This window comes from Arenibacter hampyeongensis (genome assembly GCF_002909255.1).
GTDB classification, from domain to species: Bacteria; Bacteroidota; Bacteroidia; order Flavobacteriales; family Flavobacteriaceae; genus Arenibacter; species Arenibacter hampyeongensis.
Genome location: NZ_PIOB01000011.1, coordinates 57,672 through 114,990, shown reverse-complemented (window position 1 = coordinate 114,990; position 57,319 = coordinate 57,672). Strand labels below are relative to the sequence as shown.

The 57,319-nt window shown below is 38.5% G+C and carries 60 protein-coding genes and 5 tRNA genes (2 of these 65 only partly in view); 31 read left to right on the top strand and 34 right to left on the bottom strand.

Annotated elements, in window-relative coordinates; genetic code table 11:
* From nusG to CWD91_RS19985, 19 genes are all read right to left on the bottom strand, one after another.
* Positions 1 to 464, bottom strand: the 5' portion of a protein-coding gene (nusG, locus tag CWD91_RS20070) for a transcription termination/antitermination protein NusG (RefSeq protein WP_103442761.1). Its footprint begins 88 nt before the window's first position; 464 of the gene's 552 nt are visible here — the first part of the coding sequence; it begins with the start codon at positions 462 to 464; its stop codon lies off the left edge, out of view.
* A 10-nt stretch (positions 465 to 474) separates the two neighbouring features.
* On the bottom strand, positions 475 to 663 hold the full coding sequence (gene secE, locus CWD91_RS20065) for a preprotein translocase subunit SecE (protein WP_103442760.1): 189 nt from the start codon (positions 661 to 663) through the stop codon (positions 475 to 477).
* 93 nt (positions 664 to 756) lie between these two features.
* Positions 757 to 829, bottom strand: a tRNA-Trp gene (locus CWD91_RS20060).
* 117 nt (positions 830 to 946) lie between these two features.
* Positions 947 to 2,134 carry an elongation factor Tu gene (gene tuf / locus CWD91_RS20055; RefSeq protein ID WP_103442759.1) on the bottom strand — a complete coding sequence of 396 codons (1,188 nt, stop codon included), beginning with the start codon at positions 2,132 to 2,134 and terminating at the stop codon, positions 947 to 949.
* Positions 2,135 to 2,188: 54 nt separating this feature from the next.
* Positions 2,189 to 2,260 (bottom strand) — tRNA-Thr (locus CWD91_RS20050).
* 178 nt (positions 2,261 to 2,438) lie between these two features.
* A tRNA-Gly gene (locus tag CWD91_RS20045) sits at positions 2,439 to 2,511 on the bottom strand.
* A 91-nt stretch (positions 2,512 to 2,602) separates the two neighbouring features.
* Positions 2,603 to 2,684 (bottom strand) — tRNA-Tyr (locus CWD91_RS20040).
* Between the two features lie 51 nt (positions 2,685 to 2,735).
* Positions 2,736 to 2,809 (bottom strand) — tRNA-Thr (locus CWD91_RS20035).
* A 98-nt stretch (positions 2,810 to 2,907) separates the two neighbouring features.
* Positions 2,908 to 3,210: a ribosome hibernation-promoting factor, HPF/YfiA family gene (gene hpf, locus CWD91_RS20030; RefSeq protein WP_103442758.1), complete on the bottom strand. Its 303-nt coding sequence runs from the start codon at positions 3,208 to 3,210 to the stop codon at positions 2,908 to 2,910.
* Positions 3,211 to 3,256: 46 nt separating this feature from the next.
* On the bottom strand, positions 3,257 to 4,147 hold the full coding sequence (locus CWD91_RS20025; RefSeq protein ID WP_103442757.1) for a tyrosine-type recombinase/integrase: 891 nt from the start codon (positions 4,145 to 4,147) through the stop codon (positions 3,257 to 3,259).
* A gap of 99 nt (positions 4,148 to 4,246) precedes the next feature.
* The gene (rpsU, locus tag CWD91_RS20020; protein ID WP_031444836.1) at positions 4,247 to 4,441 is read right to left on the bottom strand and encodes a 30S ribosomal protein S21; all 195 of its coding nucleotides are present in this window, start codon (positions 4,439 to 4,441) and stop codon (positions 4,247 to 4,249) included.
* A gap of 68 nt (positions 4,442 to 4,509) precedes the next feature.
* Positions 4,510 to 5,649, bottom strand: a complete 1,140-nt coding sequence (locus CWD91_RS20015; RefSeq protein WP_103442776.1) for an acyl-CoA dehydrogenase family protein — start codon at positions 5,647 to 5,649, stop codon at positions 4,510 to 4,512.
* Positions 5,650 to 5,688: 39 nt separating this feature from the next.
* On the bottom strand, positions 5,689 to 6,609 hold the full coding sequence (locus CWD91_RS20010; protein ID WP_103442756.1) for a ComEA family DNA-binding protein: 921 nt from the start codon (positions 6,607 to 6,609) through the stop codon (positions 5,689 to 5,691).
* Between the two features lie 12 nt (positions 6,610 to 6,621).
* The gene (locus CWD91_RS22845) at positions 6,622 to 6,768 is read right to left on the bottom strand and encodes a hypothetical protein (protein WP_192877703.1); all 147 of its coding nucleotides are present in this window, start codon (positions 6,766 to 6,768) and stop codon (positions 6,622 to 6,624) included.
* Positions 6,769 to 7,297: 529 nt separating this feature from the next.
* On the bottom strand, positions 7,298 to 9,364 hold the full coding sequence (locus CWD91_RS20005; protein WP_103442755.1) for an amino acid carrier protein: 2,067 nt from the start codon (positions 9,362 to 9,364) through the stop codon (positions 7,298 to 7,300).
* Between the two features lie 97 nt (positions 9,365 to 9,461).
* Complete coding sequence (locus CWD91_RS20000) at positions 9,462 to 10,469, bottom strand: potassium channel family protein (protein ID WP_103442754.1); 1,008 nt, start codon at positions 10,467 to 10,469, stop codon at positions 9,462 to 9,464.
* Positions 10,470 to 10,471: 2 nt separating this feature from the next.
* Complete coding sequence (locus tag CWD91_RS19995; protein ID WP_103442753.1) at positions 10,472 to 10,699, bottom strand: PspC domain-containing protein; 228 nt, start codon at positions 10,697 to 10,699, stop codon at positions 10,472 to 10,474.
* A 9-nt stretch (positions 10,700 to 10,708) separates the two neighbouring features.
* Positions 10,709 to 11,992 (bottom strand): DUF2851 family protein, encoded by a 1,284-nt coding sequence (locus CWD91_RS19990; RefSeq protein ID WP_103442752.1) that lies wholly within the window; start codon positions 11,990 to 11,992, stop codon positions 10,709 to 10,711.
* Between the two features lie 111 nt (positions 11,993 to 12,103).
* A complete protein-coding gene (locus tag CWD91_RS19985) occupies positions 12,104 to 12,415 on the bottom strand; it encodes a rhodanese-like domain-containing protein (RefSeq protein WP_103442751.1) in 312 nt (103 codons plus the stop codon).
* A 212-nt stretch (positions 12,416 to 12,627) separates the two neighbouring features.
* Here CWD91_RS19985 and CWD91_RS19980 point away from each other — a divergent pair, with 212 nt between their 5' ends.
* From CWD91_RS19980 to CWD91_RS19925, 12 genes are all read left to right on the top strand, one after another.
* Positions 12,628 to 13,074 carry a MarR family winged helix-turn-helix transcriptional regulator gene (locus CWD91_RS19980; protein WP_103442750.1) on the top strand — a complete coding sequence of 149 codons (447 nt, stop codon included), beginning with the start codon at positions 12,628 to 12,630 and terminating at the stop codon, positions 13,072 to 13,074.
* Positions 13,075 to 13,115: 41 nt separating this feature from the next.
* A complete protein-coding gene (locus CWD91_RS19975) occupies positions 13,116 to 13,748 on the top strand; it encodes an NAD(P)H-dependent oxidoreductase (RefSeq protein WP_103442749.1) in 633 nt (210 codons plus the stop codon).
* Between the two features lie 38 nt (positions 13,749 to 13,786).
* Positions 13,787 to 14,365, top strand: coding sequence for a YceI family protein (locus CWD91_RS19970; protein WP_103442748.1), 579 nt, complete (start codon positions 13,787 to 13,789; stop codon positions 14,363 to 14,365).
* Positions 14,366 to 14,645: 280 nt separating this feature from the next.
* On the top strand, positions 14,646 to 16,043 hold the full coding sequence (locus tag CWD91_RS19965) for an anthranilate synthase component I family protein (protein ID WP_103442747.1): 1,398 nt from the start codon (positions 14,646 to 14,648) through the stop codon (positions 16,041 to 16,043).
* 89 nt (positions 16,044 to 16,132) lie between these two features.
* A complete protein-coding gene (locus CWD91_RS19960; protein WP_103442775.1) occupies positions 16,133 to 16,750 on the top strand; it encodes an anthranilate synthase component II in 618 nt (205 codons plus the stop codon).
* A gap of 113 nt (positions 16,751 to 16,863) precedes the next feature.
* Complete coding sequence (gene trpD, locus CWD91_RS19955) at positions 16,864 to 17,856, top strand: anthranilate phosphoribosyltransferase (RefSeq protein ID WP_103442746.1); 993 nt, start codon at positions 16,864 to 16,866, stop codon at positions 17,854 to 17,856.
* 46 nt (positions 17,857 to 17,902) lie between these two features.
* Positions 17,903 to 18,685: an indole-3-glycerol phosphate synthase TrpC gene (trpC, locus tag CWD91_RS19950; protein WP_103442745.1), complete on the top strand. Its 783-nt coding sequence runs from the start codon at positions 17,903 to 17,905 to the stop codon at positions 18,683 to 18,685.
* A 10-nt stretch (positions 18,686 to 18,695) separates the two neighbouring features.
* Complete coding sequence (locus CWD91_RS19945) at positions 18,696 to 19,346, top strand: phosphoribosylanthranilate isomerase (protein WP_103442744.1); 651 nt, start codon at positions 18,696 to 18,698, stop codon at positions 19,344 to 19,346.
* Positions 19,347 to 19,395: 49 nt separating this feature from the next.
* Positions 19,396 to 20,577, top strand: coding sequence for a tryptophan synthase subunit beta (trpB, locus tag CWD91_RS19940; RefSeq protein ID WP_103442743.1), 1,182 nt, complete (start codon positions 19,396 to 19,398; stop codon positions 20,575 to 20,577).
* A 49-nt stretch (positions 20,578 to 20,626) separates the two neighbouring features.
* Positions 20,627 to 21,391, top strand: a complete 765-nt coding sequence (gene trpA / locus CWD91_RS19935; protein ID WP_103442742.1) for a tryptophan synthase subunit alpha — start codon at positions 20,627 to 20,629, stop codon at positions 21,389 to 21,391.
* 4 nt (positions 21,392 to 21,395) lie between these two features.
* Positions 21,396 to 21,611: a hypothetical protein gene (locus CWD91_RS19930; RefSeq protein WP_103442741.1), complete on the top strand. Its 216-nt coding sequence runs from the start codon at positions 21,396 to 21,398 to the stop codon at positions 21,609 to 21,611.
* A 538-nt stretch (positions 21,612 to 22,149) separates the two neighbouring features.
* Complete coding sequence (locus CWD91_RS19925) at positions 22,150 to 22,551, top strand: hypothetical protein (protein ID WP_103442740.1); 402 nt, start codon at positions 22,150 to 22,152, stop codon at positions 22,549 to 22,551.
* Between the two features lie 32 nt (positions 22,552 to 22,583).
* Here CWD91_RS19925 and CWD91_RS19920 read toward each other — a convergent pair whose 3' ends face one another.
* Entirely contained in the window at positions 22,584 to 23,291 is a 708-nt protein-coding gene (locus CWD91_RS19920) for a uracil-DNA glycosylase family protein (RefSeq protein ID WP_103442739.1), read from the bottom strand.
* Between the two features lie 136 nt (positions 23,292 to 23,427).
* Positions 23,428 to 26,880 (bottom strand): pyruvate carboxylase, encoded by a 3,453-nt coding sequence (locus CWD91_RS19915; RefSeq protein WP_103442738.1) that lies wholly within the window; start codon positions 26,878 to 26,880, stop codon positions 23,428 to 23,430.
* A gap of 208 nt (positions 26,881 to 27,088) precedes the next feature.
* On the opposite strand from CWD91_RS19915, the gene CWD91_RS19910 reads away from it, so the two are divergent.
* Complete coding sequence (locus tag CWD91_RS19910; protein ID WP_103442737.1) at positions 27,089 to 27,217, top strand: 30S ribosomal protein THX; 129 nt, start codon at positions 27,089 to 27,091, stop codon at positions 27,215 to 27,217.
* Between the two features lie 20 nt (positions 27,218 to 27,237).
* Here CWD91_RS19910 and CWD91_RS19905 read toward each other — a convergent pair whose 3' ends face one another.
* From CWD91_RS19905 to CWD91_RS19890, 4 genes are all read right to left on the bottom strand, one after another.
* The gene (locus tag CWD91_RS19905) at positions 27,238 to 27,600 is read right to left on the bottom strand and encodes a hypothetical protein (protein ID WP_103442736.1); all 363 of its coding nucleotides are present in this window, start codon (positions 27,598 to 27,600) and stop codon (positions 27,238 to 27,240) included.
* A gap of 57 nt (positions 27,601 to 27,657) precedes the next feature.
* Positions 27,658 to 28,419: a peroxide stress protein YaaA gene (yaaA, locus tag CWD91_RS19900; RefSeq protein WP_103442735.1), complete on the bottom strand. Its 762-nt coding sequence runs from the start codon at positions 28,417 to 28,419 to the stop codon at positions 27,658 to 27,660.
* A 97-nt stretch (positions 28,420 to 28,516) separates the two neighbouring features.
* On the bottom strand, positions 28,517 to 29,548 hold the full coding sequence (locus CWD91_RS19895) for an RluA family pseudouridine synthase (protein ID WP_103442734.1): 1,032 nt from the start codon (positions 29,546 to 29,548) through the stop codon (positions 28,517 to 28,519).
* A gap of 2 nt (positions 29,549 to 29,550) precedes the next feature.
* Positions 29,551 to 30,138: a PASTA domain-containing protein gene (locus tag CWD91_RS19890; RefSeq protein WP_103442733.1), complete on the bottom strand. Its 588-nt coding sequence runs from the start codon at positions 30,136 to 30,138 to the stop codon at positions 29,551 to 29,553.
* 201 nt (positions 30,139 to 30,339) lie between these two features.
* Here CWD91_RS19890 and CWD91_RS19885 point away from each other — a divergent pair, with 201 nt between their 5' ends.
* The 5 genes from CWD91_RS19885 (at position 30,340) to CWD91_RS19865 (ending at position 36,250) form a co-directional block, all read left to right on the top strand.
* Positions 30,340 to 31,323, top strand: a complete 984-nt coding sequence (locus tag CWD91_RS19885; RefSeq protein WP_103442732.1) for a D-alanine--D-alanine ligase — start codon at positions 30,340 to 30,342, stop codon at positions 31,321 to 31,323.
* Positions 31,324 to 31,429: 106 nt separating this feature from the next.
* Complete coding sequence (gene coaD, locus CWD91_RS19880; RefSeq protein WP_103442731.1) at positions 31,430 to 31,888, top strand: pantetheine-phosphate adenylyltransferase; 459 nt, start codon at positions 31,430 to 31,432, stop codon at positions 31,886 to 31,888.
* A 229-nt stretch (positions 31,889 to 32,117) separates the two neighbouring features.
* Complete coding sequence (locus tag CWD91_RS19875; protein ID WP_103442730.1) at positions 32,118 to 33,968, top strand: PAS domain-containing sensor histidine kinase; 1,851 nt, start codon at positions 32,118 to 32,120, stop codon at positions 33,966 to 33,968.
* Entirely contained in the window at positions 33,955 to 34,365 is a 411-nt protein-coding gene (locus CWD91_RS19870; RefSeq protein WP_103442729.1) for a response regulator, read from the top strand. Before CWD91_RS19875 ends, CWD91_RS19870 begins: the two co-directional genes overlap by 14 nt.
* A 139-nt stretch (positions 34,366 to 34,504) precedes the next feature.
* Complete coding sequence (locus tag CWD91_RS19865) at positions 34,505 to 36,250, top strand: M14 family metallopeptidase (protein ID WP_103442728.1); 1,746 nt, start codon at positions 34,505 to 34,507, stop codon at positions 36,248 to 36,250.
* Positions 36,251 to 36,254: 4 nt separating this feature from the next.
* On the opposite strand, the gene CWD91_RS19860 is transcribed toward CWD91_RS19865, so the two are convergent.
* The gene (locus tag CWD91_RS19860; RefSeq protein ID WP_103442774.1) at positions 36,255 to 36,842 is read right to left on the bottom strand and encodes an NUDIX hydrolase; all 588 of its coding nucleotides are present in this window, start codon (positions 36,840 to 36,842) and stop codon (positions 36,255 to 36,257) included.
* Between the two features lie 7 nt (positions 36,843 to 36,849).
* On the opposite strand from CWD91_RS19860, the gene pyrE reads away from it, so the two are divergent.
* The gene (gene pyrE, locus CWD91_RS19855; RefSeq protein ID WP_103442727.1) at positions 36,850 to 37,491 is read left to right on the top strand and encodes an orotate phosphoribosyltransferase; all 642 of its coding nucleotides are present in this window, start codon (positions 36,850 to 36,852) and stop codon (positions 37,489 to 37,491) included.
* A 3-nt stretch (positions 37,492 to 37,494) separates the two neighbouring features.
* Positions 37,495 to 37,887 carry an orotate phosphoribosyltransferase gene (locus CWD91_RS19850; protein WP_103442726.1) on the top strand — a complete coding sequence of 131 codons (393 nt, stop codon included), beginning with the start codon at positions 37,495 to 37,497 and terminating at the stop codon, positions 37,885 to 37,887.
* A gap of 21 nt (positions 37,888 to 37,908) precedes the next feature.
* Here CWD91_RS19850 and CWD91_RS19845 read toward each other — a convergent pair whose 3' ends face one another.
* A complete protein-coding gene (locus CWD91_RS19845; RefSeq protein ID WP_103442725.1) occupies positions 37,909 to 38,640 on the bottom strand; it encodes a biotin--[acetyl-CoA-carboxylase] ligase in 732 nt (243 codons plus the stop codon).
* Between the two features lie 93 nt (positions 38,641 to 38,733).
* On the opposite strand from CWD91_RS19845, the gene rsfS reads away from it, so the two are divergent.
* From rsfS to CWD91_RS19815, 6 genes are read left to right on the top strand one after another with little or no spacing between them, the layout of a single operon-like run.
* A complete protein-coding gene (gene rsfS / locus CWD91_RS19840) occupies positions 38,734 to 39,111 on the top strand; it encodes a ribosome silencing factor (RefSeq protein WP_072863361.1) in 378 nt (125 codons plus the stop codon).
* 9 nt (positions 39,112 to 39,120) lie between these two features.
* The gene (gene ftsH, locus CWD91_RS19835) at positions 39,121 to 41,160 is read left to right on the top strand and encodes an ATP-dependent zinc metalloprotease FtsH (RefSeq protein ID WP_103442724.1); all 2,040 of its coding nucleotides are present in this window, start codon (positions 39,121 to 39,123) and stop codon (positions 41,158 to 41,160) included.
* Between the two features lie 59 nt (positions 41,161 to 41,219).
* Complete coding sequence (locus CWD91_RS19830; protein ID WP_103442723.1) at positions 41,220 to 41,831, top strand: LUD domain-containing protein; 612 nt, start codon at positions 41,220 to 41,222, stop codon at positions 41,829 to 41,831.
* Between the two features lies 1 nt (position 41,832).
* Positions 41,833 to 42,636: a phosphatidate cytidylyltransferase gene (locus CWD91_RS19825; protein WP_103442722.1), complete on the top strand. Its 804-nt coding sequence runs from the start codon at positions 41,833 to 41,835 to the stop codon at positions 42,634 to 42,636.
* Complete coding sequence (locus tag CWD91_RS19820) at positions 42,626 to 43,300, top strand: phosphatidylserine decarboxylase family protein (RefSeq protein ID WP_103442721.1); 675 nt, start codon at positions 42,626 to 42,628, stop codon at positions 43,298 to 43,300. Before CWD91_RS19825 ends, CWD91_RS19820 begins: the two co-directional genes overlap by 11 nt.
* Complete coding sequence (locus tag CWD91_RS19815; RefSeq protein ID WP_103442720.1) at positions 43,290 to 43,559, top strand: acyl-CoA-binding protein; 270 nt, start codon at positions 43,290 to 43,292, stop codon at positions 43,557 to 43,559. The genes CWD91_RS19820 and CWD91_RS19815 overlap by 11 nt, the downstream gene beginning before the upstream one ends.
* Positions 43,560 to 43,637: 78 nt before the next feature.
* On the opposite strand, the gene CWD91_RS19810 is transcribed toward CWD91_RS19815, so the two are convergent.
* Positions 43,638 to 44,906, bottom strand: coding sequence for a sterol desaturase family protein (locus CWD91_RS19810; protein ID WP_103442719.1), 1,269 nt, complete (start codon positions 44,904 to 44,906; stop codon positions 43,638 to 43,640).
* A gap of 238 nt (positions 44,907 to 45,144) precedes the next feature.
* Between CWD91_RS19810 and CWD91_RS19805 the strand changes: the two genes are divergently transcribed.
* Positions 45,145 to 47,787, top strand: coding sequence for an ATP-binding protein (locus CWD91_RS19805; RefSeq protein ID WP_103442718.1), 2,643 nt, complete (start codon positions 45,145 to 45,147; stop codon positions 47,785 to 47,787).
* Here the strand turns inward: CWD91_RS19805 and CWD91_RS19800 are convergent.
* Positions 47,762 to 48,448: a LytR/AlgR family response regulator transcription factor gene (locus CWD91_RS19800; protein WP_157943850.1), complete on the bottom strand. Its 687-nt coding sequence runs from the start codon at positions 48,446 to 48,448 to the stop codon at positions 47,762 to 47,764. The two genes, CWD91_RS19805 and CWD91_RS19800, sit on opposite strands and share 26 nt — an antisense overlap.
* Positions 48,449 to 48,559: 111 nt before the next feature.
* Between CWD91_RS19800 and CWD91_RS19795 the strand changes: the two genes are divergently transcribed.
* From CWD91_RS19795 to CWD91_RS19785, 3 genes are all read left to right on the top strand, one after another.
* Positions 48,560 to 50,071, top strand: a complete 1,512-nt coding sequence (locus CWD91_RS19795; protein WP_239985881.1) for a vanadium-dependent haloperoxidase — start codon at positions 48,560 to 48,562, stop codon at positions 50,069 to 50,071.
* Positions 50,072 to 50,156: 85 nt separating this feature from the next.
* Positions 50,157 to 50,573 (top strand): doxx family protein, encoded by a 417-nt coding sequence (locus CWD91_RS19790; protein ID WP_103442716.1) that lies wholly within the window; start codon positions 50,157 to 50,159, stop codon positions 50,571 to 50,573.
* A 175-nt stretch (positions 50,574 to 50,748) separates the two neighbouring features.
* Positions 50,749 to 51,897, top strand: a complete 1,149-nt coding sequence (locus CWD91_RS19785; protein WP_103442715.1) for a transporter — start codon at positions 50,749 to 50,751, stop codon at positions 51,895 to 51,897.
* An 8-nt stretch (positions 51,898 to 51,905) separates the two neighbouring features.
* Here CWD91_RS19785 and CWD91_RS19780 read toward each other — a convergent pair whose 3' ends face one another.
* Positions 51,906 to 53,477, bottom strand: coding sequence for an SDR family NAD(P)-dependent oxidoreductase (locus CWD91_RS19780; protein WP_103442714.1), 1,572 nt, complete (start codon positions 53,475 to 53,477; stop codon positions 51,906 to 51,908).
* A 225-nt stretch (positions 53,478 to 53,702) separates the two neighbouring features.
* The gene (locus CWD91_RS19775; RefSeq protein ID WP_103442713.1) at positions 53,703 to 54,296 is read right to left on the bottom strand and encodes a hypothetical protein; all 594 of its coding nucleotides are present in this window, start codon (positions 54,294 to 54,296) and stop codon (positions 53,703 to 53,705) included.
* Positions 54,297 to 54,483: 187 nt separating this feature from the next.
* On the opposite strand from CWD91_RS19775, the gene CWD91_RS19770 reads away from it, so the two are divergent.
* Entirely contained in the window at positions 54,484 to 54,828 is a 345-nt protein-coding gene (locus CWD91_RS19770; protein ID WP_103442712.1) for a HopJ type III effector protein, read from the top strand.
* Between the two features lie 66 nt (positions 54,829 to 54,894).
* Here the strand turns inward: CWD91_RS19770 and CWD91_RS19765 are convergent, their stop codons facing one another.
* From CWD91_RS19765 to CWD91_RS19755, 3 genes are all read right to left on the bottom strand, one after another.
* Positions 54,895 to 55,656, bottom strand: a complete 762-nt coding sequence (locus CWD91_RS19765) for a glucosamine-6-phosphate deaminase (protein WP_103442711.1) — start codon at positions 55,654 to 55,656, stop codon at positions 54,895 to 54,897.
* A gap of 9 nt (positions 55,657 to 55,665) precedes the next feature.
* On the bottom strand, positions 55,666 to 56,907 hold the full coding sequence (locus tag CWD91_RS19760; protein ID WP_103442710.1) for an Nramp family divalent metal transporter: 1,242 nt from the start codon (positions 56,905 to 56,907) through the stop codon (positions 55,666 to 55,668).
* Positions 56,908 to 56,979: 72 nt separating this feature from the next.
* Positions 56,980 to 57,319, bottom strand: the end of a protein-coding gene (locus CWD91_RS19755; RefSeq protein WP_192877702.1) for an N-acetylglucosamine-6-phosphate deacetylase. The gene runs 854 nt beyond the window's last position; 340 of the gene's 1,194 nt are visible here — the last part of the coding sequence; its start codon lies beyond the right edge, outside the window — the gene reads right to left on this strand; it ends in the stop codon at positions 56,980 to 56,982.

The window sequence follows — 57,319 nt, the reverse complement described above, 5'->3', positions numbered from 1 at the left end:
TCATTAATTTTCTCAACAGTCCCGTTAAAACCGTTAAATGGCCCATCAATAACCTTCACAGTTTCACCAAACACAAAAGGTATGGCAACACTATCGGTCTTAACAGCCAATTCATCCACTTTCCCAAGCATTCTATTTACTTCAGACTTTCTCAAAGGAACGGGATCCCCGCCTTTGGTCTCGCCTAAAAATCCAATTACGTTCGTAATTGAACGGATAATATGAATCATCTCCCCTCCAAGGTTAGCTTTTATCATTATATATCCAGGAAAATAAACGCGTTCCTTATTTATTTTCTTTCCGTTCCTAATTTGAACCACTTTTTCCGTTGGAACAAGAACTTCCTCCAAATAGTCTTCAAAACCAAGCCTAGCAATTTCAGCCTCTATATAGCCCTTTATTTTGTTTTCCTGACCACTTACAGCTCTTACAACATACCATTTCTTATCCAATACTTCTGACATACAGTGCTTCTTAATTGATTATGTTATTGAAATACAGTTGTATCAACTTACCAAACAAACTATCAACACCCCAAGTCGCAAGCGCAAAAATTATAGAAAACACTGCTACGATAACCATCAAGTTGGATGACTCCGCTCTTGTAGGTAAGGTAACGTTATTCCTAAGTTCGTCTATAGATTCCTTTATATATGTAAACATGCTGCGAAATATTTATTTTCTTAACTATAAAACAAGGCCTTAAAAATTCACTGACGACATCAACCCAATCAGAAAAGAACTCATTTTATTATGCACGGGCGGAGAGGCTCGAACTCCCGACACCTGGTTTTGGAGACCAGTGCTCTACCAACTGAGCTACACCCGTATTTGTTGCTATACTTCCAGATAACTATCTGGGCTAGCAACACCCGTTTATATTTACATTGAAAGGTATCCCGCTTTAGCAAGACACCCTCAATGTAAACAATACTATACTAAAATATTAATCTAATATCTTGGTAACCTGACCAGCACCAACTGTTCTACCACCTTCACGGATTGCAAAACGCAAACCATCACTAAGTGCAATTGGAGACAATAAATCAACAATAATGGTAAGGTTATCACCAGGCATAACCATTTCAACTCCACTAGGAAGATTAATAGTACCAGTAACATCGGTAGTTCTTACATAGAACTGAGGACGATAGTTATTATGGAATGGAGTGTGACGTCCACCTTCTTCTTTTTTAAGGATATAAACCTCAGCTTCAAATTTAGCATGTGGCTTAACCGAACCTGGCTTACAGATTACCATCCCTCTTTTAATTTGAGATTTTTCAATACCTCTCAAAAGGATACCAACGTTATCACCAGCTTCACCTCTATCCAATATTTTACGGAACATTTCAACCCCAGTAATAGTAGAGTTCAATTTCTCAGCTCCCATACCGATGATCTCAACTGGATCTCCTGTGTTTGCAACTCCAGTCTCGATACGACCAGTAGCAACAGTACCACGACCTGTAATAGTAAATACATCTTCTACCGGCATCAAGAAAGGCTTATCAACATCCCTAGTCGGCAATTCGATCCAGCTATCAACAGCTTCCATCAAAGACATAACTGTATCAACCCATTTTTGCTCACCGTTAAGTGCTCCCAAAGCTGAACCAGAGATAACAGGACCATTGTCACCATCATACTCATAGAAAGAAAGTAATTCCCTAACTTCCATTTCAACCAATTCCAAAAGCTCCTCATCATCAACCATGTCAACCTTGTTCAAGAAAACAACGATTCTTGGAATACCTACCTGACGTCCTAAAAGGATGTGCTCACGAGTCTGTGGCATAGGACCATCAGTAGCAGCAACAACCAATATAGCACCGTCCATTTGAGCAGCACCAGTAACCATGTTCTTAACGTAATCCGCGTGACCTGGACAATCTACGTGAGCATAGTGACGGTTCGCGGTAGAATATTCTACGTGTGAAGTATTAATAGTAATACCTCTTTCCTTTTCCTCAGGAGCGTTATCGATAGAATCGAAACTTCTCATTTCAGAAAGTCCTGCGTTTGCCAATACCGTAGTAATCGCAGCAGTCAATGTAGTTTTACCGTGATCCACGTGTCCAATAGTACCTATATTTAAATGCGGTTTGGAACGATCAAATGTTGCCTTTGCCATGTTTGTTAATTTTAATTCTTAGTTTATATTAGTGTACAAATAATGCCTTAATTGAGCCAATGATGAGATTTGAACTCATGACCTCTTCCTTACCAAGGAAACGCTCTACCCCTGAGCTACACCGGCATCTTTAATTTTAACAATTGAGCTAGGCCCAATTTAAAACTATAACCCTATACTCAAAGTTTAAGAGCGTTGACGAAGTTTACCCTCGGCGTCGCTCTGGACAGGATACCAAATTCTCGTCCATTTAATTTTAATTGCGCAAAGCCCCATCAAAGGAGCTTTTGCTTTTAAAATCTTGAGCGGGAGACCGGGTTCGAACCGGCGACATTCAGCTTGGAAGGCTGACGCTCTACCAACTGAGCTACTCCCGCATTGTAATTTTTAGGCAAACCTAAAAATTAATTTCATTATTTCAAAAAAAACTTTCTGTATTTTCATACAAAGACCAATCAAAGCCTTTTGTGGGGAGAGCAGGATTCGAACCTGCGAAGACGTAGTCAGCAGATTTACAGTCTGCCCTCGTTGGCCGCTTGAGTATCTCCCCAAACCATATTTTAAAGAACTTAAGAAAACTTAAATTTTCTTTCTTTTTCCGAGCCGATAGAGGGACTCGAACCCACGACCTGCTGATTACAAATCAGCTGCTCTAGCCAGCTGAGCTACATCGGCTTTTATTACTTTTTTCGTTAAAAAAAAGTCCGCTATTTCTAACGGACTGCAAATGTAGATATTTATTTATTTAATCAAAACTTTTTTTGATAAATTTTTTATGCATTTAATCTTATTTTTTCTTTTCGCTTAACCAACTTTCTTTCCAGCGAACTACAAGCCGTATCGATGGCCTCTTCAAATGACTTACATTGTTTTTTAACTACGAACTTATCTTTTGGAACCAGTACCTTGATTTCCACAATTTTATTCTCCTTGGCACTTGTGTTTTCAACCTTAAGATAAACATCGGAACTAATTACTTTATCATAAAACAGTTCCATTTTATTCAACCTTGTCTGAATAAAATCAATAAGCTTTCCGTCTGCAGTGAAATTCACCGATTGTGCATTTACTTTCATAGAATGTAGTTTTAATAGAGTTAAACAATCCAATACAACAAGAGCACTATTTCTTGTTTCTAGGATGCGCCAAGAAATGTACTTTTTTTAATTCCGCAATACTATTATGTGTGTATACTTGTGTTGATGCCAAACTTGAATGCCCTAATAATTCCTTTACAGAATTTAAATCCGCACCCTTATTTAACAAATGCGTGGCAAAGGTGTGTCGTATAATATGCGGACTCTTTTTTACCTTGGCCGACACTAAACTAAAATACTTATTTATAATTCTATAAACAAGCGTTTCATACATTTTATTGCCTTTGGCCGAGAGAAAAATAAATGCTTCATCCTCGATTTTCTCCAACGCATTTCGTTCGAGATTATATTTCAAAAATAAATCCTTGGTTCCTTCCAACAAGGGAATGATTCTTTCCTTGTTGCGTTTACCCAAAACCTTGATCGTCATTGCATGATAATCAACATCTTTAACTTTAAGTCCGATTAACTCGGCCCGCCTTATCCCAGTTGTATATAATAATTCGATGATTAATATATCGCGTCTACCCTCAAAATTGTCCTGGAACGGAATTTGGAAAAGTACATCTTCCATTTCCCCCTCTGAAAAAGGAATCTCAATTTTTTTTGCAGTCTTTAGTGCCTTATGTTTCGCAAGGGGATTAATAGATAAAATTCCAAGACCCAACAAAAACTTGTAATATGCTTTTAGGGAAGCTATTTTACGATTTACAGACCTATGTGACACCCCGGTCTCCACTAAAGAAACCACCCAACTCCTAATTAAGCTATAGGATACCTGGTCAATGTCATCAATATTAAACTGCTGTATACAAAAGTTCTGAAATTCAATTAAATCGTTCCGGTAAGCCTTGGTAGTATGCGGAGAATAGTTTTTCTCCAATGATAAATAGGAAATAAATGATTTGATGGCCATATCCCAAAGTTACAAAAGATAACACCCAATAGCATATGGCACAAAAAAAAAGTCCCACAATATGTGGAACTTTTTATTCTGATATAAATTCAATGGGGATTAAATTTCTTCCTTATCCCTTAGACCTTGAATATACTGAGCTTTCTGAATCTTCGCTCTGTTCTCTACAGATGGTTTTGTAAACTGTTGACGTTTTCTCAACTGTCTCATTGTACCTGTCTTATCGAACTTACGTTTGAAACGCTTTAAAGCTCTATCGATGTTTTCTCCTTCTTTTATTGGTATTATTAGCATGGGCAATAACCTCCTCTCTTTTGTGATTAAGGCTGCAAATATATACCTTAAAAATGAATTACAAATATTTATTTTAAAATTTTTCTGGCAATTACCACTTTTTGAATCTCAGTCGTGCCTTCCCCAATAGTACAGAGCTTAGCGTCCCTGTAAAATTTCTCTACCGGAAAATCCTTTGTATACCCATATCCACCGTGAATTTGAACCGCTTCATTTGCCACTTTAACACAGACCTCAGAGGCAAACATTTTGGCCATAGCACCCATTTTGGTGACGTTACGACCTTCATTTTTAAGGAAGGCAGCCTTGTGGAGCAACAATTCCGAAGCCTCAATTTCCGTGGCCATATCGGCCAGCTTAAAGGAAATACCTTGAAATTGACTAATAGGCTTTCCAAACTGCACCCTCTCCTTAGAATATTTTAAGGCTGCTTCATAAGCTCCCTTGGCAATACCCAGAGACAACGCTCCAATGGAAATTCTTCCTCCATCCAAGGTTTTCATGGATTGCACAAACCCTTCACCTACACCTCCCAATCTATTGGCATCGGGAATTTTACAGTTATCAAAGACCAATTCGGCAGTTTCACTGGCCCTCATCCCCAATTTATTTTCTTTCTTCCCACTGGTAAATCCAGGAGTTCCCTTTTCTACCACAAAGGCTGTCATACCATGACTATCCCCTTTCTCTCCCGTCCTTACAATCACTACTGCAATATCCCCACTCTTCCCATGGGTAATAAAATTTTTTGCACCGTTTAACACCCAGGAGTCACCTTCCTTAACCGCCGTGGTACTCATACCTCCAGCATCGGACCCAGTATTGTGCTCCGTTAGGCCCCACGCACCGATCCATTCCGCAGTGGCCAATTTTGGAATCCATTTTTTCTTTTGTTCTTCATTTCCAAAGGTGAGAATATGGTTGGTACACAAGGAATTATGTGCCGCAACAGACAGACCAATGGAGGGGTCCACCTTGGAAATCTCCTCTAGAATAGCTATATATTCGTGGTAGCCCAAACCAGATCCACCTAGTTCCTCGGGCACCAAAACCCCCATAAAACCCATTTCTCCAGCCTTTTTAAAAACTTCAATTGGGAAAATCTGCGCCTCATCCCATTCCATTATAAAAGGTCTAATATATTGTTCGGCAAACTCCTTGGCGGAAGCCGCGACCATTTGCTGGGTTTCGGAATAATCAAAACTCATTGTTGAAGGGGAATTAATAACCATTTTTAGCAATTTTGTTTATAATTGCAAATATAACTCAATTATATCTAATTTTTCCTTGGGGAAATCTTCGATTTCCATTAACTCATCAAATGACTTAATTCTCCCATTCTTCTCCCTATAGGCTACAATTCTTATTGCAAGGGCATATTTTATATAAACCAATTTTGCAAGATCATATGGGGATGCTTGGTTAATATTGATTTTGGATATGGATGGACTTTCCAAAATTTTAAATCGCCCTAGAATTCTTGATACCACCTCTTGCTCCAGGCCATAGACGTGAAGCAATTGTTTTTCGACCACAAACCCTCCCAACAAATCTCTAAATTTCACAATCCTCCGGGACAAAACATCCCCAATTCCGTTAATCGACTTTAAATCCTCCGCAGTGGCTTTGTTGAGGTCTTTGATCGTAACATTATTGGCGGAGACCCTTTTCCCTTCGATTGGAAAGATTTGCGAATTACTTAGATGTGCCGACTTACCTCCTACTTTGGACTGGCTTTTGCCCTCACTTGTCCATGCTGGAAACTTAAAATAAGGAGATAAGCTTTCCAACATTGAATCTGAAACCAAAGTTACCTTCTGAAATTCTTTGGCGGAATTAACATATTGGTCCTTGGCTCTAAAGTCATGTAAACGATCTATTTCCTTAGTAGACATTCCTAGAGTATAGCCCTTATAATCGGATATAAAATTGGGATTGAATGGGTACAAAAAGATTGAATCCTTGTTTTGACTTTCACCTTTAAGTGCGTCCAATTTTGCCTGGTATTCCTCATCAACAACGAAGGAATTGCCTTTTTCAGATGCAGTATAGGACTTGCCCACAAAATAGAGTACTTGAAAAACAACTATGAAAAGTAGCAAAAAGAAAATCCCACTTCGTTCCTGTTTATTGAACTTAAAGTGGGATCTTAACGAATTTCTGTTCACGACTCAATATTTTTACCCAATCAACACCTCATCATTATCCGAATTGGAGTCCGGTTCCGGTTTTGGCGGCATGTTCAATACTCTATAAAAAAAATAGGCCACAAAGGAAATTATAACTCCCTGCACCAAAAGCATAATAATCAAAGCTGCTGAATTCATAATATAGCCCTCCCTTCCCGTCTGCGTATGTTAACAAGCTAAATATACTAAAATTGAAATAAATTCAAGCAACTCCAAGAACAAGAACCTAATAATATTCTTTTAAAAACCTTATTGAAAATAAACCCTTTCGGCAATTACTTCCCTTGGTCCATTCTTTAGTACTATTTTCAAAACCGCGGTCTGAAATACCGAAACGAAATATTTCGACAAACCCATATACTACTATTCATTGGAAGTTATTTTAAAATTGCCATTTACATTATCCCACCTGTATTTCCAATCAAGTATTTGATGGACAGGGCCGCTGTTACAAGAGTGGAGAATAAAATACTTATACGCTAAAGGTCACCAAAATCTAAATCAGAATTGGCTTTCACTGCAGCATGTCATCAATCATACATCAAAGTGAAAAAGCTTACCTCAAAAAAAATCCAGTGCCCAATCCGTTGCAACAAAAATAAAATCCCACTTCGTTCCTGTACTTGGAACTTAAAGTGGGATTGAAGTTTATTGTTTTAAAATCTACCTATGCTTCTTCCTTTTTTTTATAAAGCAAATTTGCCTTCAGCTTCACTAAATAATCATCAAGATCTCTTTTCACCTCACCGGACATCAAATAAAGTCCAATAATATTAGGGAATGACATGGCCAAAATCATCATATCGGAGAAATCCAATACCGCTCCCAAGCTCACGGATGCACCTATTACAACGAAAACTAAGAAAAGCATCTTATAAACGAATTCAACTTTTTTACTTTTTCCGAAAAGATAGGTCCATGCCCGCATCCCATAATAAGACCAGGAAATCATAGTAGAAAAAGCAAAAAGGAACACAGCCAAGGCCAAAACATATGGGAACCACGAAAGAACACTTCCAAATGCATCCGAAGTTAATTGGGCACCTGCCATCCCCTCCACTTCGTGCATACCGGTAAAGATCAATACCAATGCAGTTAAGGTACACACCACAACTGTATCAATAAAGGGTTCCAAAAGCGCAACAAAGCCTTCCGAGGGTGGATGATTGGTCTTCGCCGTACTATGCGCAATTGCGGCAGAACCTACTCCGGCTTCATTGGAGAATGCAGCCCGTTGAAAACCAACAATCAGAACGCCTATAATACCACCTTTAAGTGCACTTGGACTAAAGGCACCATCAACGATAGCGGCAAAAGCAGGTCCAATATTTTCAATATTCATTATGATTACCGTTAAGGCAGCCAGAATATAGATGGAAGCCATAATGGGCACCACCCTCCCGGTAACATTGGCAATACTATTAATACCTCCAATAATTACTACCCCAACAAGTATCGCCGTAATAATTCCGAACCAGAATCCATTGCCCTGCAATGCAGGGAATTGTCCTGAAAGCTGTTCAAAAGATTGATTGGCCTGAAACATATTTCCGCCTCCAAAAGAAGCACCTACTGCCAATACAGCGAAGAGCCCGGCAAGAACTTTACCAAAGCCTTTTAAATTTCTTTTCTCCAAACCGTAACGCAAATAATTCATTGGGCCTCCGAAAACTCGTCCATCCGGAAGGATATTACGGTATTTAACCCCCAAAGTACATTCCACAAATTTGGAGGACATGCCCAATAACCCACAGACGATCATCCAAAATGTTGCACCTGCACCTCCAAGGGAAACTGCTACACCTACACCAGCTATATTCCCGAGTCCGACCGTTCCCGATACTGCAGTTGCCAATGCTTGAAAATGGGTTACTTGACCTGGAGCATCCGGGTCATCGTACTTTCCTCTGGCCAGGTCAAGGGAATGCCTGAAGCCCCTAATATTTATAAAGCCCATTCTCAAGGTAAAGAAAGCTGCCCCGATAACTAGCCAAACTACGATAAATGGAATTGCCTTTTGTTGTGGATCTCCATTGGGATGGGTGATAACTACAGGTTCATCATATTTAATCTCAGCCAGAATATGTGCTCCTTGTTCTATTACGTGCTCCTGATTTTCCGAATTATAGATCACTCCGCCTTCCTTGGCCAAATGCTTTATTTTCCCATTTACTGGCGAAATTATTGTTTCGGTGGTTCCATCATTTTTAGAAATAATGGCAATTTGATCTCCCTTTTTTACATTTTGCCCCTCAGATTTTAACCATTGTTCCAAAATAAATTTATCCTGCAACTCCGGCGACCATCCTGGAATCGCAATACGTTTCACATCCGAGTATGCTATTGGGTCATAGATACCGATCGCAGCGAAGGGATCCCAGAAAAGAACGGACCCCAAAGCACTTACCGCTGGGGTCATAACTCCATTAAAAAATTCAGTAATTGCCTGCGTGGGAACTTTGTACTCTTTGGTCACATTCAATCCGTTTGAATCTGTAATAGTGACCGTATATGCCAACCCTTCTACTAAATTGATAGCTTGATTAGCGGTTAGAGGGGTATTTTGATTGCTCCATTTGAACTGATAAGGAGGAGTCCCACCGTCTACCTCCAATTTTATAACACCATCATTGATATTGCTTGAAGGATTGTAAATTGACTCCTTTATAACAAGTTCTTGAGAAAATAAAGTCAATGAAAACAGTAAAAAAATGGAAGAGATATAGTTCTTCATAAGTAGCTGAAAGAGTTTAATTTTTGTTGGTTAAGCTATAATATCCAGGCAATATCCTAAAAATAAATCTTGGAATCAAATATAATTGGTAATATACTTAATCTATATGGAACATGTCATTTAATTTTTTAATCTGTTCGGGCCTGCCCAATACGATTACTTTCCCCTGTGGCTGCAATTTTAAATCGGCCTCAGGGTTAATAATATAATTGCCATTTGGCTCTATATAACCAATGATAGTACAGCCCGTCTTTTTCCTCAAATCCAAATCACGTAGGGAATGATTATCCACCTTTGCCATAAAAGTTTCTATGGTGACCTCCTCCAGATTCGTAGTATGCTCACCTTCGGTAGAAAGTTTGTCCATAAAAGTAATTAGGTCGGGCATTACCACTAAGGACGCCATATGATCTCCTCCAATCTTATCGGGCATTATTACCTTGTCCGCGCCGGCAAGTCTCAATTTCTTTTGTGAAGTTAATTGGGATGCCCTACTGATTATAAACAGGTTTTTATTAAGCTGTCTTGCCGAGAGTACCACAAATAGGTTTGCCGCATCGTCTGGCATCGCCGTAATTAAGTATTGTGCCTTATCTATACCTGCTTCGATCAAGGTTTCATCCTCATTGGCATCACCTTCTATAAAAAGAATATCTTCTTCGAATTTCTCAATGACCTCCCTATTTTTTTCGATTACCACAAAAGACCTTTTATACGCCCTTAATCTTTCTGCAGCCTGATTTCCGTTTCGGCCAAAACCGCAAATAATAACATGGTTGTTTAAACTGCTTATTTTATTTCTCACCCTTTTTTTCTTTAAAAGTTGAAGCGAATTTCGACTTAGGACATATTCGGTAATTACTGAAATCGCATATGCAAATATAAATACACTAGTGACTATTAAAATTACGGTAAAGATCTTTGCCTCGACATCCAACGGACGTACCTCCGAAAATCCAACAGTAGTTACCGTAATTATGGTCATATAAAAGGCATCTATCCATGTATAGTCGGACAGAAACCTATATCCAAATACTCCGAACAACAGGACCATGACCAGCAAAGTCAGGGCCAAATACATTCGGGAGCGAAAAAGTCTAATCATATTCAAAGGTCAAATACAGAGGTTCTTTTGGTATATAACAGGTCCTTTATCCCTAACCAAAAGGCCATAAACAAATACAGGGCAAAACCAAAGCCCAAGGTGACGAAAGTAAGATAAATAAAGGTGGTTCGTACCACCCTTGTCCTTATGCCCAAGCGTTCAGCTATTCGCCTACAAACCTCAAATCCTCTTTTCTGAAAATAATAAAGTACTTTGTAGAAAATGTTCATGCGTTAAAATTAGGGTTTTCTATTTAATAATTGATGGCCCACAGCACAATGTAAACATTTATTCTTTGTACAATACTCATTGTATAACTGCAAAACAGCCTGACTCTCTTTGGCTGAAGGAAATTGGAGTTTAAGCATCCTAAATTTGGAAATAATACTATTGCTTTCTGGAGATATACCTGAAATAATATTAATAATCTCATCATTCACATCTCTCCCCATATGCTTTGCATAACTTAATTTAACAGGGAGAATGGTATTGATAATTAGTAGATCCACAAACTTTTTGGAAAGTTTAGTGCCGTATTTTTTGGAGATTTTTCCAAATGTATAATGGCTGTCCCAATATTCGCTGGCTGAAACATTAAAAACCTTATAAATTTCCCCGGCACTTTGGGCTCCAATAACTTTGCTAAATAGGTTTTGGTGTTTAGAATACAAATTAGCCACTTGGGAAAGTCTAATTGTGGGAAAATTGGACGGTCTCAATTTAAAAAACTCTGGCTTTTGCCATGGCCCGTCCAAAAGATCGTACTTCGCCTTAAGAAAATCGAATTCACTTTTTAAACTTTCGTAATAGCCATCCCCAACAATATCCTCTTCCAGAAGTCCGGCTAGACCGTATAGGGTACTTTCCAATTGCAGTGCATTGTGCTGTATTTTGCGTACCATTGGAAACGGCAGCCGTCTTGCGATTTCAAAAAAAGTCTCGCCATTTATTTTTAAACCAAAATTTTTTGATAGTAAGATAAAAAATACCCGTTCCCAATCGTTTTTGGATTCCATTAAAAGTTGTGCCACCAGATCCGTTTTCTTTTCCAAACGTTCAAAATAGAGTACCTCCAACCAATTGTGTAAAACAAAATCATCAATATCTCCAATGTCATTACTACAATTGATCAATGAACTTTCCTTGTGGTAGAACAATTTTTGATATTCCAATAAAATACTTGATGAAATATAATCTTTAAGCACCAAGGTTGGAATTACAGTATTATTGCTTCGGAAAACATCGCAATCATCCTCCCAAACCACATGAAGTATTACGTTGTGGTAATTAGGGTCCATTTCGTGATTATGCGCATACCAGTCGGAGGACCTAATATGCATCTCCACGGTACCCGCCCATAATTGTTGGTCTATTTTGATCTTGGCGTTAAAAAAGTCGGGTCCTGACAAAAGGTTATGCGATCCCACATCTAATATTTGAATGGCTTCTTTTTTGGAGCCCTTTAAATTCTCCATTTGAAGTTTTTTGTACTTCCAAATAAAATGCAAAAGATCTTCCCGCATAAACCAATGTAAAGAAAAAACCACTAGATCACAAGCTTAATATCGGAATAAGATATGCACCGTCAAGATTCCCAATAATCCTTAAATATAGGGTATGGGCTTACTAGTGGACTACTCTACGATCTCACCTTCCCAGTTCATAAAGCCACCTTCCAAATTAAAGGCGTTCTCTATACCCAATTTGTTCATGATGGCACATGCCTGACCACTTCGTTGGCCAGACCTGCAATAGACGTAATAGTTTTTCGTTTTGTCCAACTTTTCAATTTCGGCCACAAATTCTTGCCCTAGGTATATATCAATATTGGTAGCATTGGGAATGTAGCCTTCCTCTACCTCTTCCGGAGTCCTAACATCCAACAAGAAGGCATTCTCGTCGCTTTCCAATTGTGCACTCCACTCCTCTTGTGATAAATCTGCCATTTGTTTTATTATTTAGTCCTCAAAAATAATGTTTTTACAAAAAATCATCCAATAATTGGGCTATAAATATATAAGGAATTAAATAATGGAAATCAGCACTCCTATTTTTCCACCTTGTAAAGACATATAAATTTTTAACAAATTTTTATCACCTGATATGTTGGAGATTTCAATTAATTACATACATTTGTATATACAATTGTTGTAACGACATGAATGTAGAAAAGATTATTAAAACCGAAAAGCAAATTCCCATAACGAGCAGGACCATTATACATTTAAGTCTTGTAGAGAGTAAGATAAATGAAATAATGACCACAGCACTTAAGCCACATGGTGTGTCCCTTCAGCAATTTAATGTGTTAAGAATACTAAGGGGACAAAAGGGAAAACCCGCCAATCTTTCCACATTGAACGAAAGAATGGTCACCAAAATGAGCAATACCACTAGGCTGGTAGACAAGTTGATCTTAAAAGGATATGTAGTTCGTATGGTATGTCCAAGCAATCGCAGGAAGGTGGAAATAAATATTACACTTCAAGGCGAAAGTGCATTGTCCGAAATGGATGCCGCACTGAATTTGGCAGAAGGAAAATTATTGAACAACTTTTCCTTGGATGATTTAACCGCATTAAATGGATTACTGGATAAATTTTAATGAAAATAAAAACGATTACAAATATTTATTAAATTCAAAAAATGAATACATATATTGAAAAATTGAACTGGCGTTATGCCACCAAAAAATTCGACCCCTCTAAAAAAGTGTCCAAAAAGGATCTGGAAAATTTATTGGAAGCCACCTCTTTGAGCGCATCATCATATGGTTTACAACCTTACGAAATTCTAGTTGTAGATAATACGGAACTTAGAAGTAAGTTACAACCTGCAGCCTGGGGACAGTCCCAAATTACTGAAGCCTCACATTTAATTATATTGGCCAACCAGTCTACTTTTGGTGAAGAATTGGTCGATGATTATTTGACCAACGTAAGTGAAACCAGAGGCGTTCCAGCAAAAGATCTGCAAGGTTATGCAGATTTTATGAAGTCGAAATTAATGCCCCTATCCGAATCGTCCAAAGCTATTTGGACGGCAAGACAGACTTATATAGCACTTGGAAATTTGTTATCCGCTGCTGCTGATTTAAAAATAGACACATGCCCAATGGAGGGTTTTGACAATGTCCAATTCAATGAAATTCTTGGTTTATCCAAAAAAGGACTTAACGCAGCGGTCCTTGTTGCAGTAGGCTACCGATCCGAAGAGGATAGTACCCAGCATTATAAGAAAGTCCGCAAATCAAAAGAAAATTTAATTACACATATATAAATAGAAACTCTAACACAAATTATCTTAAAATTGGAATTATGAAAAAAAATGCATTAAGTTTAGTATTGGCCGTATTTACAGGTTTAACCGCTGTTGCTTCAACACCAGTGGACAATGAAGTAAAACAAGTAAAAACCACGGAAAGTACCGTTACCTGGAAAGGATATAAAGTAACCGGGTCCCATCATGGAACAATAGCCCTAAAGGAAGGCTCCTTAATTTTTGATGGTGATAAACTAACTGGGGGAGAATTCGTAGTGGATATGCCCACTTTGGTTTCAAACGACCTATCAGGTGAATCCAAAGGCAAGTTGGAAAGACATTTAAAATCTGATGACTTTTTCGGAGTTGAGGCACATTCTACTTCCAAATTGGTATTCAGCAGTGTAAAAGCCACTGGAAAAAATTCATATGAAGTAACTGGAGATCTTACCGTAAAGGGAAAAACGAATCCCGTTACCTTCGACATTTCTGTCTACGGAAACAAGGCAACGGCCACAATGAAGGTTGACCGTTCCCTTTATGACGTTAGATTTGGATCAGGTAGCTTCTTTGATAATTTAGGGGACAAAACCATTTATGATGAATTTGATCTAGTAGTAGATTTGATATTCTAAACGCCTTGATATAGCAATGTTTAAAACCTCACAATTGTGGGGTTTTTTATTTTTTACGTAACACAGGTTTGTAAATTTAAAATTCCTTCTTATATTTGGCCTTCAATGAAGAACATGGTATCAAATACTTGGTGGTGGAGCAACTTACGAACAACATCGTGAGCAAAGCATCATTGTAGTATAACTATATAAAAGGCTTGTCATCACGACAAGCCTTTTTTTCGTTTATCATAGAAATCATAAGCCCTATTGGCGCCTAGTAGTAACAAACAGAATTATCATGAAATACCAATTAGTTTCTCATCATAAAAAAATACTTGCAGACACCATAACCCCCGTAAGCGTTTATTTAAAAATAAGGGATCGTTTTCCAAATAGTATTCTTTTGGAAAGTAGTGACTACCATGCCAATGACAATAGCTTTTCCTATATCTGTTGCAATCCCATTGCTTCCATAAAAGTGGAAAATGAGACTGTCATTAAACAATTTCCAGACGGAACCAAGGAAGAAACCAACATTACGGAACACACGGACATCCCTGGGATTTTACATGATTTTAGTCAAAAATTTGATTCTCAGAACAACAACTTTAAGTTTATCAACAATGGATTGTTCGGATATATGGCCTATGATGCGGTCCGGTATTTTGAGGACATAAAAATCTCCAAAAAAAGCAATAGTTTCTCCATTCCGGACATCTATTACGCCATTTATCAAAATATAGTTGCTATAAACCATTTTAAAAACGAGGCCTATATTTTTGCACATTGTTATGAATCCGAAAATAACATTGGCGAAATAGAACAGATTCTCAGCGCCAAGAATTTTGCTTCCTACAATTTTTCCAAAGAGGGCAGTCCAGAATCCAATTTAAAGGATGAGGAATATAAGGAACAAGTAGACTTGGCCAAAAAGCATTGCAATCGAGGGGATGTTTTTCAACTGGTATTGTCAAGAAGGTTTTCGCAAGAATTCAAGGGAGATGAATTTAATGTATATCGTGCCCTACGATCCATAAACCCTTCTCCCTATTTGTTTTATTTTGATTATGGTGATTTTAAAATTTTTGGAAGTTCCCCCGAAGCCCAATTGATCGTAAAGGAGGGCAAGGCTGAAATTCACCCCATTGCAGGAACTTTTAAAAGAACGGGCAATGATGAACAGGATGCGGAGTTGGCCAAGAAATTAAAAATAGATGACAAAGAGAATAGCGAGCACGTTATGTTGGTTGATCTTGCCAGAAATGATCTAAGTCGCAATGGAACTATGGTAAAGGTTGAAAACTATAGGGAGGTTCAATTCTTTTCCCATGTAATTCATTTGGTATCCAAAGTAACCGGACAAAAGAAAAAGGATATCCCGACCATGAAAGTGGTAGCCGACACCTTTCCTGCCGGTACCTTAAGCGGCGCACCTAAGCATATGGCCATGCAACTTATAGAAAAATACGAAAAAACCAGTAGGGGCTATTACGGCGGGGCTATAGGTTTTATGGATTTCAATGGCAATTTTAATCACGCCATTATGATCCGGACCTTTTTAAGTAAAAATCATCAATTACATTACCAGGCCGGAGCCGGTTTAGTGGCCGCTTCAATTCCTGAAAATGAACTTCAGGAAACATACAACAAATTGGGAGCCCTGACCAAAGCACTTGAAATCGCGGAAACTATATAAAAACGCCTATTAATTTGCCTTGTCCTTTCTTGAAAAAAGAGGCATTTGGCAAGAACAATATAAAATGTTCAACAGAGGACATCAATAGTATGAAAGAGAATACAGATAACAAAACAAATATCAACTCCTTGGGAAAAGGCCAAGGAAAGTCCATTTTGGTTATAGACAATTACGATAGCTTTACCTACAACCTGGTACATTATTTGGAAGATTTGGATTGCATCGTTACCGTTAAGAGAAATGATCAAATAAGTCTGGAGGAAATTGAGGCTTTTGACAAGATCGTTCTTTCTCCTGGCCCAGGAATCCCGGACGAGGCAGGTCTGCTCAAAGCAATTATAGCCATGTACGCACCTTCAAAAAGTATATTTGGGGTATGCCTGGGACAACAGGCCATTGCGGAGGTCTTTGGGGGCTCATTGGTTAATATAGACCAGGTCTACCACGGAATAGCAACCAAAATAAACATTGTAAAAGATGATATTTTGTTTGATGGATTGCCCAAGGAAATTGAGGTAGGACGCTACCATTCCTGGGTAGTAAATCCAGAACTTCCAGAAGTTTTGCAAGCTACCTCTTTTGATGAGAATGGACAAGTGATGTCCTTGCGTCACAAAAAATTTGATGTAAGCGCAGTACAATTTCACCCAGAGTCCGTATTGACTCCCCATGGGAAGAAAATATTGGAGAATTGGGTGAAAAATTAGATGCAATTCATGATTATGAACGAATCATTTCCTTTAACGCACTTTTCAATAACAAAATATAAAAACCGAGATTTACAGCTACGCCCTGCTTATATCTCATCACCAAAGAAATAATGAAAGATATTCTAAACAAACTGATCAATCACGATGTGCTTCCCAAAGAGGATGCCAAGCAGGTTTTGGTCAATATTGCCAAAGGAGATTACAATACGAGTCAGATTGCCGCTTTTTTAACCGTTTATATGATGCGTAGCGTCACTATAGAGGAATTGGAAGGATTTAGGGATGCGCTGTTGGAACTTTGTTTGGCGGTGGACTTATCGCAATACAACCCAATAGACCTATGTGGTACAGGTGGCGACGGCAAGGATACCTTCAACATTTCTACCTTGGCCAGTTTTGTAACGGCCGGGGCCGATGTTAAGGTAACCAAACACGGCAACTATGGTGTATCCTCCAAATGTGGCAGTAGTAATGTCATGGAGTTTTTGGGGATTAAATTCAGTAATGACGCAGGGTTTCTAGAAAAATGTATAGACGAGGCCGGCATTTGTGTATTGCACGCTCCTCTATTTCACCCGGCCATGAAGAATGTAGCCCCAATCCGCAGGGAGTTGGGTGTTAAAACTTTCTTTAATATGTTGGGCCCTATGGTAAACCCCGCCTTTCCTAAGAATCAAATGGTTGGGGTATTTAACCTGGAGCTGGCAAGAATGTACGGTTACCTATACCAAAAGACCGATAAAAACTTTACAGTTTTACATGCCTTGGACGGTTACGATGAAATTTCATTGACAGGAAATACAAAAACCATTACCAACAAGGCCGAGGGAATGTTAAAACCTTCCGATTTTGGAGTGGAAGCCATTTTGGAGTCGGATATAGCGGGTGGGGATAGTATTGAAGAATCCGCACAAGTTTTTCTCAATGTTTTACAAGGAAAAGGTACCATACCACAAAACAATGTAGTCTGTGCCAACGCAGGTATTGCCATAGCCACGGTTAAGGGAATAAGCCCAAGGGAGGGCTTTGAGCTAGCCAAAGAATCCTTGGTCAGCGGAAGAGGGTTGGCAGCCTTAAAAAAATTACAGGCCTTAAGCCAATAACAAATAAAAATTAAACTGCCAAGCCTAGACTGGCGTTATAGTACCCATGAATATACTGGACAAAATAGTTTTGGATAAAAGAAAGGAAGTAGATTTAAAGAAATCGATTATCCCGGTTACCCAATTGGAGGCTTCTGTATTGTTTAACAGAACTACCGTTTCATTGGCAAATGCCCTTAGAAATAGCAATAGTGGAATCATCGCCGAGCACAAACGAAGGTCTCCATCCAGATCGGTCATCAACCAAAACAACAGTGTTACAGATGTCGCGGTCGGCTATGAAAATGCAGGTGCCTGTGGCATGTCCGTTTTAACAGACGGAAAGTATTTTGGAGGTTCTTTGGATGACCTATTATTGGCCAGGGCTTCCGTGCAAATGCCTTTACTTCGCAAAGAATTCATCATAGACGAATATCAACTTTTGGAAGCCAAGGCCCATGGCGCAGATGTAATTTTATTAATTGCGGCCATTTTGACCCGGGCCGAGATAAAAGCATTTTCCGAATTTGCCAAACAATTGCATTTGGATGTGTTGTTGGAGGTTCATGACGAAGAAGAGTTACACAAGTCCCTTATGCCAAGTTTGGATATGCTGGGTGTAAATAATCGAAATCTAAAATCGTTTGAAGTCAGCCTCGACACCAGTAAAAATTTATCCACTTTAATTCCTGACGATTTTGTAAAGGTATCTGAAAGTGGCATAAGTAACATTGAAGCTATTCAAGAATTAAAACCACATGGATACCAAGGATTTTTAATAGGTGAGAATTTTATGAAAACCGATAATCCTGGAGAGAGCGCCTTACATTTTATTAAATCGATTAAATAACAAAATAGCCATGAAACTGAAAGTGTGCGGTATGAATTTGAATACTTTGGAGGTAGCCGCCCTAAGTCCGGATTATCTTGGTTTTATATTTTGGAAACCATCCAAACGGTTTTTTGAAGGAAACATTCCGCAATTGCCGCCTACAATTAAAAAGGTAGGTGTTTTTGTAGATGCCACAATTGAGGAAGTTTTAAAAAATATTGAAACCTTTGGTTTGGATGCCGTTCAATTGCATGGAAAGGAAAGTCCAGAATTCTGCCGCAACCTTAAAAGGTTGAACAATGACCGTACAAAAGCTCCAGGGGCGGCAAACCTTAAAATCATTAAAGTGTTTTCTATCAAGGACGATTTTGACTTTGGTGTTTTGACTCCCTATGAAGAGGTATGCGATTATTATCTTTTTGACACCAAAGGGAAATTACCCGGAGGCAACGGCTATACGTTTAGCTGGGAGGTCTTGAAAAACTATCCCTCCACCAAACCCTATTTTTTAAGTGGTGGAATAGGCTTGGACGAGATTGAAAAAATAAAGCAATTTCAACATAGACCAGAATCAAAATATTGCCATGCCATAGATGTGAATAGTAAGTTTGAATTGGAACCGGGATTAAAGGATATTGACAAATTGAAGAAATTTATAGAAGTAATGGGAATTGAGTAGTGAGAATCCAATACTGAATACTTAGTGCTGAATACTAGATTATAAAACGATGAATTACAACGTAGACGAAAAAGGTTATTATGGAGAATTTGGAGGAGCTTTTATCCCTGAAATGCTCTACCCTAATGTTGAAAACCTTAGGCAGCAGTACCTGAAAATAATGGCAGAGCCTTCATTTAAAAAGGAATTTGACCAATTATTGAAGGATTATGTAGGCAGGCCTTCACCGCTTTATTTTGCGAAGCGTTTGTCTGAAAAGTACAACACCAAAGTTTATTTAAAGCGCGAAGACCTAAATCATACCGGTGCCCATAAAGTTAATAATACCATCGGGCAAATATTAATGGCCAAACGCCTTGGCAAGACCAGGATTATCGCCGAAACAGGTGCCGGTCAACATGGTGTTGCAACAGCCACGGTATGTGCCCTTATGGGAATGGAGTGTATAGTATATATGGGGGAAATAGATATTGCCAGACAGGCTCCCAATGTTGCCCGCATGAAAATGTTGGGTGCAGAGGTAAGGCCGGCACTATCAGGAAGCAGAACCCTTAAGGATGCCACCAATGAAGCCATTAGGGATTGGATCAACAACCCTGTGGACACCCATTATATTATTGGATCGGCTATTGGCCCACACCCCTACCCTGATATGGTAACACGGTTTCAGTCCATTATTTCCGAAGAGATAAAATGGCAGTTAAAAGAGAAGGAAGGCAAAGAGAATCCAGATTATGTTGTGGCATGTATAGGGGGTGGCAGTAATGCTGCTGGGACCTTCTATCATTTCCTACATGAAAGGGAAGTTGGCATTATTGCCGTTGAAGCAGCAGGAAAAGGAGTGGATAGTGGTGAAAGTGCAGCCACTTCCGTTCTCGGAAAAATGGGGATTATTCATGGATGTAAAACCCTGTTGATGCAAACTGTAGATGGGCAGATTACGGAACCCTATTCCATTTCCGCAGGACTTGATTATCCAGGGGTGGGACCCATGCATGCACATTTATATAAAACAGGAAGAGCTGAATTTATTGCAGTAACAGACGATGAGGCCATGCAGGCCGGGATGGTATTGTCCAAATTGGAAGGAATTATACCCGCCATAGAGTCCTCGCATGCCTTTGCCATTCTGGAAACCAGAAAGTTCAAACCAGAGGATGTGGTGGTTTTCAACCTATCTGGTCGAGGTGATAAGGACTTGGACACCTACATCAATTATTTTAAACTGTAAGCCATTTAAACATTCCAGCTTTAGTGGGAATGTAAAAAATAAAGTTAGAATGAACAGAATACACCAAAAACTACAGGCAGATAAAAAAATATTATCTATATACTTTACTGCAGGTTACCCATCATTGAACGATACAGTAAAAATCATTCAAGACCTCGAAAAAAACGGAGTTGATCTCATAGAGATTGGATTGCCCTTTAGTGATCCGTTGGCCGATGGTCCTACCATTCAGGCCAGTTCTACCAAAGCCCTGAAAAATGGGATGACCACAGCGGTATTATTTCAACAATTGAAGGATATTCGGAAATCGGTTTCCATACCCTTGATCCTAATGGGATATTTTAATCCGGTTTTGCAATACGGAGTAGAGGATTTTTGCAGGAAATGTCAAGAAATTGGAATTGACGGACTTATTTTGCCCGATCTGCCATTGGATGTGTACCAGGAAAACTATGAAGCCATTTTTAAAAAATATGGCCTTGTGAATGTTTTCTTGATTACCCCACAAACCAGTGATGAACGAATCCATCAAATAGATGCTGCTTCGGACGGATTCATTTATATGGTAAGTTCCGCTAGTGTTACCGGTTCCCAAGTGGGTTTCGGCAATAATCAGGAAACCTACTTTAAGCGTATAGCGAATATGAAGTTGAAGAACCCCCAGGTAGTTGGCTTTGGAATAAGCAATTCAGAAACCTTCAAACAGGCAACTAATCAGGCAAAGGGAGCAATTATTGGCTCTGCCTTTATTAAATTTCTGACGGAAAATGGAGTAGACAAAATTGGGGATTTTGTAAAAGGAATTCGAAAATAGCCCTATGGAAATTTTAAATAATTGGAAACTAATTTTGCTTTTATGCTTAACCCTCGGGCTGGCTCCCTTTTTTCCCGAACCACATATTCTAGGTAAATTAAAATGGATATTGGGAGGTGCTACTGGAATGAAACCCATGGACTGGTTCGATGTGGTACTGCATGGCTTCCCGTTTGTTTTGTTGTTTAGAATATTGGCCTTAAAAGTCCTTAAAAAGTAATAGTCCAAAGGATTATAGATTCCTGCCTGAGCAGGAATGACATAAAAACATTTAATTCCCTTCAACAACAATTCTACAGATTGAAAAGGGTAATCTTCCTCAATTTTGTTTTTATTCCAATAAACTTATATTCGATTCATACAGAACATTTCACGCGTTGTCATTCCTGCGAAGGCAGGAATCCAAAGGTCTGTAATATCCTTTTAAACACAATTCTTTATTCCTTTCTAAAAGGGCCCTATGAATTGGAACGGGAAGCCTTCCTAAATTTTGTGATTATATCATGGATAATAAACCTGCTACAAACCATCCAATCATTTTCACATTATCATTATCATTCTGCACAAACGAGCACACTGCCCGTCTAAAATTACTTATAAACCATTCATTTAATTTAAGGATAAAGCAGATTGATTATCCAAAATTAACAATTACCTTTAATATAGTAAACCACTAATTCTTAGCCCTTTAAATACCTTAAAAAAGTAGTTGCCCCCTGAATAAGATGAATATCTAAATTGTCATTAATAAAAATGTCATGAAAACAATTCGTTTACTTCTTGCATTACTACTTGTCAGTTCTATTCTAGAAGGACAGACTAAAGAATTCTCCAAAGATTATTTTTTACAAAAAAGCAAAAAACAGAAAACCACTGCCTGGATTTTATTAGGCGGGGGAACGGCAATGGCGATTGGCGGGTTCGCTGCATTCAATACCAGCTGGAATAGTGGTTCCAACAGTTCCACTGATATAGCTGGCATCATTGGCGTAGCGGGAATATTAGTCGATGGAGCCAGTATTCCCTATTTTATCAGTGCTGGCAAAAATAAGAGAACAGCCATGTCCATGGCATTTGACTTTAAACCTATTTATTTAACAGGAGAAAATTTGGTTACCACAAAGCACTACCCAGGGTTAACTTTAAAAATTAAAATTTAGTTTTACACTGGATGAAATCTGGAGGAATGCCTCTAAAAGAATTCTTTATACTGCAAAACCCTGAAATCGATCGTATTGAATTCAGGGTTTTTATTTTTCATTGCTTTATAAGCCTCCAAGCTTCCCACAGCCCTATTGGCAGCACCGGAAGGCGCAGTCAAGGACACTGTTTTTATAATTCTCTCTTTATAAATTGAGGTCTTTGCGGAGGAGCTTAATGAAATTTCTTCCTTTATCCTAGGCAGCCTAAATTGGTGAATACGTGGTACCTCATTGGAAATCAATTCCAGTGATGCACCATGTTCTTTTACATATTTTCTAAAAAAGTATTCAGGACCATTTTTACTATTGCCCCCAGTAAACAAAAGGGTTTCCACCTTGGAAGATTGTTGAAGATAGGCAAACAGGTCTCTCAAAACAATATTCTCCATCCCTAGATCTGAGGCATCGATCTTGGTACGTTCTGCACTTTTCACTATATCACAAATACCGATTTTTTGATCTCTTAAAAAATCCATGCGTTGCTGAATGGCTTTTTCCGTAGTTGCAAAATCCAAATTCAGTTCAAAAATACGATCTAAAATCGGCCATAATTGACCATCACGACTTCCGTAACAAAAATCAACATCCCCTTCCTTTAATTCACCAATAGTAAATCTTGGCGGTGGCAAGGTCCCTACGATCAGCTTTGTGACATCCTCAAATAAAAAAGGTTCGTATGGATGGGTATGAATAAACATTGGGATAGAAGTTAGTCATTATAAAGGACTTTTGATCTTACAAAGGTATAGGCTTAAACAAAGGAATTGCAGGGAATTTCAAAAAAAAATTGAATTACCCCTGCAAGCGGAATACAAAACAAGCAGCGCTTTGCCTTTATTTTAATACCAACACCAAATCCTCGGAATTTACCAAAGACCCTCCTTGCAACAGAACCCTATCCACAATACCCTCTTCCGTTGCTGTAACAGTGGTTTCCATTTTCATGGCCTCAATAACGAACAAGGGCTGGTTCTTTTTTACTTCCTGATTTTTCTTCACCAATACACTGGACAATAAGCCCTGCAATGGAGCACCACACTCTTTAGGGTTGGAGGTATCCGCCTTTACATTTTCAATCTTATCAACTTTTACAGATTTATCCTTAATAATTACATTTCGCAACTGTCCGTTTACCTTAAAGTATATGCTAACGTTACCGGCATCATCTGGTTCACCTCTGAGCATAAGGGAAACAAGTATATTTTTACCCCTGTCCAACTCTACAATGATCTCCTCCCCTATTTCCATGCCGTAGAAGAAATTCTTGGTAGGGATATTCATTACATTTCCATACTTCACATGGTGATTATAGGCATCCGTAAAAACTTTTGGATATAATTTATAGGATAGGAAATCTGTAATAAGCAGTTCACGACCCATTCCCGAGCTGAACTTTCTTTTGAAAGCATTAAATTCCTTATCAAAATCTATAGGTTCCAAATGGGCATTTGGTCTATCTGTAAAAGGTTTTTCGTCCTTTAAAACAATTTTCTGCAACATTGCCGGAAAACCACCTACCGGCTGGCCCAAATCTCCCTTAAAGAAGCCTATTACGGACTGGGGAAAAGAAATGGTATCCCCTCTTTCCAGAACATCCTCCGCCGTTAGCCCATTGCTGATCATATATTGCGCCATATCCCCGACCACTTTGGAGCTAGGGGTTACCTTTACAATATCACCGAACAATTTATTTACCTCTCCGTACATTTTGGTAACCTCAGGAAATTTATCCTCCAATCCCAAGGCTATGGCCTGCCCTTTTAGGTTGGAATACTGTCCGCCCGGAATTTCATGTTTGTACACCTCACCTGTACCGGACTTCAATCCTGATTCAAAGGTATAGTAGTAATTGCGTACAGTTTCCCAATAATTGGAATATTCAGCCAGTTTATCGGTATTCAAGCTGTTCTGGCGTTCGTTAAAACGCAACATCTCTACCACCGAATTAAAATTAGGCTGGGAAGTAAGTCCTGACAATCCACCCAAAGCAACATCCACTACATCCACCCCAGCCTCAATAGCTTTTAAATACATAGCTGCCTGAGTAGAGGAGGTATCGTGGGTATGAAGATGTATAGGGATATTGATTTCCGATTTTAAAGCAGAAATCAATTCGTAGGCGGCATATGGTTTTAACAATCCTGCCATATCCTTTACCCCCAAAATATGTGCCCCTGCGTTTTCTATGTCTTTGGCCAATTGCACATAATATTTGATGTCGTACTTGGTTTTGGAAGGGTCCAAAATATCTCCAGTATAACAAATTGACCCCTCGGCCAATCCACCTGTTTTGGTACGTACATAATCTATACATGGCCCCATGGATTTCATCCAGTTGAGCGAATCGAAAATTCGAAACACATCTACTCCGGATTTATAGGATTCCTCGACAAATCTCTCTATCAAATTATCAGGGTAGGCAGTGTATCCTACGCCGTTTGAACCCCTTATCAACATTTGGAGTAGTATATTGGGCATTGCTTTACGCAACAACTCCAATCGCTCCCAAGGATTTTCCTGTAAAAATCTAAGACAAACATCAAAGGTAGCCCCTCCCCAAACTTCCAAACTAAAAATTTCAGGATGATTCTTTGCGTAACCCTCGGCCACTTTCAACATATCTACCGTTCTCATACGGGTCGCCAGCAAACTTTGATGGGCATCACGCATGGTAGTATCGGTAAAATGAATCTTTTTTTCTTTCTTCAACCACTGGGCAAATTGTTCCGGACCCAATTCGGTTAGAAGGTCCTTTGTTCCTTTGGGATAGGCTTCAGTCTTTGGAAAGGAAGGGACTTTGGGTTTGGAAAAAATATGATCTCTATCCAATTTCTTCACATCAGGGTTACCGTTTACAATGGTTTCCCCTAAAAATTCCACCAATTTATTGGCACGGTTCCGTGGTTCCACAAACTTAAACAGTTCGGGTTCGTTCTTAATGAAATTCACGGTAACCTTACCTTCCCTAAAGGTAGGGTGCTTCAGGATGTTGTCCAAGAAAGCCATATTGGTCTTTACCCCTCTGATACGGAATTCTGCCAATGCCCTACGCATTTTTCTACAAGAACCGTCCAAAGTTCTGCTGATTGCCGATACCTTCACCAACATGGAATCAAAAAAAGGTGATATTGCCACACCCTGATAAATACTACCGGCATCTAGCCTAATGCCCAATCCTGAAGCACTTCTATAGGTTGTGACCACTCCATAATCCGGTTTAAAATCGTTCCCAGGGTCCTCGGTGGTTATTCTACATTGTAGCGCATATCCCGTAACCACTACAGAGGCTTGATCTTGGATTTTAATTTGCTTATCGGATAGTTTGTATCCTCCGGCTATAAAAAGTTGAGCTTTGACCAGATCGATGTTCGTAATCATTTCGGTCACCGTATGCTCTACCTGTATTCTTGGGTTTACTTCTATAAAATAGATACTGCCATCATCATCCACCAAAAATTCGACCGTTCCAATATTATTATAGTCAACGGCACGACAAATATCAATGGCATATTTGTATAGATTATTCTTTGTTTCCTGTGGTAGCCCAATGGAAGGGGCAAATTCTATTACTTTTTGATATCGGCGTTGAACGGAACAATCGCGCTCAAATAAATGCACAATATTTCCATGTGTATCGGCAACGATCTGAATTTCTATATGCTTAGGGTTTTCTACAAATTTCTCCAAGAAAACCGTATCATCTCCAAAAGCGTTTAAGGATTCCCGTCGTGCCTCCGGAAATCCTTTTATGAGCTCATCTTCAGTCCGGATAACCCGCATTCCACGACCACCTCCACCTGAGGCAGCTTTGAGCATTAAAGGGTAACCTATTTCATTGGCTTCTGAAAGAGCAATATCAATATTGGTCAAATCCTTATCACTACTTCGAATAATAGGGATATTGTTGGCCACAGCAACCTCCTTGGCGGTAATTTTGTCCCCCAAAGCCTTTAGTACCGAAACCTTTGGGCCTACGAAAATAATCCCGTTGTCCTCACATTTTTGGGCAAATTTGGCATTTTCGGACAAGAAACCATATCCAGGGTGAATGGCATCCACACTGTTTTCCTTGGCAATTCTGATCAAGGCGTCGATATCCAAATAGGGTTTAAGTGGCTCATTGTCCTCTCCAATCTGATAACTCTCATCTGCCTTGTAACGGTGCAGGGAATAGCGGTCCTCGTAGGTATAAACCCCCACTGTTTTAAGTCCTATCTCTACACATGCCCTAAATATACGTATGGCAATCTCACCCCTATTTGCGACTAATACCTTTTTTATTTTCAAACTTTAACGTTTTAGAATTGCTGAGTTTAACATAATTTTACAATTCTACAAACTTAGCATATTAGGGCTAGGTCGCCAATACGTTAAAAGTAAATCTTTCAAGAAATTTGTTACAAATAAAAATTAGGGGTAAAAAAAGTAGTTTATTTATAACTTGACAATGAGCTATTTATGTTTTAACTTTAAAAAAGATAAAATATAAATACAAATGGGAAAAGGTGATAAGAAATCGAAAAGAGGGAAAATAGTTAACGGTACTTGGGGTGCCCGACGTAAAAGAAAAATTAAAAAAAGACCCACTATAGAAGAAAAGATAAATCCTGGTAAGAAAAAATAAGGCAAAGCCTTTAATTCCAATTAGTCGATACTAAAATTTAGAATAACATCCCCGGCCACGGTGATGCTTAGTCCATAGGTGTAGAACCCATTTTCAAGTGGTGTTTCGCCCACAAAATCTATAGGCTGCAAAATGTAGTTCTCCTCATCCACTTTTATATTTATATAAGCATATTCATAGGCCATTTCATATTCCAAATACCCAGAATAGTCGTCTGGGCCTATATTTTCGTGAAGCATTTCCGCACTGCCCACTTGCACAAGATCATAGGTGACACTGCTTTCATTTTTAATTCTGATATTCACCCCATCCAGGTCATCATCCCGGTCGGAACAACCCATAACAATCACAGCCACCAAAACCAAAAAAGCGAATCGTTTCATAGTAATCTCAATTATATAGTACTTATTTGAAAATAACGCTTTTTTTTCAAAAATATTCTATCGAATAAAAACAGGTTGGTTTTCCTTTAAGGTATGTTCTTTACTAAACATATATCCATCCATATCAAAGCCTCTAACATCCGCTAAGGTTTTGGCATCGGTATCCAATATATAACGGACCATGGTACCTCTGGCTTTTTTCGCGAAAAAACTTATAATCTTTAAATTATCATTCTTCCAATCCTTAAATATTGGGGTAATCACCGGTACTTTTAGATGTTTTTCATCAACAGCACTAAAATATTCGTTACTGGCCAGGTTAAGGAAAAGCTCATTATCCTTCAATTCGGAATTGAGATGGTCTGTAATTTGCTTTTTCCAAAATTCATATAGATTCTTTTTGCGCCCTATTTTCAATTGGGTTCCCATTTCCAAACGATAGGGTTGCATAAGATCGAAAGGCTTTAAGACACCGTACAAACCGGATAATATGCGTAGATTTTCTTGAAGACTTTCCCGTTTTTCCATTGCAATGGTGTAGGCATCAAGACCTTGGTATACATCACCATTGAAAGCATAAATGGCCGGTCTGGAATTTTCCTTAGTGAAAGGCAATGAAAACTGCTGGTTCCTTTCCCAATTAAGTTCTGCAAGGTTGGTCGAAATACCCATTAATTTTGACAAAGCCTTTGGATTTTTTTTTGCTAAAATCTTGTTCAATTGTTCCGCCTCCTTTATAAAATGGGGTTGGGAAAATTGGTTAGTGGGCAGTTTACTTTCAAAATCCAATGATTTTGCAGGTGATATCACTATTTTCATGCTTGGGTCTTATTAAGAGAAAGGTCAAAAATAATGGCTGAATATTGAATAACCTAACCCTTTAAAATCTTGTTTTCAATATTGGTATAAATGAAACCTATTCTGCTTGACTGTGCTTGGCATATTGCTTCCATTTTTCAATACAGTTGGCCATATCCTCAGGAATTTCGGAATTGAACCTCATAAATTTGCCTGAAACAGGATGTACAAATCCCAAGGTTTTTGCATGTAGGGCCTGTCTAGGTAAAATTTTAAAGGCGTTATCCACAAATTGCTTGTATTTGGTAAAAGTAGTCCCCTTTAATACTTTTTCACCTCCATATCTCTCATCATTGAAGAGTGTATGTCCAATATGTTTCAAATGCACTCTAATTTGATGGGTTCTCCCAGTTTCCAATGTACAAGCCAGCATGGTTACATATCCGAGGCGTTCCAAAACCTTATAATGGGTAACTGCCTCCTTGCCCTGCTCCCCTTCTGGGAAAACTTGCATCTGCAATCTGTTTTTAGGATTGCGACCTATGTGGCCTTCAATTGTTCCTGTATCCTCCTCCACATTCCCCCAGACCAGGGCTATATATTCGCGTTCGCTGGATTTATCAAAAAACTGTTTAGCCAAATGCGTCATAGCAGCTTCGGTCTTGGCCACCACCAGTAGCCCGGAAGTATCCTTATCTATTCTATGTACAAGGCCAGGACGTTCGTCGCTGTTTTTTGGCAAATTGTCAACATGGTAGATCAAGGCGTTGATCAAGGTTCCTGAGTAATTTCCATGCCCTGGATGCACCACCATCCCCGCAGGCTTATTCACCACCAAAAGAACATCATCCTCATAGACAATATCCAAGGGTATGTTCTCTGGTGTCAATAAATTTTCATGTGGCGGATGGGCAAACATGACCCGTATATGATCCCCGGCCTTTACTTTGTAATTTTGCTTAACAGCAGCTCCATTTACCCAGACGTTGCCATCTTTTGCGGCCTGCTGAATTTTATTTCGCGTAGCGTTTTCAATGAAATTCATTAAAAACTTATCTATTCTTAATGGGTCTTGGCCTTTAGAAGCTGTAAAACTATGATGCTCAAAAAGTTCCTCCTCATTCAATTCCAACTCCTCCTGTGATTCCATAATTATTCGGACTCTGCCTTAACTTCTGCTCTTGCGGTAATATTACCATTGCCACAAACCAATTCAATTTTTGAAGTTTTGGGCAACTTGTCACCAGGGACAATATATTTTCCTTTGTACTTAATGTTATATACCATATCCTTTCCCAGTTCGTCTACATAAGTAACACGTTCTACCTCCAAACCAACAGCTTTTAGCATAGAACTTGCATTCCTTTGGGTAACCTGAATAATATTGGGAATAGTGACTTTTTTATAACCAGACGGATTAACGGTAATATAAATTTTCCTGTTCTCCTTAACCTTACTACCCGCACGAGGAGTCTGATCTATGATGGAAAACCTTGGATAGGACGGGTTATAATTGGCCGAATCAAGGACCTCATAACGCAATTTTGATTGATCGATCCTCGATCGCATCTCTGTAACCGATAATTTGGCCAAATCCGGAACCTCTACAAACTTACCGTGATTGGTAGTAGTCTTCAGCCACTGCATAGCACCAATAACCAGCAATATGGAAACAACCAAAGCCAATACCAACTGAATCAAAAAAGATTTACTCCTTAAAAAATTAAAAAAATTTCGCATAGTATATTTTCTTGTGTCGCAAAGATAGAAAACCGAACGCTTTTTCTTTACTTTGAATGCATGATATTTGTTTATTGATTTTGGCGGGCAGATTGCTTTAAAAATATACCCTTAAATTAATGGTATTCTTAAATCGCACTTGCGGACCAATAACTTGAATAACGTTCTAAATTACCAAGTATTAAAAATTAGATTCAAAGAATGAAAAAAAATATTGCTATTATAATGGGTGGCTACTCTAGCGAGTATAAAATTTCCTTAATAAGCGGTGGTGTCGTTTACGATTATCTGGACAAGGAAAAATTTAATGCCTACAGAATCCATATTTTTAAAGACAAATGGGTCTATGTAGACAACGAGCAAAATGAATATAATGTTAATAGGCATGATTTCACTATACGCCTGGCCTCCGAAATTGTAAAATTTGATTGCGTATTTAACGCCATACATGGTTCTCCCGGGGAGGATGGCCTAATGCAGGCCTATTTTCAACTTATTGGAATACCACAAACAGCATGCGATTACTACCAAGCTGCCTTGACCTTTAACAAGCGTGACCTCTTAAGTGTTTTAAAACCTTACGGGATTAAATCCGCTCCTTCATATTATATGAATTTGGGCGACCCCATTAATGAAGATGCAATCATAGAAAAAGTAGGTTTGCCCTGTTTTGTAAAAGCCAATAAAGCGGGTAGTAGTTTTGGTATTTCCAAAGTATATAAGAAAGAAGAATTGTTAAAGGCCATTGAGAATGCTTTTCTCGAAGACAATGAAATACTTATAGAATCATTTTTAAATGGAACCGAAGTTTCTGTAGGTGTCATCAAATACAAAGGGGAGACCAAAGTGCTTCCAATCACCGAAATAGTTTCGGAGAATGATTTTTTTGATTATGAGGCCAAATACGAAGGAAAATCACAAGAAATAACCCCTGCAAGAATAACCAAGGACCAGGAGGACAAAGTGAGCAAAATCGCAAAAAAGGCCTATGATGTGTTAAAAATGAAAGGATTTTCGAGAAGTGAATTCATTTTTGTAAATGATGAACCATTTATGTTGGAAATGAACACCACCCCAGGGCTTACCACCAAAAGTATTTTGCCACAGCAAGCAGAAATAGCCGGTATTTCCCTTTCAGAACTCTTTGAAACTGCCATTTGGGAAGTTTTGGGAGAAATTAAGTAATTTTAAAAACCAAACCCAACCGTAATTGTGCTGGGTATTTGTACCAACGATCTATTTCCAAGGCTATTAACAGCATTGGCGGAAGATCAACCTTAAAAGCGTAATAATGAAAAGACGTGCCATCTTTCCGGGTTCTTTTGATCCTTTGACCCTAGGACATTATGATATTATAAAAAGAGGCATCACTCTTTTTGATGAACTCATAATAGCCATAGGTGTAAATACCGATAAAAAATACATGTTTACCTTAGAGGAGCGCAAAAAATTTATTACAGAAGCCTTTAAGGACGAACCACAAATAAGCGTCCTTACCTATCAGGGACTAACCGTTGACTTCTGTAAAAAAGTTAATGCCGGTTTTATTCTAAGAGGACTTAGAAATCCAGGGGATTTTGAGTTTGAAAAGGCAATAGCCCACACCAATCGAAAGCTATCCGAAATAGAAACCGTTTTCTTGCTTACCTCTTCCGGAAAATCTTACATCAGTTCCTCCATAGTACGGGATGTAATTAGGAATGGTGGAGACTATTCCGGTTTGGTGCCGGATTCGGTAAGAACTAAATAGGATAATTCTGTAATTTTCCATTGTAAGGTAACTGTATGCTTTCTATTAATTTTTGGAGTAATTCCTTGAAACAAGGACTACATTTTTTAAAGCTTACATAGCCTTAAATCAAATAAAATACAATAGTAAAATTCTTCATTTTACCTTTACACCACTAATTTTGTCCAATTCACAACAATCTCTTCGCCGGTTTAGATAATCCGACTACTATTGTAAGAAAATGCGACAGATGATTATGAAGACCCCCATTGTATCCAACCAATTCCTGATAAAACAGTTGCCCAAGCCAACTGCTTTTATCAATAAGGAATTTAAGGTTGTTCTAGCGTCTGATAAATGGGCTGAAGATTTTAATTTTCAGGGCAAAGATTATATCGGTAAATCCATTTATGAATTATTCAATAATGTAAGCGATAAATGGACAGAGACTCTGTTGGCATGCTTCGAGGGTAAATTTCCCGAGACAGGCACAGATGTTTATTTGGACAACAGCTCAAAAGAAAAATGGTTCCAGTGGAGCAACATTCCATGGTTCGATGAACAGGAAAACATAATTGGCGCCATTATACAAACAGAAGACGTTACCGATAGGGTTAAAAATGAATTGAGAATTGAGAAACTGGAATTCCTGCAAAATGAAATGGGCGAGCATGGAAAAATAGGCAACTGGGAATACCACAAACAGCAGGATAAGTTTATTTGCTGTAGTATGATAAGGCGCATTTTTGAGGTGGATGATGATTATGAAATAGATATAGATAACTCCGTTGATTTCTACAAAGCAGGTTATAGCAGAAATACCATTTCCATGGCCATTTTTTCGGCGAGGGAGAAAAAAACCTCTTGGAACGAAAAATTACAAATTGTTACCGCCAAAGGAAATGAAAAATGGGTAATTGTTTCCGGTAAGCCCTTATATAAGAGTGGTGAATACGTGGGACTAATAGGAATAGTACAGGACATAACGGATTTTGTTCAGAAGGAACAAAAAACCAAAGACAATGAGCACCTTCTAAAAACACTTATCAATAATCTACCGCTACAGATTTATATTAAGGATACCCAATCCAAAAAAATATTGGCCAACAAGTATGAATTGCAATTTCTGGGAATAGAAAATGAGAACGATATTATTGGTAAGGATGATTTTGACCTATTTGACAAGGCTAGCGCTCAAAAATTTAGGGATGAAGATGTTGAAGTTATGATATCCCAAAACCCTATGCTGAACAAGGAACTTACCCGTACCAACCCGGATGGTTCCGTAATCACCTTTCTTTCCTCCAAAATCCCATTGAAGGGAGATAATGGTGAGGTTACCGGCCTTGTTGGAATAAGTATGGATATTTCTGAGCAAAAACTAAAGGAAAAGGAATTAAAAAGTCTAATTTCCGTCACCTCCTCCCAAAATAAAAAACTTATAAATTTTGCCCATATTGTTTCCCACAATTTAAGGTCACATTCGGCCAATTTTGCAATGTTATTGGACTTCTTGGCCAGTGAGAAAGATGAAAAGGAAAAATTAAGAATTATGGATATGCTCACAGATTCTTCAAAAAACTTAATGGACACCCTTCATAATTTAAATGATATTGTCGCTATTAATACAGAGTCAAACATCATCAAGAAGGAGGTAAACGTCAATAAAAAATTAAACGGCGTACTTAAAAACCTTAAAACACAGTTAGATAAGCACAGGGCCACGATCATAAGCGAAATATCAGATGACGTTAAAATAAATGTCGTTCCGGACTACTTGCAAAACATTTTGACAAATATAATTGGCAATGCATTAAAATATAGGAAACCGGATGTTGACCCAATTATAAAATTAAACCTGAATTACGTTCAAAATTATACTGTGTTGAGTATAGAGGATAACGGGTTGGGGTTGGATTTAAAAAAATACGGAACCAAGTTATTTGGAATGTACAAGACCTTTCATGGAAATTCAGATGCCAAGGGCTTGGGATTGTACATTTCAAAAAATCAAATAGAAGCCATGAACGGTAAAATAAATGCCACCAGTCAAGTTGGTATTGGAAGCACTTTTAATTTATATTTTAATGAAAAGAATTAATTCAATTTTCATTGTAGATGATGACCCTATAACGGTTTACGGAATAAAAAAAATATTGACTTCCGTCGCCACTTGTGATGCCATTTTAGAATTCAAAAATGGACAACTTGCCATAGACCGTATAAAGAAATTGATCATCGAAAGATCGGATCTTCCCGAGTTAATTTTTTTGGACATTAACATGCCCATTATGGATGGATGGGAATTTTTGGACGAGTTCATAAAATTACCCCTCAAAAAAAGCATCAACATAAACATTGTAACCTCCTCTATTGACCAATATGACAAGGACAAGGCCGAGAATTTCAAGTCGTTGACCCACCACAGTATTATATTCAACAGCAAACCCATTCGAAGATCGGAAATCGAAGAAATTACCACTGCCATTTCAATTTAATACCCAAGTTTTAGCTAACTTTGAGTTTTTGAGAATTACCTTTGGACGTATTTCGAGAGAAAGGACTCCAAACACATATTAATTTTCCAATAAACGCCAAAGCAGTTTTTTTGAGTTTTAAATAAAATTTTAATGTAGCATGAAACTTCTGCTAAGACTATTTGTAGTACTCTGTATTATTTCTTGCGAGACCAAAAAAGAAAGAAAAATAGAAAACATTCAGACTGTTTTTGAGCGTAGCAATGGAGAAGAAACAGCTACTTACCTGCAAATAATAGACTTCTACCTTCAACTTGCCAAAGAATTCCCAGAAATAAATATTCAAATCATTGGTAATACCGATAGTGGCAATCCCTTACATATGGTTACCTACAATCCAGATGCCGACTTTAATTTTCAAAAGATTGGCCGGGATAAGAGTATCCTATTCATAAACAACGGCATACATCCCGGAGAAAGTGATGGAATAGATGCAACAATGCTATTGTTTAGGGACCTGGCTATGAAAAACATAGACTCACCTAAAAACACGGTAGTGGTTACCATACCCATCTATAATGTTGGAGGGGCCTTGAACAGGAATTCTACTTCCAGAGTAAACCAAAATGGGCCTATAGCCTATGGATTTAGGGGCAATGCAAAAAACTATGACCTTAATCGGGATTTTATTAAATCGGATTCCAAAAACGCCCACACTTTTGCCAAAATTTTTCATTTGATAAAACCGGATATCTTTGTTGACAACCACGTTAGCAATGGGGCGGACTACCAATACACACTTAGCCACTTATTTACACAGCATAATAAACTGGGAGGGGAATTGGGAGATTACCTTCATAAAGAGATGATGCCTGCCCTTGAAAAATCATTGACTGAAGCAGGATGGGACAATACGCCCTATGTCAATGTATTTAATCAGGTACCTGAAAAGGGTTTTTCCCAATTTATGGACTATCCCAGGTATTCTACCGGATATACCACACTTTGGAATACCTTAGGTTTAATGGTTGAAACCCATATGCTAAAACCATATAAACAAAGAGTGGAAGGCGTTTACGCATTAATGACGAAAATCCTGGACTTATCTGAGAAAGATTACAAAAAGATTAAAAATTTGAGGGAAAATGCTTTTGAAACATATTTGGAGAGACAAAACTACCCGCTTCAATGGGTCATTGACACCACACAAAGTACGGTTCTAGAATTCAAAGGTTATGAAGCCGATGTATTTAATAGTGAAATAACGGGCTTTCCTAGACTAAAATATGATAGAAACAGGCCGTTTGTCAAGGATGTGAATTATCAAAATTACTACATACCTATTCATGAGGTAGAAATCCCCAAGGCATATGTAATTAGAAAGGGGTTTGATAAAATAATAGATTTGCTGACCGTGAACCAAATTAGCTTCAATATCTTAAAAAAAGATACTTCCTTTGCTGTAGAGTCCTATAAAATAGATAGTTTTAACACTTCTAATAATTCCTTTGAGGGCCATTACCCGCATTACAATACCAAAGTGCTGCGCAGTAACAAAAATGTCAATTTCACCGAAGGTGACATTCTGGTCCCCACTAATCAAAAAGGGTTGCGCTATTTATTGGAAACCTTGGAGCCAGAAGCTACCGACTCCTTCTTTAATTGGAATTTCTTCGACGCTATACTACAACAAAAGGAGAACTTTTCACCATATGTCTTCGAAGATCTTGCCCTGGAAATCCTACAGGAGGACAGTGAAGTCAAAAACCAATTCGATTTAAAGAAAGAAATTGACAGTACCTTTGCCAGTGATTGGTACGCCCAATTGGACTGGATTTACAAACGGTCCAAATACTACGAACCGGAACATATGCAATATCCTATATATCGAATCCTAAAGGATTAAACCCTTAATCTTCAAACAGAATTTTGATATTCGCATAAGAATTTTCCAAGGCTTTTTTAATTTTTCCCGGTCCTTTCCATTTTACTTTTTCTATTCCCTCACTGGCCTCGCCCACCAAGGCACCCTTATAATTTGTTTTCATGGCAAACCAATGCACTTCCTTTAATTTATACGCTCCATTCCTCTTGAATAGGTGATAGGTCGTCCTTAAAAAATTTTCTATTTTCAATCCCTCTACCCCGGTTTCCTCCTCAACTTCCCTTAAAGCACATTCTTCAATAGTTTCACCTTTATCCAATTTTCCTTTTGGCAAGTCCCATTTATCGTTTCGGTAAATAAAAAGCACTTTTCCTTCTTTATTGGTTACCACCCCACCAGCGGCAACCACTAAAGGAATTTTCTTCGAAAATTTCTTTAAAATCTCCTCATGGTTTGGGTGATAAATAAAGGCCTCATTAAGTTTCTTGCTCGCCAAAGAGTCGATCGCATCATTTATAGCTGACCCGTTCAACAAAAAATATTTATTATTTGCCGTATCCGATAATTTATTTGTTAAAATCAGAGGTGACTCATTAACAAAAACTTTATACATTTGCGTCATGGTTTTAGATAAAGACACTGGCAAAAAAACTGCAGAGCTTCTGCTACAAATTAATGCAATTAAGTTGAAACCTGAAAATCCATTTACATGGGCTTCAGGGTGGAAGTCTCCAATTTATTGCGATAATAGGATAATCCTCTCATACCCAAGCATTAGAAATTATGTTAGGGAGCAAATGGGAAAGCAAGTAGAAAGCCTCTATGGCAAGCCAGATGTGATAGCCGGTGTAGCAACCGGAGCCATTGGCATAGGCATGCTGGTCGCCGAATATTTAGGACTACCCTTTATTTATGTTCGGCCGGAAGCCAAATCACACGGACGCCAAAACCAAATAGAAGGCCGCTTGGAGGCCAATCAGAGTGTAGTTGTCATTGAAGACCTTATCAGTACTGGAAAAAGTAGCCTTAATGCTGTGGAAGCTTTGAAAAACAGTGGAGCCCATGTAAAAGGGATGCTTGCAATTTTCACCTACGGATTTGACGTAGCCAATGAAAATTTTAAAAAATATGGTTTGGACCTTCATACATTGAGCGATTACGATTATTTAATTCAACAAGCGTCGGATACAAACTATATAAAGGAGAATCAATTAAAAACTTTACTAGAGTGGAAAAGCAGCCCCTCTACCTGGCAATCTTAAATTATGTACCTAGAAACACCCAAAAAAAAAGTAAATAAAAGTAGTAAGGAAGTTTTTGATTTTCTTAACGACGTGAAGAATTTTGAGACCTTAATGCCAAAAAACATCAGTAAGTTTGAGGTAATCAATGAGAACAGGTTTTTATTTGCCCTTACCGGAATGCCAGAAATTGTACTTCAAAAGAAACAACAAACGCCTCATTCCCAATTAACTTTTGGTGCCGCAAGCGACAAATTACCATTTACCTTAACCGCCGATATTTTGGCAATAAGTGATGATGAGAGCGAAGTAACCCTAAGTTTTGAAGGTGAATTCAATGCAATGATGGCCATGATGATAAAATCACCTATCAATAATTTCATTGGTACACTGTCCGATAATCTTTCCAAATTATAAGTTCAATCCTATTCTTTGGACCTAATACAAAAGTTTCACTTCCTTTAGGTTGAATTCTTTTAGAATGTTGTCTTCCAATAAGATTTTTAGTTTTCCATCACTGGAAACCCCCTTTATAAAGCCCATAAACATTTCATTATCTTGATCGGTAAATGTAGAGGGCTTGTCTTTTCTAAAAAGTCTGGTCTCGTACAGCTCAAAGAGACGCTTTTGGTTCCCTTCCCCACTTTTACCCAGCAAAGTCTTCAAGTTTGCGACAATATTGGAAAGTAGTTCTTCCAGATCGAATGTTCTTCCCAATAATAACTTTAAAGAGGACACATTTGGGAGGTTATTGAACGTTAATTGGTTTACATTTAAACCTATTCCGACAATAGATGCCTGAATATGTTGTCCGGACAACATATTTTCGATAAGAATTCCACATATTTTGGAATGTCCTGACATTATGTCGTTAGGCCATTTAATCTTCAGATCAGGTACTTGCAGTTGGGATAATGTTTCGTAAATTGCCGACGAAACACAAATATTTAAGATAAATTGGTCCGAGACCTGAATGTCTTTAGGTTTGACTAAAACACTAAAAGTCAAGTTTTTACCGGGGTCAGAAAGCCAATTCGTTCCCATTTGACCACGCCCCTTCAATTGGGAATGGGCCATTACCACCGTAAAATCCCCTAGATTATTGTTGACCATCAAATCCTTTAAATAGGCATTCGTGGAGTCCGTGGCACTAAGTTTGATTAATTGCATTTACAATCTTATGATTATTATATAATGTATTGTTAAAAACAATAGTTAAAAAAACAAAAAAATAATAACTTTGTAAAAATTTAAAATTTTTGAATGCAGAAAAGGAAAAGTAGCGCAGATGAGTTAATTGCCTTAATTTTAAGTGGAATAGAAGAGGTTAAAGGACATGATATAAATTTACTTGATCTTAGAGATATAGAGAATACTGTTTGTGACTACTTTATTATTTGTAATGGTACTTCCAACACACATGTAAACGCCATTGTAGGCTCCATCCAAAAAACCGTTAGTAAAGCAATTCAAGACAAACCTTGGCATGTAGAAGGTTCGGATAATGCCGAGTGGGTTTTAATGGACTACGTAAACGTAGTTGTACATGTATTTCAAAAACAAGTGAGAGAATATTATGATATAGAAGGACTTTGGGGAGATGCCAAAGTAACATCAGTTGAAAGTAGCTTCAATCAGTAAAAAAAAATAATGGCAAAAGAAAATAATACAGGTCCCAAAAAACCCAAATTCAATACTTGGTGGATATATGGCGTAATAGCGATATTATTAATTGGTTTTCAATTTTTCGGTAGCGGAAACTTTGCAAATACTAAAAAAGCAAGTACCTCAGAACTTCAGGAGTATCTTAGAAATGGGGATATCAGAAAAATATTGGTCATCACCAATACGAGACAAGCAAAAATCTTCCTTACAGAAGAGGCTTTAAAAAAGGAGGTTCACAAGGATGTGTCCGATCAACCTTTCTCATTGACGGCCACTGCTACACCACAGTATATAGTTAACTATGGAGATCAGCAGAATTTTGAAAACGAGATCAATGAGATCAAAAAGGAAAACAATTTAGACACCGAGCTTACATACGACCAGGAATCCAATGTGCTCACCGAACTGCTGTTAACACTTCTTCCGTTTGTGTTGATCATAGGTATCTGGATATATTTAATGCGCCGCATGTCCGGAGGTGCTGGTGGTGGTGCCGGTGGTCAGATTTTCAATATTGGAAAATCCAAGGCCAAACTGTTTGATGAAAAAACAGATACAAGAACCTCATTTAAAGATGTTGCAGGATTGGAAGGCGCCAAGGAAGAGGTAGAAGAAATAGTGGAATTCTTGAGAAATCCTGATAAATATACATCTTTAGGTGGTAAAATCCCTAAGGGAGCGCTATTGGTAGGACCTCCGGGAACTGGTAAAACCTTATTGGCCAAAGCAGTTGCAGGGGAGGCGAAAGTTCCTTTCTTTTCACTTTCAGGTTCAGATTTCGTGGAGATGTTTGTTGGAGTAGGAGCCTCAAGGGTTAGGGACTTATTTAAACAAGCCAAGGACAAATCACCTGCCATTATTTTCATTGATGAGATCGATGCCATTGGTAGGGCCAGAGGGAAGAATAACTTCACAGGATCCAATGACGAAAGGGAAAACACCTTGAACCAATTATTAACGGAAATGGATGGTTTTGGCACCAACACCAATGTTATAGTATTGGCGGCCACCAACCGTGCAGATGTATTGGACAAGGCATTGATGAGAGCAGGACGATTTGACAGACAGATATACGTTGATCTTCCGGATATAAGGGAGCGTAAGGAAATTTTCGAGGTTCACCTTAGACCCATAAAAACGGCAGAAACATTGGACTTGGATTTTCTGGCAAAGCAAACCCCTGGTTTTTCAGGTGCCGATATTGCCAATGTTTGTAACGAAGCGGCATTGATCGCAGCACGTAAAGAAAAGAAAGCCGTAACCAAACAAGACTTTTTGGATGCCGTGGATAGGATTGTAGGTGGTTTGGAGAAAAAGAATAAAATAATCACCCCTGGTGAAAAGAAAACCATTGCCTATCATGAAGCAGGCCACGCAACGGTAAGCTGGATGTTGGAACACGCCGCACCGCTTGTAAAAGTAACTATAGTGCCTAGAGGGCAATCTCTTGGTGCAGCTTGGTATTTACCTGAAGAACGTTTAATTGTTCGCCCAGATCAAATGAAGGATGAAATGTGTGCTACCTTAGGTGGTAGGGCCGCAGAAAAAGTAATCTTCAACGAGATATCCACAGGTGCACTTAGTGATTTGGAAAAGGTGACCAAACAAGCTAGGGCCATGGTAACCATTTACGGTTTAAACGATGAGATCGGAAATCTAACCTATTACGATTCATCGGGACAAAATGAATATGGTTTCTCCAAACCCTATAGTGAACAGACTGCATTGACCATAGACAAAGAGATTTCAAAGCTTATTGAGGAGCAGTATGTAAGAGCGGTTGAGCTATTATCCAATAACAAAGATAAACTTACCGAATTGGCAGAGCGATTATTGGAAAAAGAAGTTATATTTAAGGACGATTTGGAAAAAATATTCGGTAAACGTCTTTTTGAAAGAGACAAGAGGATGGAAGCTGAGGAAGCTGCCGAAAAAGAAGAGAAAGCCAATGCGGCCGAAAAAGAAGTAAAGGAAGAAAAAGCCAAAAAGGATATTTCAGAATCGGAAACAGAAATAAAAAAATAAAAAGTAAATAATTCGTTGTTCTTAAAGACTAAGGGACCAAGGGAGCGTTTTAGATATTAATGGGATTATTTGATAAACTTTTTGGGGGAGGAAAAAAAAGGGTTTCCAAAGAAACTGTGGAAACAAGAGGGCAACATATGCCCGACTTAAATATTCCCGTTGACGAAAAGTTTACCATTAATTTCAAACACAACGGTGGAAAGTTCTTGTATTGCGATTCTATCAATGAGGTATTTACCAATTTGGACAATATAATTATTGAGAATGAATGGCAGGACCAAACCTTTTTTTCCATGGATAAAAGGTTGGAAGAGAAATTCTCCAAGCAGGAAATAAGTTTCACCGATCACCCCAATAAGAGTGAGATATTTTTTACCACTTGTGAGCATCTAATTGCCCAAAATGGATCCATTTTAGTTTGCTCCAATCAGTTAAAAGAAAGAAAACTTCACGAATTACCTGCAAATGTCATTGTTTTTGCCACCACCAGCCAAATGGTCGAATCTATTGGGGAGGGATTAAAAACAATAAAAAAGAAGTATAAAAATGTAATTCCCGCGAACATTACCACCATAAAACATTTTCAACCCACTGCTGAAAATTCAGACGATTTCTTAACTTACGGAAGTAGTTCTAAAAATCTTTATCTTTTACTTCTGGAAGACTTATAACATGAGAGAAATTTTAAGGCGCTTACTTACAGGTGCGGTATACGTAATTTTACTACTTTCCGCCGTATTTCTAAGTTCCGATGCCTTTGACTTTTTGTTTATGACCTTTGGATTGGCCTGTCTCTACGAATACAAACGTATGATCAAACTTCGTGGCTACCATATTTTTATTGCCTATTTGGCACTTTGGTGGACATTTATTTATTTGATCAATGATAAGATTCTCATCAATATTTTGATGTTCATAACAATATCCATTAATTTTATACTGTTGTACTATCTCTTTTCAGGAAAGGAAAAATTGTTCAACACTTTGCAAAAATTTATAGTAGGTCTTTTTTATATAGGGGGAGGTTGTATTTTCCTAACTATGATTCCCTATAAGGACAATGAATTTGCAAAGTTTCTGATTATGGGTGTATTTATCCTTATTTGGGTAAACGATACTTTTGCCTACTTGGTTGGTAAAAGTATAGGTCGCAATAAATTATTCCCCTCCATTTCTCCTAAAAAAACAATAGAGGGAGCTATAGGAGGTTTTGTATTTGCATTGACAGCAGCGTATTTTTTGTCGAAATATGAAACCAATATTTCGTTGGCACAATGGTTAATCCTGGCATCGGTCATTGTTTTGACAGGAAGTTTGGGCGACCTTATTGAATCGAAATTTAAAAGGGCCGCAGGGGTCAAAGATAGTGGAGCCATTTTACCTGGGCATGGTGGAATGCTGGACAGATTGGACAGTTTAGTGTTTGCAGCACCGTTTGCATATTTAACTTTAATTATTTTTTCACATGTTTCATAAAGAAGGACAAAAAATCATTATTACAACCTTTATTATAACCTGTACCGTTATATTATTGGCCAATTTTTTCGTTGACATCCCATGGCTAAGATTAATTCTTCAAATTACCTCACTGGTAATACTTGTTCTCATCCTACAGTTCTTTAGAAATCCCAAACGAAATGCGGCCAAGAGTTTTGATGAAATATTGGCTCCTGTTGATGGTAAGGTGGTTGTTATTGAAGAAGTGGAAGAAACGGAATATTTTAAGGCAAAACGTATTCAGGTATCCATTTTTATGTCCCCAATAAATGTTCATGTAACGAGGTACCCGGCAAGTGGACTGATTAAATTCTCCAAGTACCATGCTGGAAAATATCTTGTGGCCTGGCATCCTAAATCAAGCGAGGAGAATGAAAGAACTACCGTTGTTATAAATACCCCAAAATTTGGGGATATACTATACCGCCAAATTGCAGGAGCAATGGCCCGCCGTATTATTAATTATGCGGAAGTTGGGGATAGTGTACAACAGGGTGAAGATGCCGGATTTATTAAATTTGGCTCTAGAGTAGATTTGTTCTTACCTTTGAATAGTGCAATTACCGTAAAACTGCACCAAAAAGTAATAGGGGCAAAAACATGTATTGCAACTACAAGGGTTCAAAAAGAAAATGAAGACTGATAAACTTAAGAAAGAATTTATAGCGGCGGTCGATTTCATTAATGATTACAATGATCCCCTCCCTGCTGATCTTTTGTTAAAATTGTATGCCTATTTTAAAATTGCGAACCGCAATTTCAGCCATCCCGGAAGCAGGACTCCTTTAATTAACGCTTTCAAGGCCAATGCCCTTATACAGGCGAAGAATGTAAGCATCGAAGAAGCCATGCAACGTTATATTGAATTGGTGGATAAAGAAGTTCGAAAGGTTAAGAAATAGGGAAAGTCCATTACTTTATTTCTTGTCAAAACCGCCTATTTAAAAGTATTTATTCCCAAAAGACGCTTCGTGAAAATTCTATGAAACCATATTTAATTGGTTTTCCTTATTTTCAAAATAGGTAAAATATATTCCACCTAAAATTGTAAAAAAGAAATAGCCCCCTATCCATAAATTTCCTAATGGAAGGTAAGAATTTAGACCAAACCAATCCCCAAAATAAGCTATCCATAAAATTCCGGCAAGTCCCCTGATCAACTCTATCGCTACAGCATACTTTTCCCTATCCATAAGAGTGGTATATCCATAGATTCCCACAAAAATAAAACCACTAAAAACCAGTAGACCTTCAAAGCCAATTTCTGTATAATTAAAGAACATAAACATCATTAATCCCAAACTTGCCAGCATTTGAAAAATTGCATATTGCTTCAACCTATTGGTTGCATGTGATTCATATCTTTTAAAGTGGTAAACGTCCTCAATAATAACCATAGGATACTTTTCCTTAACATCATCTGGTCTCCAGCCCGTGGGCATAAACCAAATGCGTATTTTATCCCAAAATCTTTTTGTTCGCCAGGCGTCTTGGAATATCCTCCATATATGCTGAAAATTGATGATGACGGGGTTCCAGGTTCCAACAGGCTTCAATACTCCGTATTGGGGAGGAACCTCCTCCAATTCCTCTTGAAATGTACCAAACATACGATCCCAAACACAAAGTATTTGCCCTAAGTTTTTATCTATGTATTCCGGATTTATGGCATGGTGTACCCGGTGCTGGGAAGGGGTAACCAAAAAATACTCCAACCAACCCATTTTTCCAATATGTCTGGTATGGTACCAAAACTGTGCAAACAAATGTATGGGGGCCAAAATAGCTATTACTAAATGGGGAACTCCCAAAACCGCTGCCGGGATTAGGAACAGGGAAAAATAGCCTATCAGATTGCTTATAGGTTGTCTAAGGGCACAGGCCAAATTAAATTCCTCACTGCTGTGGTGAATTACATGCTGATTCCAAAAAATATTAATCTTATGGCTTAACCTATGGTTCCAGTAACCAGCAAAATCGAGCACAATAAAAGCTAGGAGCCAAACCAACCATGTAGCCTTAATTTCAGTAATTGCCAAATGCTCCAATAAGTAGGGATAGGATACCACTACCAATGCAAGCCCCAATGTATCCTTGATAATATTGGTAAGTCCAGAACTAATACTGGAAACGGTGTCCATAACCTTATGCATTTGTTTCTTTACAAAATAGCCATAGGTTATTTCTATGGTCAAAAGGATTACAAAAAATGGGATGGCGTATAAAAGTGCCGTGGCGTAGGTTTCCATTGATCAATGTTAATTTTATAGGCTCCAACAAATATAGCGAAAATGGTTATTTTTTTATTCAACTTAATAATATTCACCAGCACAAAACGCCAATAATATTAGTTTTAGACCCAAAAGTTCATATAGATTTTTAAGAAACAGAATTCTCAAGACAAGGACAGAAGAACGCTACCAAAAGCTTTTGTTTTCAATTCAATAAAGAATAAATTAGTTTTATATACTTTATATTGGCCATTAAATGAATTTAAGACATTCCATAGTAACGCGTTTTGCCCTATTCTTTACCGGCCTAATTATTTTTACCATCCTCCTTTCTGGGTATTTAGTTTTCAAAAAAGCATCCCAAGCTATAACGGCACATTCGAAAGAACGTATAATACAGGCCTCTGAATTGGCGGAACTATCGTTCTATGCGTTGCTTAACGAAGTAACCAATGACATTGCAGTAATAGCTTTGAGTCCAACCATACAGGAGCATATTTACAATCCCTCGATAAAAACCTCCAGCGATATAGATCAACTTTTTAGGATTATACTTGAAAACAAAGAAACCTATTTTCAAATTAGATTGCTCGAAGCCGATGAGAACGGGAAAGAAATTATTCGCTTTAACAAGGAAAAGGGCATTGTGCACAAATCCAACAATCTGCAACAAAAAGGGGACCGTGAATATTTTAAGGAGGCGATTCAGATAAATCAAGGGGAACACTATTTTTCCAATATTAATCTAAACGAAGAATACGGCGTAATAAGTTCTCCATACACCCCTACCCTGCGGGTTGCAAGTCCCATTTTTAACAGTGAAAACGAAAAAGTTGGTATCCTTATTATCAATATTAACTTAAATCCGTTATATCGTAATTTGGATCAAATAGCTGGTAGTGACAGTCAATTTTATTTAATTGATTCCAAGGGCCAGTACTTGTATTCCCACGACAGGTCGCAGCAGTTCGGCCTACAGACCAAAGAATTCCAGAATTTTTTCTCCGATTACAATATAGGAGAAAATTCCATTGAACCATTAAAAGAGGGATTTCGGCAACTTACAAAGTCTCCCGATGGCAATTATTTAAGTTATCTCAAAGAGTTACCGTATTTCGATGGAAAGCGAAAAATATTTCTGATTTCCAATATGGAACAGAATATTCTACTAAAAAATGCGCTTACTGTACGTTCGCAAAGTATACAAACCTTACTTTGGGTATGCTTGTTTTCCATTTTGCTATCATGGTTTTTCACTAATCTATTTTCCAAAAAAATTACCAAAATAACCAAGGCGATCAGCAATTATGACCAGGGAATTCCGGAGGAACATTCACTCCCTACCAATAGAAAGGACGAAATTGGAATTCTTGCCAATACTTTCTCCAAAATGAAGGTCAAAATTGATCAAAATGTGCTTGAACTGAACACGGCCCTGGAAAAAGAACATACTGCAAGAAAACAGCGTGATGAATTTTTGCAAAACATGAGCCATGAATTGCGCACTCCCCTTAACGCCATTTTAGGCCTTACAAAACTGTTGTATAAAAATGCGTCCGATTCCCAGTTACCCATAATCCATGCCTTGGAAAGAAGTTCCAATAGTTTGGCCGGCTTGGTCTACGACGTTTTGGATCACCAAAAATTGGTTGAAGGCAAACTTCAAATTGAATTGGAGCCAACCAATATTGCGGAACTCTTGAGGGATATTCATTCTACATATTTATACGAAGCAGTTCAAAAAGGGCTAACATTCAACCTAAAAATTGACGATAAACTTAAAACCGGGCTATATCAGACCGATGCCTTGAGATTAACACAAATTGTTACAAACCTAGTGGTGAATGCCATAAAATACACCAAGAAGGGCACTATTGACCTGTCCGCCTATATCAATGGCATTGAAAGTCAAGAGTTAAATATTAAAGTGAACGATACTGGTGTAGGCGTACTTCCAAAAAACCTAAATAGAATCAATGATCGTTTTTTTATGGAAAAAAACGATTTGTCTGGAAGATACGGCAGTTATGGCCTTGGCCTGTCCATTGTTAAACAATTAACAACACTATTCGGAGGTACATTACGGGCTTCCTCACAAAAAGAAATAGGCTCTGAATTTTGGGTGAGTCTGCCAACCCTTTCCACCTCATCCCTTAAATTGCCAAAATCTTTTCCTTTGTCGACCTTCCCCCTGCCACAACTAAGTGGTCAATACAATATTCTGCACATAGAGGACGATGTGTCCACTTCCGAATTAATAAATTATGTTCTAAAATCAGGCAGCATTACCATAATGCATACAAATTCATTGGAAGGGGCTTTGAACATAATAAAGGCCAATTCTCCAGATTTAATAATAAGTGATCTGATGCTGGAGAATGAAAAAATACAGGATAACTTGAACGACTGGATCAAAACTAAAAAAATAAACTGTCCGCTTATTCTTGTTTCCGCCTTAGACCCTGTTGAAAGTGGGAAGTTAAAGAGTGAATATTTTCAAAAACCCTTCCCAATTGATCGGTTTAAGGATACCGTATATAAAATTTTGGGCAGCAATGAATTTGAATCCCCAGATTTTTCAAGTATCTATAAGAATTATGACAATGACACCCACAAAATTGATAAGGTCCTAAAATTACTGGAGACCGAATTCAAAAACTATATCAACCAAATAAACAAAAATATGGAGGCCAAAGACCAGGATATTTGGGAATCAATAATGCACAAACTAATTGCCCATATCAATATTCTTGGATTAACTACCCTCTCCAAGGTACTTCCGGAAAGAATTATTTCTATAAATAGTGATGAACTGAGGGTAATAAATAATGCCTTTGCCTATTATTTATGCTGCTTTAGAGCAGAGATATATCTCAATTTAAAAGATCGATCTTCCTAAGCAACTCTGGAGCATACCGTTGACTTACCGGTATGTGTTCGTTATTTATTTCTACGGCACCGGTTTGTATAACTTCTATCATGTTGAGATTTATGATATAGGAGCGATGCACACGTTGAAAAAATTCGGGAAGCTTTGGCTCGAGGTCCTTCAAGGCCATCAAGGTCAGTATTTTCTTGTTTTTAAAAACAATGGATATGTAATTGGCCTCGGACTTAAAATAGGCAACTTCTTTCAGTTTTATTTTCAGCAATTTCCCACCTTCCTTTATAAATATACGGGAATCTTTTTCAGGCACTTTGTTATTCGCAGAAATATACTCCTTGGCTTTTGAGAATCCCTTATAAAACCTTGGAAAGTCTATAGGTTTCACCAAATAATCCACAACTATAGGATAATTATAGGAATCCGGCGCAAATTCCTTATTGGAAGTAACCATTATCACCGCCGAGTTGGGATTCAGGTCCAAGATATCCTTACCGGTAATATCCGGTAAATTAAAGTCTAAAAAAATAAGATCAAATGATGAACTATTTATAAGATTAATAGATTCAAACCCAGATACGGTTGTAGTAACACTTTTAATATCATCGATCTTACTGCAAAAGTGCTCAAGTAAATCACAAATCAACGGATCATCATCAACAATTAAACACCTCATGCCCTTATCCAATAAATTACCTATTTCATCAAGCAATATAAGCAATTCGTATAAAAAATAATTTTTACGCCATCTAAAATTCTACTATTGTTACTTATAAAACCGACTAACATGAACTCTAAATCATTTTTTATACCTATACTCTCCATTTTATTTTTTGGATTTATTGGCTGTAAAGACCAGTCCAAACATTCCAAAAACATGGCAGACAATCAAATAACCCTGGCCGACGAGCCACGGGGAAAGGACAATATAGCGTTCCAATGGGCCTATATGGCTTTGGAAGGTACTGCCAACGATACAGACCGCTTTAAACCAAGACCAACAGTTACCTCAAGATATCTCGGATTGATTTTCACCGCTATGTTTGATGCCTGGACACGTTACGATGAAAAGTCACAACCGGTGTACCTTAAAAATGTAAAGCGTTTCCCTGTGAACGACAGAATTCTTAAGAACAAAGAAATAGCGGTGAGTTATGCTGCTTATAGAGCGTTAAGGGAATACTATTATTCCGACAGCACCCTATTTAGGGAAAAGATGATCCAATTGGGACTTGACCCGGATAACGAGTCCAGGGATCCAGCCACACCTGAGGGAGTTGGCAACCTAGCCGCAGATATGGTAATAGAAGCTCGCCGAAATGACGGTTCCAACCAATATGGAGAGGTGGAAGGGTCTGGTGGACAGCCCTACTTTGATTACACCAATTATAAGCCCGTAAATGATATTGATAAAAATATTGACCTCAATAGGTGGCAGCCAAAATATTTTATAGATGAGGACGGCAATAAATACAATCCAGGCTGCTTAACCCCATATTGGCAAAAAGTAAAACCTTTGTTGTTGGAGACTGCAGATCAGTTTAGACCAGGACCTCCCCCTATGGTTGGTTCCAAACAATTGGAAAAAGAAGTTCAAGAGGTAATTGACCTTCAGGCAAATTTAACTCCAGAAAACAAGGCACTCGTAGAATTTATGAGAGATGGACCTAAATCAGTACAACAAGCCGGGCATTGGTTAAAATTTGCTCAGGACGTATCCTTGAGGGACAACCATACTTTGGACCAAGACGTAAAGATGTATTTTTTGGTAGAATCAGTTGCCATGGATGCCTTTATCTCTTGCTGGGATTCCAAAATGTATTATGATTATGCACGTCCTTATGCCTTGGTACACGATTACTATCAAGACAAGGTAATCAAGGCCTGGGGTGGTCCCGATAAAGGTATGGTTGAAATGAAAGGGAAGGATTGGAGACCTTATTCCCCTGATGCCTTTCTGTGTCCGCCATTCCCGAGCTACGTTTCAGGCCATAGTACCATAAGTGGTGGCTGCGCGGAGGCTCTACGATTATTTACCGGAGACGATCAATTTGGTTCAGAAGTGGAATTGGTTCCAGGAGCCCTTACTGAAACCGTTAATCTGGACGACCCGGTTACCTTAAAATTCCCAACTTTTACCGAAACAGCCGAAATGGCAGGTATATCAAGAGTAATGGGAGGATACCACATACAGGCCGATAATGTTGCAGGATTGGAATTGGGCAGACTGGTAGCAAGGCATCATTATAAAAAATATCTGCAGCTAATAGGTGAAGGTGGTACTACGGTCAACCAATAAAATAAGCTTATAAAACCGGTTTGTTTTTATTAAGGACATTCATAGTCTATCTGTAAATAAAATCAATACCAACAAACAGTAATAAATGATCCGATTAACCCAAAATGGCAGAATGCTAGGTATAAGCATAGGTGTCGTATACCTTTGGTTTGGATTCCTTAAATTTTTCCCCGGATTGAGTCCTGCGGATTTGCTGGCCAAACAAACTATATCTTTATTAACCTTTAATCTCGTTTCGGAAAATGCGGGGATATTATTACTTGCCATAATTGAGGCGGCTATTGGTCTTTGCTTGATTTTTAATCTGCAACTCAGAAGAATTATTGTTGTAGCACTTATCCATCTCGTCCTAACTTTTATTCCGGTAGTGTTTTTTCCTGAAATCTCATTTTCCAAAGCTCCGTTTTCCCTCACCTTGGTAGGGCAATATATAATTAAGAATATCGTGATTATCAGCGCCTTACTTTTAATATATCAAAGGCCGTACAATAGGGCTTCCTGATGTGAGGAAAAAACTTCGTCACAAAACACTAAGAGCTGTCTTACAATTACATTGGAGGCCAGTGGCACGTGGTGGAAGTGGACAAAATATTCATAATTTTCCCTTTATTAATTAGATCTATCCATTTGGTATCATTAAGATATATTGAAGAAAACCATGCCTTAAATTCCAATACATGCAAAAAAATCAGGTTACCCATATAATAGGCATTCTTTTAGTTACACTTGTCTTGAATACCACAAGTATAAGTGCCCAAGGATGTGTAGCTATTAGACACTTTTCCTCCTGTGTGGGAAACAGTCTGGAAAATAATCTTTTGGGCAAGGGCGACCTTCAAATAGGCATGAATTATAGATATTTCAAATCCTTTAGGCATTTTAGGGGTACGAAGGAGGAAGCAGATAGAGTTGCGAATAATACCGAGGTAATTAATCATTCCCATGCGTGGGACTTTTTCCTTACCTATGGTATTTCCGAGAGGTTTTACACCAGTATTACAATACCAACGGTAATAAATGCGAGGTCTTCCCTCTATGAGCACGGTAGGGAAGAAAGAAACAGTACTTTTTCACGGGGTTTGGCCGATATAAGGGCAGGTATTGGATATTGGCTATTGGATCCATCTTTGAACCCCAATAGGAACCTTGCGGTTGGTTTAGGGTTAAAACTACCCACCGGTGATTATAATGCAACGGACGTGTTTTATAATGTAGGGCCAGAAGGCAGTCCTGAAGTGCGCCCTGTTGACCAGTCCATCCAACCTGGGGATGGTGGTTTTGGATTTACGATTGATTTACAGTTTTACCAAAAAATAGCCAGCGGCCTATTTGCCTATGGCGGTGGATTTTACCTGTTTAACCCTAGGGAAACCAATGGAATCAGGACCTTTAGGGAGACACTTAGCCCTATTTTAGAAAATGAGGCCATTATGGCCGTACCAGACCAATATTCTGTTCGCACAGGCCTTAGTTGTAGTTTGTCCAATGATATTTCCACTTCCTTGGGTGCCCGATTTGATGCCGTACCGGTAAAGGACATTATTGGGGGCAATGAAGGCTTTCGTAGACCAGGAAATGTCCTATCCATAGAACCCGGCATAGCTTATATGTATCAGAATTTTACCTTAAATTTAAATGTACCTTTTGCCGTTCGCAGAGATAGACCCCAAAGTGTTACGGATAAACAAACCGAAATAGGTACCGGAAGTCCCAGAAATGGGGATGCTGCATTCGCCGATTATTTAATAAATTTTGGAGTATCCTACCGCTTCGCTAAAAGCAAAACTTTGGAAATAGACCCTTCCTTGAGAGATACCTTTAATTAAAAAACGGATTACCAGTCTATGGGACGGTAATCTTTAAGAAACTTACCGCACCAATGTTTACCAGTGTTAATACCGTCGATCAACGGATCCAACACCCTAGCGGCTCCATCTACAATATCCAATGGAGGTTGAAAGTCATGGATTTCTTCCTTTCTTTTGGACAATTCTATAGGGTCCTCATCCGTTACCCAACCCGTATCCACAGCATTCATAAATACCCCGTCCTTGGCAAAATCCAATGCGGAAGTATGTGTCATCATATTCAGTGCCGCCTTGGCCATATTGGTATGGGGATGACGATCCTCCTTATAAAACCTATGGAATTTACCTTCCATGGCAGAAACGTTTATAATATGCTTTTTACCCGTATTTTCTTGTCTCATAAGTTTAGACAAGCGGTTGCAAAGTACAAAGGGAGCAATGGCGTTTACCAATTGTACTTCTATCATTTCCGGGGTCTCTATCTCCCCTAATTTCAATCTCCAGCTATTGGTCTTGCGCAAATCAACCTGCTGCAGGTCGGCATCCAATTCTCCTTCGGGAAAAACTTCCTTGGTAGAAAGGGAACTATCAAAACTGTAGGGAATCTGGGAAAGTTTGGCAGAGGCCCTTATACCAATTCCCGGTTCTGGCGCGTGCCAATTAACCGGCAAGGCATTATTTTGGATACTTGCAGTTCCTTTTGTAAGGCTATTAAGTTCCTGTAGACAAAAATCGTGATCGGACAATACTTCTTGCGCCCTTGGGGGTAACTCCTGTAAAGGAACCTCCTCATTCTTCATCAGGTGCTGGTAAAATCCTGCCGGCCTTCTCACTGTTTGGGCAGCGTTATTGATCAAAATATCCAATCGGTCGTATTGTTGTTCTATAAAATTGCAAAAGATTTCAACACTTGGTATATGTCTTAGATCCAAGCCATGTATTTTTAATCTGTGTCCCCATTCGTGAAAATCCTCCTCCTTGGAGAAACGCAATGCGGAATCCACAGGAAACCTTGTAGTGGCCACCACAGTTGCACCGGCCCTTAACAAGATTAATGTAATATGATAGCCTATTTTTAATCTAGACCCGGTAACTATAGCAACCTGCCCGCTAAGGTCGGCCGACTGAAAACGTTTTGCATAGTTATAATCGCCACATTCTGGGCACATGGCATCATAGAAATGATGTAGCTTTGTATATACAGCTTTACATACATAGCAATTTCGAGGGGATTCCAATTCCAGCTCATCCAAAGTCTCCTTAATGGGAGCAGTCAGTAATTTTGGGGCTACAAAAACGGCGGCTTCCCTGGCACTTCTAATACCTGTTTCCTTACGCGCATGCTTATCGCGCTCGATCATTTTACGCTTGGCCGCCTTGGCAGCGTCTTTCTTGCGTTGCTTAAATTCATTCTTGGCCGGCCTCGATAATTGGCCAGCTGCCTTTAGCAAGGCAACTCTTTTTTCCTCTGGAAGTTCAAAAATCGTATGTCCGTTTTCCACCAGCTTCCCAAGCAGATATATACACTGATCGATCTCTTCCGAACTAATCTTATCCAAGACATTCTCCTGCCCATCTACCAGATTGTTACTAACCATTTCCCTGAAATTTTCTGAAAATTAAAACCGTGCAAATGTAAGGTTTAAATTAGATTGCACAAACAGAACCATTTAGCGAAAAAACAAGACTAACTCAAGACTGTTCAAACAAGAAATGTCTTGTCCCAACACAAGCTAATATTAGGAAGTTTTATTGGACTTCGTTAATGAAAATATACCCAAAACATGAGCATAAACCTGAAATGTTTTGAAAGTAGAACAACTTTAATCAAAAGGCCCAACCATAATATGCGCCCTATGGGTGCCGGGATCCATTAACCATGGCATTCCAGGAGCATGTGGTTTGTCCGGTAATCCCGTAGATTCGGTGGTTGCAAAAGGGGTGTAAATTACATATCTGAATTTTCCATTTTGAAGTTCCCCGGTTGTAGTATTGTAGTCTTCGGATTTTCCGTAATACACATACATCATACTGGGCTCCTTGGGCATTTTCAATTTACCCGAGGCCACTTCCTTTTCACGAATTTTCTCCCGCTCCTCCCCTGACAAATCCTTTGCCGAGAGCTCCCTTCCACGGGCCATAAACGGTTCCAACTTTTTGGAATAACAGGCTACATTAATACCGTCCTTATTGGGATTGTCTCCTATGCAGACCAAATTGTTTGTTCCCTTACGTAATAGCACCAATTTCCCATAGTTATCATAACCATAAACCCTGGCACCATCCTTCTTTTCCTCAGGAGCTGGCAAAACAGCGGTTTTAATCTGAATATCGTTGGGAAGAACTTCCTTTTTATGTTCCTGTGACATTATTGGATAAACTGAAAACAGCAACATACCTATTATTAGTTGTTTCATGTGTCAAGATTTAGTGTTGTGAAAAAAAATTATTAAAGATAATATGGATTATTGATGTCCTACCGTATTTTAAATTTATTCCATTTTCCTAAAGATAAAAAATATGGAATAATTAACTTCATGATATAGCCTTAATTCTTGGGGGATAATATAAATTTACGAGCTAAAACTAAAATCCCTCCCAACAATGACGGTTTACGAATTTCTAGACAAGCTTAGAAGGACTCCTGAGGAAATAGCATTTGGAGACACCATAAATATTATAGATACCTATTATAATTTTTCACCTTCAAAGTTCACCAATGGGGAAGTGATCAACGAAGCGGGCCAAAATTCCGGTTCCTGTAAGGTATTCTCATTTGCACAACATCATAAACTAAACAAAACAGAAACATTGGCATGTTTTGGCTCTTACTACAGAAAAGATGTTTTGGAGAATCCTAAAGCTACGGACCACCAGAACATTCGCAACTTTATGGTAACTGGTTGGGAAGGTATTGCATTCGACAACGAGGCCCTGAGTATCAAGTGATAATTCACCAAGTGCCGAAAATTGACATACACCTAACTATTTGCCAGGTAAAACACCCAAGACAAATTACTTGACCTTGGAGGCAGAGGCCTTATCCAAAAACAAGACAGTTTCCTTATGTGTCCTAAGTATGGAAGCCGGACATGTAGTACTGATTTCCCCATACAGCGTGTTATAAACGGCCTGTGCCTTTCTTTCGTCCGGCACCACACAACTAATGGCTTTACAACTCAATATAGCAGTAATCGTCAGGGTAAGGGCCTCTTTAGGCACATCGTCAAAGGAGGGAAACCACCCCTCTCCAAGTTGTTGATTTCTACAGGCCTCATCCAACTCCACCAATTTTACCAATTTGGGATCCTTAAAATCGGCCACTGCGGGATCGTTAAAGGCAATATGCCCATTTTCTCCAATTCCAATACAGGCAATGTCTATAGGATGGAATTTCAGTGCTTCTTCATAACTCCTTAGTTCGCTCTCCAAATCTTCCACATCCCCATTTAGAAAATATATCTTTTTAGGCACCACGCTATTTAAAATGCGCTCTTTGAGATACTTTCTAAAACTAGCAGGATGGGTTTCGGATAACCCTTTGTATTCATCCAAATGAAAAACGGTTATTTTTTTCCAATCGATTTTCTTTTTCTGCAGTGCCTCCAAAAACGAAAATTGTGATGCACCCGTAGCCAAAATGAGGTTGGCCGCACCTTTTTCGCTTATAGCTGCCTGTAATTTGCCCGTCACATAATCGGCCGCCGCAGCGCCCATATCCTTCGGCTCCTTATAGATTTCTACTGCCAAATTTTCGATTTGAAATGATTTTTCCATTGTTTGTATTTAAATAAATTCTGCAATTGCAAACCAAGTGGTAAGCAGTGAAAATAAGATTACGGCCACTAGGCCAAGATTAAGCCTAACACTGGCCTTATTTTTCCCCATCAATTGATGTTTGTTGATCAATATAAACATAGGTACAGCTACCGCTGGCAGAATACAGGCCTGAAAAGCCTGGGAAAATACCATAAGGGCAGGTGGTCTTTCCTCCAAAAAAACGGTCCCAAAAGCAAATACCAATGCACCAATGATAAGAACTCTGGAAGTGGTGGAATGTATGTTTCTTGGAGTACCCCTATAATCTGCAAGCAACCAGGGGGCTATTAACACGATTGGAAAGATAGTGGAGAGTCCGGCTCCGGTAATTCCTATAATGAGAACAAAAGCGGCCAATTTACCCCCTAAGGGTTCAAATAAGGAGATCATTTCTACTGTATTGTCCAGTTTCATTCCAGAAATATGTAGGGTTCCGGCCGCAACGGCCATAATAACACCGCTCAATAAAAGCATCATAAAGGCGGACACAAAGGCATCTGTCTTTTCCTTTTTTAGATCATTTATGCCCCATCCCTTTTCAGCCACCACAGTGCTTCTCATAACAAAAACAGCAGCCGAACAAGTTGTTCCGGTAATTGCAGCAATTAGACCCAAGGCTCCTGGTGTGTCCGGAATACTCGGAACCATACCGGACATGATATCCGCCATATCCGGACGTACCATAATAAAAACCACCATAAAGGACAGTCCCATCAAAATAACCAAAACCGTCAATACTTTTTCAAAAATCCTATATCTGCCAAACCATAAAAAGAATGTTAGAATTACCACAAAAAACAAGATGATCCAAACCCGTTGGACCACTACTCCATTATATGCCAGGCGCACCCCTTCCTGTACCAAATCGGCCACTATTCCCATTACCCCCATAAGTGCCAATAATTCTCCGATAATGAGCACAAGTATAATATAGAGCGAAAGTACCCAGCCCCATTTAAATTCCTGTTTAAAATTAAACAAGGCAGTCCTTCCAGTAACTAAAGTCACTTTACCATATGCCACCATTAAAACATAGGTAAAAATACAGGATAGTACCAATGCCCAAAAAAGGCTCATACCGTATTCCGCACCGGTCTTGGCCATTGTGGTAACACTACCTGTCCCAATATTATAGCCGATAAGAAAAAGCCCCGGGCCTACCGCGCTTATTCCCAATAGTATTTTTTTGATTATTGATTTATTGCCCATACCCTTCTTAACCCTTATTAATTTTCAATATTAAACTTTGTCTTTCCCTATTGGATTCTGAAGAAGCCAAAACTAGTCTTTAGAATATACCAATTGGCCGGACACAAATGTTTTATGTATAACCACCTCATTATTTTCCAATTTAAAAAGAATAAGGTCCGCCTTTTTTCCTTGTCCTATTTCCCCTAGGTCATTTAATAAGAACATTTTTGCGGGATTGGTACTTGCCATTTGTATGGCATCTTTAAGAGTGCATTGGGTATAGTCCATAATTACGCCCACACAGGCGCTAATAGGTGATGCCGCCCCAGCCAGAACATTTTCCTTGGGCAATTTAACCACGTTGGGGGTAAGCAATAAAGTTCGTTCCCCACGGGTATATTCTCCCGGTGGCAAGCCTGCCAAATCCAAG

Excerpts from the sequence above, each read along its gene's own strand:
- secE (WP_103442760.1), bottom strand. The coding sequence starts at position 663 with ATGTTTACATATATAAAGGAATCTATAGACGAACTTAGGAATAACGTT.
- tuf (WP_103442759.1), bottom strand. The coding sequence starts at position 2,134 with ATGGCAAAGGCAACATTTGATCGTTCCAAACCGCATTTAAATATAGGT.
- hpf (WP_103442758.1), bottom strand. The coding sequence starts at position 3,210 with ATGAAAGTAAATGCACAATCGGTGAATTTCACTGCAGACGGAAAGCTT.
- CWD91_RS20025 (WP_103442757.1), bottom strand. The coding sequence starts at position 4,147 with ATGGCCATCAAATCATTTATTTCCTATTTATCATTGGAGAAAAACTAT.
- rpsU (WP_031444836.1), bottom strand. The coding sequence starts at position 4,441 with ATGCTAATAATACCAATAAAAGAAGGAGAAAACATCGATAGAGCTTTA.
- CWD91_RS20015 (WP_103442776.1), bottom strand. The coding sequence starts at position 5,649 with ATGAGTTTTGATTATTCCGAAACCCAGCAAATGGTCGCGGCTTCCGCC.
- CWD91_RS22845 (WP_192877703.1), bottom strand. The coding sequence starts at position 6,768 with ATGAATTCAGCAGCTTTGATTATTATGCTTTTGGTGCAGGGAGTTATA.
- CWD91_RS20005 (WP_103442755.1), bottom strand. The coding sequence starts at position 9,364 with ATGAAGAACTATATCTCTTCCATTTTTTTACTGTTTTCATTGACTTTA.
- CWD91_RS20000 (WP_103442754.1), bottom strand. The coding sequence starts at position 10,469 with ATGATTAGACTTTTTCGCTCCCGAATGTATTTGGCCCTGACTTTGCTG.
- CWD91_RS19995 (WP_103442753.1), bottom strand. The coding sequence starts at position 10,699 with ATGAACATTTTCTACAAAGTACTTTATTATTTTCAGAAAAGAGGATTT.
- CWD91_RS19990 (WP_103442752.1), bottom strand. The coding sequence starts at position 11,992 with ATGCGGGAAGATCTTTTGCATTTTATTTGGAAGTACAAAAAACTTCAA.
- CWD91_RS19985 (WP_103442751.1), bottom strand. The coding sequence starts at position 12,415 with ATGGCAGATTTATCACAAGAGGAGTGGAGTGCACAATTGGAAAGCGAC.
- CWD91_RS19980 (WP_103442750.1), top strand. The coding sequence starts at position 12,628 with ATGAATGTAGAAAAGATTATTAAAACCGAAAAGCAAATTCCCATAACG.
- CWD91_RS19975 (WP_103442749.1), top strand. The coding sequence starts at position 13,116 with ATGAATACATATATTGAAAAATTGAACTGGCGTTATGCCACCAAAAAA.
- CWD91_RS19970 (WP_103442748.1), top strand. The coding sequence starts at position 13,787 with ATGAAAAAAAATGCATTAAGTTTAGTATTGGCCGTATTTACAGGTTTA.
- CWD91_RS19965 (WP_103442747.1), top strand. The coding sequence starts at position 14,646 with ATGAAATACCAATTAGTTTCTCATCATAAAAAAATACTTGCAGACACC.
- CWD91_RS19960 (WP_103442775.1), top strand. The coding sequence starts at position 16,133 with ATGAAAGAGAATACAGATAACAAAACAAATATCAACTCCTTGGGAAAA.
- trpD (WP_103442746.1), top strand. The coding sequence starts at position 16,864 with ATGAAAGATATTCTAAACAAACTGATCAATCACGATGTGCTTCCCAAA.
- trpC (WP_103442745.1), top strand. The coding sequence starts at position 17,903 with ATGAATATACTGGACAAAATAGTTTTGGATAAAAGAAAGGAAGTAGAT.
- CWD91_RS19945 (WP_103442744.1), top strand. The coding sequence starts at position 18,696 with ATGAAACTGAAAGTGTGCGGTATGAATTTGAATACTTTGGAGGTAGCC.
- trpB (WP_103442743.1), top strand. The coding sequence starts at position 19,396 with ATGAATTACAACGTAGACGAAAAAGGTTATTATGGAGAATTTGGAGGA.
- trpA (WP_103442742.1), top strand. The coding sequence starts at position 20,627 with ATGAACAGAATACACCAAAAACTACAGGCAGATAAAAAAATATTATCT.
- CWD91_RS19930 (WP_103442741.1), top strand. The coding sequence starts at position 21,396 with ATGGAAATTTTAAATAATTGGAAACTAATTTTGCTTTTATGCTTAACC.
- CWD91_RS19925 (WP_103442740.1), top strand. The coding sequence starts at position 22,150 with ATGAAAACAATTCGTTTACTTCTTGCATTACTACTTGTCAGTTCTATT.
- CWD91_RS19920 (WP_103442739.1), bottom strand. The coding sequence starts at position 23,291 with ATGTTTATTCATACCCATCCATACGAACCTTTTTTATTTGAGGATGTC.
- CWD91_RS19910 (WP_103442737.1), top strand. The coding sequence starts at position 27,089 with ATGGGAAAAGGTGATAAGAAATCGAAAAGAGGGAAAATAGTTAACGGT.
- CWD91_RS19905 (WP_103442736.1), bottom strand. The coding sequence starts at position 27,600 with ATGAAACGATTCGCTTTTTTGGTTTTGGTGGCTGTGATTGTTATGGGT.
- yaaA (WP_103442735.1), bottom strand. The coding sequence starts at position 28,419 with ATGAAAATAGTGATATCACCTGCAAAATCATTGGATTTTGAAAGTAAA.
- CWD91_RS19895 (WP_103442734.1), bottom strand. The coding sequence starts at position 29,548 with ATGGAATCACAGGAGGAGTTGGAATTGAATGAGGAGGAACTTTTTGAG.
- CWD91_RS19890 (WP_103442733.1), bottom strand. The coding sequence starts at position 30,138 with ATGCGAAATTTTTTTAATTTTTTAAGGAGTAAATCTTTTTTGATTCAG.
- CWD91_RS19885 (WP_103442732.1), top strand. The coding sequence starts at position 30,340 with ATGAAAAAAAATATTGCTATTATAATGGGTGGCTACTCTAGCGAGTAT.
- coaD (WP_103442731.1), top strand. The coding sequence starts at position 31,430 with ATGAAAAGACGTGCCATCTTTCCGGGTTCTTTTGATCCTTTGACCCTA.
- CWD91_RS19875 (WP_103442730.1), top strand. The coding sequence starts at position 32,118 with ATGATTATGAAGACCCCCATTGTATCCAACCAATTCCTGATAAAACAG.
- CWD91_RS19870 (WP_103442729.1), top strand. The coding sequence starts at position 33,955 with ATGAAAAGAATTAATTCAATTTTCATTGTAGATGATGACCCTATAACG.
- CWD91_RS19865 (WP_103442728.1), top strand. The coding sequence starts at position 34,505 with ATGAAACTTCTGCTAAGACTATTTGTAGTACTCTGTATTATTTCTTGC.
- CWD91_RS19860 (WP_103442774.1), bottom strand. The coding sequence starts at position 36,842 with ATGTATAAAGTTTTTGTTAATGAGTCACCTCTGATTTTAACAAATAAA.
- pyrE (WP_103442727.1), top strand. The coding sequence starts at position 36,850 with ATGGTTTTAGATAAAGACACTGGCAAAAAAACTGCAGAGCTTCTGCTA.
- CWD91_RS19850 (WP_103442726.1), top strand. The coding sequence starts at position 37,495 with ATGTACCTAGAAACACCCAAAAAAAAAGTAAATAAAAGTAGTAAGGAA.
- CWD91_RS19845 (WP_103442725.1), bottom strand. The coding sequence starts at position 38,640 with ATGCAATTAATCAAACTTAGTGCCACGGACTCCACGAATGCCTATTTA.
- rsfS (WP_072863361.1), top strand. The coding sequence starts at position 38,734 with ATGCAGAAAAGGAAAAGTAGCGCAGATGAGTTAATTGCCTTAATTTTA.
- ftsH (WP_103442724.1), top strand. The coding sequence starts at position 39,121 with ATGGCAAAAGAAAATAATACAGGTCCCAAAAAACCCAAATTCAATACT.
- CWD91_RS19830 (WP_103442723.1), top strand. The coding sequence starts at position 41,220 with ATGGGATTATTTGATAAACTTTTTGGGGGAGGAAAAAAAAGGGTTTCC.
- CWD91_RS19825 (WP_103442722.1), top strand. The coding sequence starts at position 41,833 with ATGAGAGAAATTTTAAGGCGCTTACTTACAGGTGCGGTATACGTAATT.
- CWD91_RS19820 (WP_103442721.1), top strand. The coding sequence starts at position 42,626 with ATGTTTCATAAAGAAGGACAAAAAATCATTATTACAACCTTTATTATA.
- CWD91_RS19815 (WP_103442720.1), top strand. The coding sequence starts at position 43,290 with ATGAAGACTGATAAACTTAAGAAAGAATTTATAGCGGCGGTCGATTTC.
- CWD91_RS19810 (WP_103442719.1), bottom strand. The coding sequence starts at position 44,906 with ATGGAAACCTACGCCACGGCACTTTTATACGCCATCCCATTTTTTGTA.
- CWD91_RS19805 (WP_103442718.1), top strand. The coding sequence starts at position 45,145 with ATGAATTTAAGACATTCCATAGTAACGCGTTTTGCCCTATTCTTTACC.
- CWD91_RS19800 (WP_157943850.1), bottom strand. The coding sequence starts at position 48,448 with ATGAGGTGTTTAATTGTTGATGATGATCCGTTGATTTGTGATTTACTT.
- CWD91_RS19795 (WP_239985881.1), top strand. The coding sequence starts at position 48,560 with ATGAACTCTAAATCATTTTTTATACCTATACTCTCCATTTTATTTTTT.
- CWD91_RS19790 (WP_103442716.1), top strand. The coding sequence starts at position 50,157 with ATGATCCGATTAACCCAAAATGGCAGAATGCTAGGTATAAGCATAGGT.
- CWD91_RS19785 (WP_103442715.1), top strand. The coding sequence starts at position 50,749 with ATGCAAAAAAATCAGGTTACCCATATAATAGGCATTCTTTTAGTTACA.
- CWD91_RS19780 (WP_103442714.1), bottom strand. The coding sequence starts at position 53,477 with ATGGTTAGTAACAATCTGGTAGATGGGCAGGAGAATGTCTTGGATAAG.
- CWD91_RS19775 (WP_103442713.1), bottom strand. The coding sequence starts at position 54,296 with ATGAAACAACTAATAATAGGTATGTTGCTGTTTTCAGTTTATCCAATA.
- CWD91_RS19770 (WP_103442712.1), top strand. The coding sequence starts at position 54,484 with ATGACGGTTTACGAATTTCTAGACAAGCTTAGAAGGACTCCTGAGGAA.
- CWD91_RS19765 (WP_103442711.1), bottom strand. The coding sequence starts at position 55,656 with ATGGAAAAATCATTTCAAATCGAAAATTTGGCAGTAGAAATCTATAAG.
- CWD91_RS19760 (WP_103442710.1), bottom strand. The coding sequence starts at position 56,907 with ATGGGCAATAAATCAATAATCAAAAAAATACTATTGGGAATAAGCGCG.